Origin of the sequence: Kitasatospora sp. NPDC059327, from assembly GCF_042752535.1 — a bacterium.
GTDB lineage: Bacteria > Actinomycetota > Actinomycetes > Streptomycetales > Streptomycetaceae > Kitasatospora.
The window spans coordinates 1-57,671 of record NZ_JBHYYB010000051.1 but is presented as its reverse complement, the minus strand read 5'-3'; the positions used below and the strand labels follow the sequence as shown (position 1 = coordinate 57,671).

45 protein-coding genes, 2 pseudogenes and 1 riboswitch are annotated in these 57,671 nt (G+C 72.6%); of the genes and pseudogenes, 38 read left to right on the top strand and 9 right to left on the bottom strand.

The genetic code is table 11. The features are described from left to right. Positions 1-12 precede the first annotated feature (12 nt). Together gcvH and gcvT are read right to left on the bottom strand one after the other, a co-directional pair. Positions 13-390, bottom strand: a complete 378-nt coding sequence (gene gcvH, locus ACFXHB_RS27320) for a glycine cleavage system protein GcvH (RefSeq protein ID WP_360638290.1) — start codon at positions 388-390, stop codon at positions 13-15. 88 nt (positions 391-478) lie between these two features. Then, a complete protein-coding gene (gene gcvT / locus ACFXHB_RS27315) occupies positions 479-1,600 on the bottom strand; it encodes a glycine cleavage system aminomethyltransferase GcvT (protein ID WP_380577292.1) in 1,122 nt (373 codons plus the stop codon). 229 nt (positions 1,601-1,829) lie between these two features. Continuing rightward, positions 1,830-1,935: riboswitch (glycine riboswitch) on the bottom strand. Positions 1,936-2,272: 337 nt separating this feature from the next. Between gcvT and ACFXHB_RS27310 the strand changes: the two genes are divergently transcribed. From ACFXHB_RS27310 to ACFXHB_RS27275, 8 genes are all read left to right on the top strand, one after another. Then, on the top strand, positions 2,273-3,055 hold the full coding sequence (locus ACFXHB_RS27310; protein ID WP_380577291.1) for an enhanced serine sensitivity protein SseB: 783 nt from the start codon (positions 2,273-2,275) through the stop codon (positions 3,053-3,055). 145 nt (positions 3,056-3,200) lie between these two features. Continuing rightward, positions 3,201-4,139, top strand: coding sequence for an enhanced serine sensitivity protein SseB C-terminal domain-containing protein (locus ACFXHB_RS27305; protein ID WP_380577290.1), 939 nt, complete (start codon positions 3,201-3,203; stop codon positions 4,137-4,139). A 710-nt stretch (positions 4,140-4,849) separates the two neighbouring features. Further along, positions 4,850-5,839: an ABC transporter permease gene (locus ACFXHB_RS27300; RefSeq protein WP_380577289.1), complete on the top strand. Its 990-nt coding sequence runs from the start codon at positions 4,850-4,852 to the stop codon at positions 5,837-5,839. Between the two features lie 55 nt (positions 5,840-5,894). Beyond that, positions 5,895-7,661 carry an ABC transporter substrate-binding protein gene (locus tag ACFXHB_RS27295; protein ID WP_380577287.1) on the top strand — a complete coding sequence of 589 codons (1,767 nt, stop codon included), beginning with the start codon at positions 5,895-5,897 and terminating at the stop codon, positions 7,659-7,661. A 98-nt stretch (positions 7,662-7,759) separates the two neighbouring features. Next, entirely contained in the window at positions 7,760-8,770 is a 1,011-nt protein-coding gene (locus tag ACFXHB_RS27290) for an ABC transporter permease (protein ID WP_380577286.1), read from the top strand. Then, a complete protein-coding gene (locus ACFXHB_RS27285; protein ID WP_380577285.1) occupies positions 8,767-9,834 on the top strand; it encodes an ABC transporter ATP-binding protein in 1,068 nt (355 codons plus the stop codon). Before ACFXHB_RS27290 ends, ACFXHB_RS27285 begins: the two co-directional genes overlap by 4 nt. A gap of 34 nt (positions 9,835-9,868) precedes the next feature. Further along, positions 9,869-10,939: an ABC transporter ATP-binding protein gene (locus ACFXHB_RS27280; protein WP_380577284.1), complete on the top strand. Its 1,071-nt coding sequence runs from the start codon at positions 9,869-9,871 to the stop codon at positions 10,937-10,939. A gap of 225 nt (positions 10,940-11,164) precedes the next feature. After that, positions 11,165-11,824 carry a trimeric intracellular cation channel family protein gene (locus tag ACFXHB_RS27275; RefSeq protein ID WP_380577283.1) on the top strand — a complete coding sequence of 220 codons (660 nt, stop codon included), beginning with the start codon at positions 11,165-11,167 and terminating at the stop codon, positions 11,822-11,824. On the opposite strand, the gene ACFXHB_RS27270 is transcribed toward ACFXHB_RS27275, so the two are convergent. Beyond that, entirely contained in the window at positions 11,760-12,512 is a 753-nt protein-coding gene (locus ACFXHB_RS27270; protein ID WP_380577282.1) for an IclR family transcriptional regulator, read from the bottom strand. The two genes, ACFXHB_RS27275 and ACFXHB_RS27270, sit on opposite strands and share 65 nt — an antisense overlap. 283 nt (positions 12,513-12,795) lie before the next feature. Between ACFXHB_RS27270 and ACFXHB_RS27265 the strand changes: the two genes are divergently transcribed. Further along, positions 12,796-13,980: a cysteine desulfurase family protein gene (locus ACFXHB_RS27265; RefSeq protein ID WP_380577281.1), complete on the top strand. Its 1,185-nt coding sequence runs from the start codon at positions 12,796-12,798 to the stop codon at positions 13,978-13,980. Between the two features lie 46 nt (positions 13,981-14,026). Further along, positions 14,027-15,163: a tRNA 2-thiouridine(34) synthase MnmA gene (mnmA, locus tag ACFXHB_RS27260; RefSeq protein ID WP_380577280.1), complete on the top strand. Its 1,137-nt coding sequence runs from the start codon at positions 14,027-14,029 to the stop codon at positions 15,161-15,163. A 56-nt stretch (positions 15,164-15,219) separates the two neighbouring features. Here mnmA and ACFXHB_RS27255 read toward each other — a convergent pair whose 3' ends face one another. From ACFXHB_RS27255 to ACFXHB_RS27240, 4 genes are all read right to left on the bottom strand, one after another. Further along, on the bottom strand, positions 15,220-16,398 hold the full coding sequence (locus ACFXHB_RS27255) for a methyltransferase domain-containing protein (RefSeq protein WP_380577279.1): 1,179 nt from the start codon (positions 16,396-16,398) through the stop codon (positions 15,220-15,222). Further along, entirely contained in the window at positions 16,395-16,544 is a 150-nt protein-coding gene (locus ACFXHB_RS27250; protein WP_380577278.1) for a hypothetical protein, read from the bottom strand. The genes ACFXHB_RS27255 and ACFXHB_RS27250 overlap by 4 nt, the downstream gene beginning before the upstream one ends. 246 nt (positions 16,545-16,790) lie before the next feature. Beyond that, positions 16,791-16,919 carry a hypothetical protein gene (locus ACFXHB_RS27245; protein ID WP_380577277.1) on the bottom strand — a complete coding sequence of 43 codons (129 nt, stop codon included), beginning with the start codon at positions 16,917-16,919 and terminating at the stop codon, positions 16,791-16,793. Next, complete coding sequence (locus ACFXHB_RS27240) at positions 16,900-17,256, bottom strand: ATP-binding protein (protein WP_380577276.1); 357 nt, start codon at positions 17,254-17,256, stop codon at positions 16,900-16,902. Before ACFXHB_RS27240 ends, ACFXHB_RS27245 begins: the two co-directional genes overlap by 20 nt. Positions 17,257-17,601: 345 nt before the next feature. On the opposite strand from ACFXHB_RS27240, the gene ACFXHB_RS27235 reads away from it, so the two are divergent. The 24 genes and pseudogenes from ACFXHB_RS27235 (at position 17,602) to ACFXHB_RS27120 (ending at position 49,698) form a co-directional block, all read left to right on the top strand. Continuing rightward, positions 17,602-18,765: a helix-turn-helix domain-containing protein gene (locus ACFXHB_RS27235; protein ID WP_380577275.1), complete on the top strand. Its 1,164-nt coding sequence runs from the start codon at positions 17,602-17,604 to the stop codon at positions 18,763-18,765. A gap of 13 nt (positions 18,766-18,778) precedes the next feature. Further along, complete coding sequence (locus ACFXHB_RS27230; protein ID WP_380577274.1) at positions 18,779-19,354, top strand: HD family hydrolase; 576 nt, start codon at positions 18,779-18,781, stop codon at positions 19,352-19,354. 3 nt (positions 19,355-19,357) lie between these two features. Continuing rightward, complete coding sequence (locus ACFXHB_RS27225; protein ID WP_380577273.1) at positions 19,358-19,915, top strand: GNAT family N-acetyltransferase; 558 nt, start codon at positions 19,358-19,360, stop codon at positions 19,913-19,915. Between the two features lie 238 nt (positions 19,916-20,153). Next, positions 20,154-21,182: a hypothetical protein gene (locus ACFXHB_RS27220; RefSeq protein WP_380577272.1), complete on the top strand. Its 1,029-nt coding sequence runs from the start codon at positions 20,154-20,156 to the stop codon at positions 21,180-21,182. Beyond that, entirely contained in the window at positions 21,097-21,573 is a 477-nt protein-coding gene (locus ACFXHB_RS27215) for an NUDIX hydrolase (protein WP_380577304.1), read from the top strand. Before ACFXHB_RS27220 ends, ACFXHB_RS27215 begins: the two co-directional genes overlap by 86 nt. Before the next feature lie 79 nt (positions 21,574-21,652). After that, positions 21,653-22,240, top strand: coding sequence for a Uma2 family endonuclease (locus tag ACFXHB_RS27210; RefSeq protein WP_380577271.1), 588 nt, complete (start codon positions 21,653-21,655; stop codon positions 22,238-22,240). Positions 22,241-22,323: 83 nt separating this feature from the next. Then, positions 22,324-22,848, top strand: coding sequence for a TIGR00730 family Rossman fold protein (locus tag ACFXHB_RS27205; protein WP_380577270.1), 525 nt, complete (start codon positions 22,324-22,326; stop codon positions 22,846-22,848). A gap of 13 nt (positions 22,849-22,861) precedes the next feature. Further along, complete coding sequence (locus tag ACFXHB_RS27200; protein ID WP_380577269.1) at positions 22,862-23,551, top strand: SDR family oxidoreductase; 690 nt, start codon at positions 22,862-22,864, stop codon at positions 23,549-23,551. 61 nt (positions 23,552-23,612) lie between these two features. Then, positions 23,613-24,623: a methionine synthase gene (locus tag ACFXHB_RS27195; RefSeq protein WP_380577268.1), complete on the top strand. Its 1,011-nt coding sequence runs from the start codon at positions 23,613-23,615 to the stop codon at positions 24,621-24,623. Between the two features lie 23 nt (positions 24,624-24,646). Beyond that, positions 24,647-26,932, top strand: coding sequence for an NAD-dependent DNA ligase LigA (gene ligA, locus ACFXHB_RS27190; protein WP_380577303.1), 2,286 nt, complete (start codon positions 24,647-24,649; stop codon positions 26,930-26,932). Positions 26,933-27,304: 372 nt separating this feature from the next. Further along, positions 27,305-28,990 (top strand): annotated as a pseudogene (locus ACFXHB_RS27185) (putative bifunctional diguanylate cyclase/phosphodiesterase); the annotation flags it as partial. Between the two features lie 252 nt (positions 28,991-29,242). Then, positions 29,243-29,539, top strand: coding sequence for an Asp-tRNA(Asn)/Glu-tRNA(Gln) amidotransferase subunit GatC (gatC, locus tag ACFXHB_RS27180; RefSeq protein ID WP_035797834.1), 297 nt, complete (start codon positions 29,243-29,245; stop codon positions 29,537-29,539). 6 nt (positions 29,540-29,545) lie between these two features. Continuing rightward, positions 29,546-31,039, top strand: coding sequence for an Asp-tRNA(Asn)/Glu-tRNA(Gln) amidotransferase subunit GatA (gene gatA / locus ACFXHB_RS27175; protein ID WP_380577267.1), 1,494 nt, complete (start codon positions 29,546-29,548; stop codon positions 31,037-31,039). Then, a complete protein-coding gene (locus tag ACFXHB_RS27170; protein ID WP_380577266.1) occupies positions 31,036-31,275 on the top strand; it encodes a hypothetical protein in 240 nt (79 codons plus the stop codon). Before gatA ends, ACFXHB_RS27170 begins: the two co-directional genes overlap by 4 nt. A 79-nt stretch (positions 31,276-31,354) precedes the next feature. Further along, entirely contained in the window at positions 31,355-32,866 is a 1,512-nt protein-coding gene (gene gatB / locus ACFXHB_RS27165; protein ID WP_380577265.1) for an Asp-tRNA(Asn)/Glu-tRNA(Gln) amidotransferase subunit GatB, read from the top strand. A gap of 256 nt (positions 32,867-33,122) precedes the next feature. Further along, complete coding sequence (locus tag ACFXHB_RS27160) at positions 33,123-33,281, top strand: hypothetical protein (RefSeq protein ID WP_380577264.1); 159 nt, start codon at positions 33,123-33,125, stop codon at positions 33,279-33,281. Positions 33,282-33,412: 131 nt separating this feature from the next. Then, complete coding sequence (locus ACFXHB_RS27155) at positions 33,413-36,451, top strand: AAA family ATPase (protein WP_380577263.1); 3,039 nt, start codon at positions 33,413-33,415, stop codon at positions 36,449-36,451. Positions 36,452-36,922: 471 nt separating this feature from the next. Continuing rightward, the gene (locus tag ACFXHB_RS27150) at positions 36,923-39,853 is read left to right on the top strand and encodes a putative bifunctional diguanylate cyclase/phosphodiesterase (RefSeq protein WP_380577302.1); all 2,931 of its coding nucleotides are present in this window, start codon (positions 36,923-36,925) and stop codon (positions 39,851-39,853) included. 334 nt (positions 39,854-40,187) lie between these two features. Next, complete coding sequence (locus ACFXHB_RS27145; protein WP_380577262.1) at positions 40,188-42,041, top strand: acetolactate synthase large subunit; 1,854 nt, start codon at positions 40,188-40,190, stop codon at positions 42,039-42,041. Positions 42,042-42,079: 38 nt separating this feature from the next. Next, entirely contained in the window at positions 42,080-42,604 is a 525-nt protein-coding gene (gene ilvN, locus ACFXHB_RS27140; RefSeq protein ID WP_380577261.1) for an acetolactate synthase small subunit, read from the top strand. A gap of 102 nt (positions 42,605-42,706) precedes the next feature. Continuing rightward, positions 42,707-43,705 (top strand): ketol-acid reductoisomerase, encoded by a 999-nt coding sequence (gene ilvC, locus ACFXHB_RS27135; RefSeq protein WP_380577260.1) that lies wholly within the window; start codon positions 42,707-42,709, stop codon positions 43,703-43,705. Positions 43,706-43,954: 249 nt separating this feature from the next. Next, the gene (serA, locus tag ACFXHB_RS27130; RefSeq protein ID WP_380577301.1) at positions 43,955-45,541 is read left to right on the top strand and encodes a phosphoglycerate dehydrogenase; all 1,587 of its coding nucleotides are present in this window, start codon (positions 43,955-43,957) and stop codon (positions 45,539-45,541) included. Positions 45,542-45,848: 307 nt separating this feature from the next. Then, complete coding sequence (locus ACFXHB_RS27125; RefSeq protein ID WP_380577259.1) at positions 45,849-46,010, top strand: hypothetical protein; 162 nt, start codon at positions 45,849-45,851, stop codon at positions 46,008-46,010. A gap of 304 nt (positions 46,011-46,314) precedes the next feature. After that, positions 46,315-49,698: a S8 family serine peptidase gene (locus ACFXHB_RS27120; RefSeq protein ID WP_380577258.1), complete on the top strand. Its 3,384-nt coding sequence runs from the start codon at positions 46,315-46,317 to the stop codon at positions 49,696-49,698. 116 nt (positions 49,699-49,814) lie between these two features. On the opposite strand, the gene ACFXHB_RS27115 is transcribed toward ACFXHB_RS27120, so the two are convergent. After that, positions 49,815-52,334: a YfhO family protein gene (locus tag ACFXHB_RS27115; RefSeq protein ID WP_380577257.1), complete on the bottom strand. Its 2,520-nt coding sequence runs from the start codon at positions 52,332-52,334 to the stop codon at positions 49,815-49,817. Positions 52,335-52,500: 166 nt separating this feature from the next. Here ACFXHB_RS27115 and ACFXHB_RS27110 point away from each other — a divergent pair, with 166 nt between their 5' ends. The 4 genes from ACFXHB_RS27110 to cimA all read left to right on the top strand — a co-directional run bounded on the left by ACFXHB_RS27110 (position 52,501) and on the right by cimA (position 57,505). Continuing rightward, positions 52,501-53,067: a Uma2 family endonuclease gene (locus ACFXHB_RS27110; protein WP_380577256.1), complete on the top strand. Its 567-nt coding sequence runs from the start codon at positions 52,501-52,503 to the stop codon at positions 53,065-53,067. A 62-nt stretch (positions 53,068-53,129) separates the two neighbouring features. Beyond that, positions 53,130-54,167: a 3-isopropylmalate dehydrogenase gene (locus ACFXHB_RS27105; RefSeq protein ID WP_380577255.1), complete on the top strand. Its 1,038-nt coding sequence runs from the start codon at positions 53,130-53,132 to the stop codon at positions 54,165-54,167. Between the two features lie 247 nt (positions 54,168-54,414). Further along, positions 54,415-55,527: a branched-chain amino acid aminotransferase gene (locus tag ACFXHB_RS27100; RefSeq protein WP_380577254.1), complete on the top strand. Its 1,113-nt coding sequence runs from the start codon at positions 54,415-54,417 to the stop codon at positions 55,525-55,527. 367 nt (positions 55,528-55,894) lie between these two features. Further along, positions 55,895-57,505 carry a citramalate synthase gene (cimA, locus tag ACFXHB_RS27095; protein ID WP_380577253.1) on the top strand — a complete coding sequence of 537 codons (1,611 nt, stop codon included), beginning with the start codon at positions 55,895-55,897 and terminating at the stop codon, positions 57,503-57,505. 67 nt (positions 57,506-57,572) lie between these two features. On the opposite strand, the pseudogene ACFXHB_RS27090 reads toward cimA, so the two are convergent. Continuing rightward, positions 57,573-57,671, bottom strand: a pseudogene (locus ACFXHB_RS27090) (ATP-binding protein); the annotation flags it as partial.

The following is a 57,671-nucleotide window of genomic DNA, read 5'->3' as shown; positions in this document are numbered from 1 at the left end:
CGAACGGCCGGATCAGGCCGGGTTGGTCAGGGCGTCGTAGTCGGCGGCGCTCAGCAGCTCGTCGGTGGCCTCGACGCGCACCTTGAACAGCCAGCCACCCTCGAAGGGGGCGCTGTTGACCAGCGAGTTGTCGTCCAGGACGTCCTGGTTGACCTCGGTGACCTCACCGGTGACCGGCGAGTACAGGTCGCTGACCGACTTGGTGGACTCGAGCTCGCCACAGGTCTCACCCGCGGTCACGGTGTCGCCCACGGCGGGCAGCTGCACGTAGACGATGTCACCGAGGGCGTCGGCCGCGTGGGCGGTGATGCCGATCGTGGAGACACCGTCCTCGGCGGCGGTCAGCCACTCGTGCTCCTTGGTGTACTGCAGGTGCTGGGGGTTGCTCATGGCGTCATTCTCCAGGATGGGAAGCGGGTACGACGAAGCGGGCCGCCGGACGGACGGCTTCGACGTGGATCTTCGGGTAGGGCGGGCCTCAGCGGGCGCGCTTGTAGAACGGCAGCGCCACGACCTGCACCGGCTCGTGCTTGCCGCGCACGTCCACCGCGACGGTGGTGCCCGGGGCGGCGTGCGCCGCGTCCACGTAGGCGATGGCGATCGGCTTGCCCAGGGTGGGGGAGGGCGCGCCCGAGGTGATCCGGCCGATCGGCTCGCCGTCGGTGGTCACCACGGTGTACTCGGCGCGCGGCACGCGCTTGCCCTCGGACACCAGGCCGACCAGCACCCGCGGCGGGTTGGCCTCGGCCGCGGCGGCGGCCTGCTCCAGGGCCTTGCGGCCGACGAACGTGCCCTCGTTGGTGGTCTTGTCGAAGCGGACCACCCGGCCGAGACCGGCGTCGAACGGGGTCAGGTCGGTGGAGAGCTCGTGCCCGTAGAGCGGCATGCCGGCCTCCAGGCGCAGCGTGTCGCGGCAGGACAGGCCGCAGGGGACGAGCCCGCGCCCGGTGCCGGCCTCGGTCAGCGCGGTCCAGACGTGCGCGGCGTCGCCCGGGTTGCAGAAGATCTCGAAGCCGTCCTCGCCGGTGTAACCGGTGCGGGCGAGCAGCACGTCGCGGCCGGCCACCTGGGCCGGGAGGATCGCGTAGTACTTCAGGCCGGGCAGGTCGGCCTCGGTGGTGTCGGCCAGGATCGCGGTGGACTCCGGGCCCTGGACGGCGATCAGCGAGTAGGTGTCGCGGTCGTCCGTGACGACAGCGTCGAAGCCCTTGGCGCGGGCGATCAGCTCGTCCAGCACCAGCTGGGCGTTGGAGGCGTTGGCGACGACCAGGAAGGCGTCCTCGCGCAGGCGGTAGACGATCAGGTCGTCCAGGATCCCGCCGTCCTCGGCGCAGATCATGGTGTAGCGGGCGCGCAGCTCGCCGAGCGCGGAGACGAAGCCGACCAGCGCGTGGTCCAGCATCGCGCCGGCCTGCGGGCCGGTCACGGTGATCTCGCCCATGTGGGAGAGGTCGAACAGACCCGCCTTGGTGCGGACGGCGAGGTGCTCCTCGCGCTCGCTGCCGTAGCGCAGCGGCATGTCCCAGCCGGCGAAGTCGGTCATGGTCGCGCCGAGGGCGCGGTGCAGCGCGTCGAGCGCGGTGAGGCGGAGGGACGACATGGCCTGGAACTCCTCGGTCTGGGCACTCAGGTGTGCGCACGCCGGACCGGTCCCGCTCGGGGACCGAGCCTGCGCGCGGGCATGCGGCGGCTGGGTCTCCCCATCTGTCGTCGAACCTGAGAGCTTCACCGCACACGGGCCCGCAGCGCTTTACAGCTAACAGGACAGCATGGCGGCTTGCACCGTGGGTGGGCGCGCGGCAGGGCCGTGCGCCGCTTTCCAGAAATGCCTAACCCGTGCGGTAGGGGTGCCTGAGAGATTCCGGGGAGGACTTGCTCCTTCGGCGCCGGCTGTGCCGCCTCTCGGGGCACTCCGGACTCTCCCGCGCGGGTTCGAGCGGCCGGTATGGAGTTAGGGGCCCGGCGGGAACACGCCGAGACGCGGACATCATGGCACGTCCCGGCGGAAGACGGGAGAGGGGCCCCGCACCCGGTGTTCGACCGGCCCGCCGGGAGCCTCCGCCACCGGGGCCGGGCGCCTCCGCCACCACCCGGGGGCCGCCCCCGGGCCGGCCCCCGTTTCCGGCCCCCGGGCCCGTGCCGCCCCCGCTCCCGCGCCCGCTCCCGCGCCCGGGGCCGGGCACCGGCGCGCGCCGCGGCTGCGCGCGCGGGCCCGCTAGGCTGCTCGGCGTAGGCGAGCAGAGGGACGGTACAGCGGCACATGGGGTACCCGGTGGAGCAGCAACAGGGGTGGGGCGGCCCGGAGGCGGCGCCGCCGGGCGGCGGATGGCCCGCGAACGAGCTGGAGCAGGTGCTCACCGCCGCGCTCGGCGATCCGGGCGCGACCCCCCGGGTGGTCGAGGTGCTGGCCCGCAGCCAGGTGTGGATCCCGCTGCCGGCCGGCGGCGACCCGCGGGGACAGGCCCTGGACCTGCCGGTCATCGAGCTGGCCGGCGACCCCTACGTCCCGGTCTTCTCCTCGCAGGAGGTGTTCCTGCGGCAGGTGCCCGGGATGGCCTTCGCGGTCGCGCCGGCCTGGGAGTTCGCCCGCGGCCTGCCGCTGGGGGTCGGCATCGCGGTGAACCCGGACGCGCCGGTGGGCATCCCGGTGCCGCCGCAGGGCGTCGCCGAGCTGCGGCGCGGGCCGCGCGAGGACCGCTGGGAGGCCCCGGACGCGCCGACCGGCGGCCGGGTGGCGCTGCGCGAGCCGGTACCGGGCGAGGACCCGGAGGCCTTCCTGGCCGCCTGCCGGTACGAACTGTCCGCCCTGCCCGGCGTACTGACCGCCAGGCGGGCGCTGGCCAGCGTCGAGGGCGAGCCGACGGTGATGTTCGTCGGCGTCCAGCTCGACCCGGCGGGCCCGGCCGAGCCGGCCGCCGTGAACGAGGCCCTGGGCCGGGCGCTGGGAACCGCGCCGCTGCCCGGCGGCGTCCACCTCGTGCTGCTCGACCTCGCGGACGATCCGGTGGTCGAGTGGTTGCTCAACCGGGTACAGCCGTTCTACACACGGATGTGACGCGTTCCGCCCGCCAGGCACCGGGTCGGAGGGTCCGGCCGGGCACGTCGGCGTGGCGGTGGTGGGTGGCGCCCCATAGGGTGCCTGCAGATGACCGCCGGGCCGGCGGCAGGTGAGAGAAGAAGAGGCGCAGCGAGGTGGGCGCATGAGTGCGGGAGCGGTAACGGGCGGTGCACCGGGGCCCTGGGGCCAGGCACCCGCCGGGCGCCCCGGCGCGGATCCGAGAGCGCTGGAGCACGCCCTGCGCGACGTCGCGCCGGAACGCTGGGAGGCGTACGAGGCGCTGCTGCACGCGCTGGCCGCGGGGCAGGTCTGGATGCTGCTCTGGCACGGCACGCCGGGCAGCGCGGACGCCCAGTACGGGAACATGGAGATCAGCGGCCACGGCTACGCGCCGGCCGTGACCTCGCCCGAGCAGCTGGCGGCGTCCGGTTGGGCACGGGCGCACGAGGTGATCTCGGGGCGCGAGATCGCCGCCTCGCTCTATCGCACCCGCTGGGGCCTCTGGCTGAACCCGCACGCCCCCGGCGGCGGCGTCGGGGTGCCCTGGGCGGACCTGCGGCGGATCGCGGCCGGCCTGGACCGGCTGCCGGCCGGCCCGTTGAAGCTGAGCGAACCGCAGCTGCCCGCCCAGCAGTTCTTCGCGCTGCTGGAACGCCAGGCGGTCGAGGTGCGGGCGGTCAAGGCGCTGCGCCGGGCCTGGGTGCAGCCCTCCGTGGGCGAGCCGTACCTGGCCATCGGCCTGGACCTGTACGAGAGTTCACCGCCCACGGTGGAGGCCGTCCGGGCGCTGATGCAGCGCGCGATCGCGGTCGCCCCGGAGGGGCTGGCGGTGTCCACGGTGGCCATGGGGGACGAGTACGACCCGGTGGCGCTCTGGATGCGGGCCAACGCGCGGCCGTTCTACGACCGCGAGGCGGGCGGCCACGGCCGTTCGCAGGCGGCGCCGTACCCGCCGGTGCCGCCGCCCTACCCCTCGCAGACGGGGCCGGCGTACGGCTACGGCACCCAGCCGCCCGGTCCGGGGTGGCCGGGGCAGCAGCCGCCGCCCCAGCAGCCGTGGCCCGGTTACCCCGGGCGCTGACCCCGGCGCGCGGATCGGCCACCCCGGCGCGGACCCGGGCGCGTCGTGCGCCTCCGGTACGACCGCGGGCGCGTCCCGCGTCCGCGGTACGAACACGGGCACTTCGGGTGCCTGCGGTACGACCCCGGTATTTCGGGCGTTCGGGTGTTCGGGGCGCGGTCCTGGGCACTTCGGGTGTTCGTGTCGCAACCACGGGCACTTCGGACACCGGTCGTGAGTCCGGGCAGTTCGGGTGTTCACGGCGCGACAGTGGGTAGTTCGGGTACATGCGCCCAAAATCCTTTACCAGGACCGGCTTGACGATTCGTCAAGTCGGTCCTGGTGTTTTCCGGGCGGATTTCCGGCTGGTTCTGCGCAGCCTCTTGACATGCATGTAACAGCTGTGTGAAGAGCGATATGCCGAGGATTCGGGGGTGCATGCCAACAGATCACAGTTGGGCATCTCTCGGTTGTCAGGGCTGGCGTAAGCCAGTTCGGATGGCAGAGAGTTCTGCGCAACGCACCGCGCGTACTTGGAGCCCCACGAAGGTGAACGCGCACGCGGACCGCTTGAGCCTCGCGATGCCCATCCCGCGCGGCCGCAGTACCCGAGCACGTCGCACCGCTGAACACGCGCACCTGTACCTCCGCACGTCCGCACCAGCCGTACCGCCGAACCGGCGACCGGCACCCGTGGGCCGGCCACCGTCGGCGAGGGGACCGAACTGACCATGACCGCACCCATCAAGACCGCCGGGAGCACGCCGGAGGCAGCCGCCACCGCGAGCCCGGCCAAGAAGATCGAGGGCCGCTCGCTCGGCCAGATCGCCTGGACCCGCTTCAAGCGGGACAAGGCCGCCGTCGCCGGCGGCGTCGTGGTGATCCTGCTCATCCTGCTCGCCGTGCTGGCCAAGCCGATCGAGTCGGCGTTCGGCCTGGATCCCGACGCCCTCAACCAGGACCTCCTGGACGCCAACCTGGGCGGCCTGCCGTTCGGGGACTGGGGCGGCATGAGCGCCGACCACCCGCTCGGCGTGGACCCGCTGCAGGGCCGTGACCTGCTCGCCCGGGTCATCGAGGGCTCCTGGGTCTCGCTGCTCGTCGCCTTCGGGGCGACCCTGCTCTCCAACACCCTCGGCACCGTGCTCGGCGTCATGGCCGGCTACTACGGCGGTTGGGTAGACGCGCTGATCAGCCGGGTGATGGACGTCTTCCTGGCGTTCCCGCTGCTGCTCTTCGCCATCGCGATCTCCGCCTCGCTCCAGGGCGGCGCGTTCGGCCTGCACGGCCTCCCGCTGCACATCGGGGTCCTGATCTTCGTGATCGGCTTCTTCAACTGGCCCTACATGGGCCGGATCGTGCGCGGCCAGACCCTCTCGCTGCGCGAGCGCGAGTTCGTCTACGCGGCCCGCAGCCTGGGGGCCCGGGGGCCGTTCATCCTGTTCAAGGAGCTGCTGCCCAACCTGGTCGGTCCGATCCTGGTCTACTCGACCCTGCTGATCCCGACCAACATCCTCTTCGAGGCGGGCCTCAGCTTCCTCGGCGTCGGCATCCAGGCCCCGCAGGCCTCCTGGGGCGGGATGCTCAACGACGCGATCAAGTACTACCAGGTGGACCCCCAGTACATGGTGGTCCCCGGTATGGCGATCTTCCTCACGGTGCTCGCCTTCAACCTGCTCGGCGACGGGCTGCGTGACGCCCTCGATCCCAAGAGCAACTGACAATCCGTCAGGACCCTCCGATCCGCCATCACTTCCTCAAGGGGTTGATCCCACCATGCGTAGGTCCCGTACCGTCGCGCTGACCGCCGCGGCCGCTGCCGCGGTCCTGGTCGTCACCGGGTGTTCCTCCGGTTCCTCCAAGAGCGGGGACGACTCGTCCTCCGCCGCACCCGGCGGCGGCGCCGACGCGGCCACCAAGGGCATCGTCAACGCCTCGGACAAGAAGGGCGGGACGGTCACCTACGAGATGAAGGGCACCCCGGACTCGCTCGACCCGGGCAACACGTACTACGCGTACATCTACAACTTCTCGCGCCTGTACGGGCGTCCGCTGACCACCTTCGCGCCGGGCCCCGGCGACGAGGGCAACAAGCTGGTCCCGGACCTCGCCGAGTCCCTGGGCCAGCCCAGCGCCGACGGCCTGACCTGGACGTACAAGCTGCGCGCGGGCCTGAAGTACGAGGACGGCACCGCGATCACGTCCAAGGACGTGAAGTACGCGGTGGAGCGCTCCAACTTCGCGCAGGACGTGTTCTCCAACGGCCCGACGTACTTCAAGGACCTCCTGGTCGACAACGCGACCCCGTACGCGGGCCCGTACAAGGACACCACCGGTGACCTGAAGTCGATCGAGACGCCGGACGACCTGACCGTCGTCTTCCACCTGAAGCACGCCTTCGCGGACTTCGACTACCTGGTCTCGGCCCCGCAGACCGTGCCGGTCCCCAAGGACAAGGACAAGGGCGCCGACTACGTCAAGCACCCGATGGCCTCGGGCTCGTACAAGTTCGAGTCCTACGAGGACGGCAAGCAGCTCACGCTGGTCCCGAACACCAACTGGGACAAGGCCTCGGACCCGATCCGCAAGCAGCTCGCGGACAAGATCCAGCTCAAGATGAACATCGAGCAGTCCACCATCGACAAGGACCTGCTGGCCGGCAACGCCCAGGTGGACCTCGTCGGCGGCGGCGTCGACCCGCAGACCCAGGCCCAGATCCTGCAGAACCCGAAGCTCAAGGCCAAGACGGACAACGCGTACGGCGGCCGCCTGGTCTACACCGCGATCGACAGCCAGGTCGCGCCGTTCGACAACATCGACTGCCGCAAGGCCGTCCAGTACGCGATCGACAAGGTCTCGGTGCAGACCGCGGTCGGCGGCCCGATCCGCGGCCAGATCGCCAACTCGGTGCTCCCGGCCGACATCCCGGGCCACCAGGACATCAACCTGTACGAGACCAAGGACAACAAGGGCGACGAGGCCAAGGCCAAGGAGGCCCTCAAGGCCTGCGGCAAGCCCGACGGCTTCTCGACCGTCCTGAGCGCCCGTACCGAGCGCGCCACCGAGATCGCCGCGGCGACCTCGATCCAGGCCGCGCTGAAGAAGGTCGGCATCAACGCCGAGATCCAGCAGTTCCCGCAGGGCAAGTACCTCTCCGACAACGTCGGCGTGCCGGCGAAGAACAAGGAGAAGAACATCGGCCTGATGATGATGCAGTGGGGCGCCGACTGGCCGACCGGCTACGGCTTCCTGCAGCAGATCGTCGACGGCCGCGCCATCAAGGAGGCCGGTAACAGCAACCTGGCCTCGCTGAACGACCCGGCGATCAACAAGCTGATCGACGACGCCGCGGTCAACACCGACAAGGCGGCCCGCGAGAAGATCTACGCGGACATCGACAAGAAGGTCATGGAGCAGGCGGTCTACGTCCCGCTGACCTACTTCAAGGTCTTCCTGTACCGCTCGGACACCGCCACCAACGTCGTCTCCACCTCGGCCTTCTCGGGTGAGTACGACTACCTGAACATCGGTACGACCAAGTAAGAGCCTGGCTCCACATCCCTGAAGGCAGGTGAAGGCAGCGGCGCCCGCCGCCGTCCGGAAGATCCCGGACGGCGGCGGGCCGCCGGAGCCGCCCAACTGTGTTTGCCTACATCCTCCGCAGGACGCTCGCGGCCGTGGTGCTGCTGCTGGTGGTCAGCGCGGTCACCTTCGCGATCTTCTTCCTGCTGCCGCGCCTGGCCGGCGAGACGACCGACCAGCTGGCCACCCAGTACATCGGGAAGAACCCGTCCCCCGAAGCGGTCGCGGCGATCAAGAAGAACCTCGGGTTCGACCAGCCCGTCTACGTCCAGTACGGGCGCTTCCTGAAGGCGCTGGTCTCCGGGGCCGAGTACAAGTTCGGCCCGGACGCCGCCACCTGCCACGTGCCCTGCTTCGGCTACTCCTTCAAGAACCACCTGGAGGTCTGGCCCGAGCTGACCAAGCGCATCCCGGTCACCCTCTCGCTGGCCATCGGCGCGGCCGTGCTCTGGCTGGTCTCCGGCGTGACCACCGGTGTGATCTCCGCGCTCAAGCCGAAGTCGATCTTCGACCGGCTGTCGATGGGCATCGCCCTGGCCGGCGTCTCGCTGCCGGTCTTCTTCACCGGTGCCCTGCTGCTCACGCTCTTCAGCTACGAGTGGCCGATCCTGGACAACCTCCAGTACGTCAACTTCACCGACGACCCGCTGATGTGGGCCCGCAACCTGATCCTCCCGTGGATCTCGCTGGCCTTCCTCTACTCCGCGCTCTACGCCCGGCTCACCCGCGCCGGGATGCTGGAGACGATGAGCGAGGACTACATCCGCACCGCCCGGGCCAAGGGCCTGGTCGAGCGCAAGGTGGTCGTCAAGCACGGGCTGCGCTCCGCGCTCACCCCGGTCGTCACCATCTTCGGTATGGACCTCGGCCTGCTGCTCGGCGGTGCGCTGATCACCGAGCAGGTGTTCTCGCTCCAGGGCGTCGGCGCCTTCGCGGTCTCGGCGATCGCCGACAACGACCTGCCGAAGATCCTCGGCGTCACCCTGCTCGCCGCCTTCTTCATCGTCCTCTGCAACCTCGTGGTTGACCTCCTGTACGCCGCTGTCGACCCCCGAGTGAGGCTGTCGTGACCGAGCTCCAGAAGACCCCGGCGCCGGTGGCCACCCCGACCGGGGACCCGTTCCTGTCGGTGCGGGACCTGCGGATCCACTTCGACACCGACGACGGCCTGGTCCGTTCGGTCGACGGGGTCAGCTTCGACCTGCACAAGGGGAAGACCCTCGGGATCGTCGGCGAGTCCGGCTCCGGCAAGTCCGTCACCTCGCTCGGCATCATGGGCCTGCACCGCTCCAAGCGGGCCCGGATCAGCGGTGGGATCCACCTGGACGGCGAGGAGCTGATCGCGGCAGGCCCCGAGCGGGTCCGCCAGCTGCGCGGGCGCCAGATGGCGATGATCTTCCAGGACCCGCTCACCGCGATGCACCCCTACTACTCCGTCGGGGCGCAGATCGTCGAGGCCTACCGGGTGCACCACCCGCAGGCCACCAAGAAGCAGGCGCGGGCCCGCGCGGTCGAGATGCTCGACCGGGTCGGCATCCCGCAGCCCGACCGCCGGGTGGACGACTACCCGCACCAGTTCTCGGGCGGCATGCGCCAGCGCGCGATGATCGCGATGGCCCTGGTCAACGACCCCTCGCTGCTGATCGCCGACGAGCCCACCACCGCACTGGACGTCACCGTCCAGGCGCAGATCCTGGACCTCATCCGCGACCTGCAGCAGGAGTTCGGCTCGGCCGTCATCGTCATCACCCACGACCTCGGGGTGGTCGCCGAACTCGCCGACGACATCCTGGTCATGTACGGCGGCAAGTGCGTCGAGCGCGGTCCCGCCGACAGCCTCTTCGACGCGCCCCAGCACCCCTACACCTGGGGCCTGCTGGGATCGATGCCGCGTCTCGACCGTGAGCTTCAGGAGCGGCTCGTCCCGGTGAAGGGCACCCCGCCCAGCCTGATCAACGTGCCGTCCGGCTGTGCCTTCCACCCGCGCTGCCCGTACGCCGACCTGACCGGTGGGCGTTCGACCGGCGAGGTCCCCGTCCTGACCGAGGCGGCACCCGGGCACCACGCGGCCTGCCACCTCGCCGCCGCCGACCGGCACCGCATCTTCACCGAAGAGATCGCGCCCCGGCTGTGAGCCCGGTTTCGTACCACCATTCTGGAGAGAACCGATGACGGACACTCAGGCGGCGGCCCCCGAGCCCACGAAGAAGGTGCCCGCGCCCGCACCCGCCACCGACCGCGAGCCGTTGCTCCGGGTGACCGGTCTGGCCCGGCACTTCCCGATCAAGGGGGGCCTGCTGCGCCGCAACACCGGCGCGGTGCGGGCCGTCGACGGCATCGACTTCACGGTCAACGCGGGGGAGACCCTGGGCGTCGTCGGCGAGTCCGGCTGCGGCAAGTCGACGATGGGCCGGCTGGTCACCCGCCTCGACGAACCCACCGGCGGGAAGATCGAGTTCGAGGGCCGGGACATCACCCACCTGGGGGCGGGTGCGATGCGGCCGCTCCGCCGCGACATCCAGATGATCTTCCAGGACCCGTACTCCTCGCTGAACCCCCGGCACACCGTCGGCACCATCGTCGGCGCGCCGTTCCGGCTGCAGAAGGTGCAGACCGAGGGCGGGGTCAAGAAGGCCGTCCAGGAGCTGCTGGAGCTGTGCGGGCTCAGCCCCGAGCACTACAACCGCTACCCGCACGAGTTCTCCGGCGGCCAGCGCCAGCGCATCGGCATCGCCCGGGCGCTCGCCCTGCGGCCCAAGATGGTCGTCGCGGACGAGCCGGTCTCGGCGCTCGACGTCTCCATCCAGGCGCAGGTGGTCAACCTGCTGGACGACCTCCAGCGCGAGCTGGGCCTGACCTACCTGATCATCGCGCACGACCTCTCGGTGGTCCGGCACGTCTCGGACCGGGTCGCGGTGATGTACCTCGGCAAGGTCGTCGAGATCGCCGACCGGGACTCGCTCTACGCGGCCCCGATGCACCCGTACACCACCGCGTTGATGTCCGCGGTGCCGGTGCCCGACCCGCGCCGCCGCCAGCAGGGCGGGCGCGAGCGGATCCTGCTCAAGGGCGACGTGCCCTCGCCGATCAACCCGCCGTCCGGTTGCCGGTTCCGCACCCGCTGCTGGAAGGCCCAGGACATCTGCGCGGCCCAGGAGCCGCCGCTGGTCGCGGCGAAGGCCGGCCACCAGGTGGCCTGCCACTTCCCGGAGCACGGCGAGGTGGCCACCACGGCGTGACGGACACCCCCGGTGCCGTCGAGGGCGCGGCCGCTGCCTCCGGGCGGCGGCCGCGCCCCTTCGCGTGGCGGGGACGTGGTGGGGACGCGTCGGGGTGCGTCCGGCATGCGTCCGGGGTGCTGCCGCAGATGGCGGCCGAATGGCGGCCGTCGCCGAGTGTGACGGCGCACGGCGTGCGCGTGACGTCCGTCGGGCCGCGGTGTCCGGTGGGTCCATAGTTGTCCGGTGACATCGCAGATCTTCCCCTCCGACGTGCAGCAGAGCCTGGACCTGGTCGGCATCTTCGTCTTCGCCCTCTCCGGCGGGCTGCTGGCCGTGCGCAAGAACATGGACATCTTCGGGATCTGTGTGCTCGCGGAGGTGACGGCGCTGGGCGGCGGCGTCATGCGGGACCTCGTCATCGGGGCGACCCCGGTGGCGGCCTTCTCCAACCTGGGCTACTTCAGCACGCCGCTGGTGGCCGGTCTGGTGGTGTTCTTCCTGCACCCCGAGGTCGAGCGGATCAACCGCGCGGTGCAGACCCTGGACGCGCTCGGCCTCGGGCTGTTCTGCGTCACCGGGACGGCCAAGGCGCACGACTACGGCCTCGGCGCGGTGGCCGCGATGGCCCTCGGCATGGTGACGGCGGCCGGCGGCGGTGTGATGCGCGACATGCTCGCCGGTGAGATCCCCTCGCTGCTGCGCTGGGACCGGGAGATCTACGCCGTCCCGGCGCTGGTCGGCTCGGCGCTGGTGGTGCTGCTGATCGGCCTCGACCGGCTGACCGCGCTCACCGGCACGGCGGCCGCGCTGACCGCCTTCGTGCTGCGGATGCTCGCCCTCAGGTACGGCTGGCGCGCACCGCGGGCTTGGCACCGCAACGGTTCTCGCACCAGCGAGGAGTAGGCGAGCCCCCGTACGCCAGCGAGATCGCCTCGGCGGTGCAGAGCAGCTCGGGCAGCAGCCGGACCAGCTCGACCGGCGGCACCCGGTCGGTCGGGGCACTGATCGCACAGGCCGCGACCGGCCGCCCGGCACTGCCCGCCACCGGGGCCGCCACACAGGCCACCGCCTCCCGATGCTCGGCCGACTCGGCCGCCCAGCCCTGGCGGCGGACGGCGGCCAGGTCGACGGGCAGGTCGTGGTCGTCCTCGCCGGGCAGACCGGCCAGCAGGACCCGGCCGATCGCGGTGCCGGTCGCCGGGGCGCGCCGCCCGATCCGGGTCGGCCGGGCGGTGTCGTTGCCCGGTCCGCGCCCGGCCAGCTCGTCCAGGTAGAGGACCTCGCCGTCCTGGAGGACGGCGAGCTGGACGGTCAGGCCGCAGCGCCGGTGGAGAGCCGCCAGGTAGGGCGCCGCGATCTGGCGGACGTCGATCTCCTCCAGCGCCCGGTGGGCGAGCGAGAGGACGCGGCCGCCGAGCCGGTAGCGCCGGTCGGACTGGCGGTGGACGAAGCCGTGCTCCTCCAGCGTGCGCAGCAGCCGCAGCGCGGTGGACTTGTGCACGCCGATGCTGGTCGCGGCCTGGTCGAGGGTGACCGGGCCGTCGCCGAGGGACCCGAGGAGGGTGAGGGCGCGGTCGACCGACTGCGACATTGCGCCCCCAGTCCTGTCCGGTGCGGCCGATTGCAGTGGCCGACAGGCTAACGGTTCGCCCCGGCGGCGGACCAACGAGCCCCCGGACGTCCGGGCTTGGCCGCCGGACACCCGGGTCGTCCGGCGGTCGTCCGGCGGCGGGGGAGCGGCCGTCGGGTGGCCGTCGGGTGGCAGGCGGATGGCGGACGGTTGGCCGGATCGGGGCGTTTGCGCGCGGTGCGCGGCGCCCGGATCCCGCCGGTGGCCCGAGTGCCGTGCGGCAGCCCTCTACAATCGGATGGTTATGCCATACCTGGACCATGCGGCGACCACGCCGATGCTGCCCGAGGCGATCGCCGCGATGAGCGCGCACCTGGGGGTCGTCGGCAACGCCTCCTCCCTGCACGCCGCCGGCCGCCGGGCCCGCCGCGTGGTCGAGGAGTCCCGCGAGTCGCTGGCCGAGTCGCTGGGCGCCCGCCCGAGCGAGATCGTGCTCACCGGCGGCGGCACCGAGTCCGACAACCTGGCCGTCAAGGGCCTGTACTGGGCCCGGCGGGGGGCCGACCCGGCCCGGACGCGGGTGCTGTGCAGCCCCGTCGAGCACCACGCCGTACTGGACGCGGTGCACTGGCTCTCCGAGCACGAGGGCGCCCGGGTCGAGTACCTGCCGGTGGACGGCTACGGCCGGGTCCACCCGGCGGCGCTGCGCGAGGCGATCGAACGTGACCCCGCCTCGGTCGCGCTGGTCACCGTGATGTGGGCCAACAACGAGGTCGGCACCATTCAACCGGTCACCGAACTCGCGGCGGTGGCGGCCGAGTTCGGCATCCCGATGCATGCCGACGCGGTTCAGGCGCTCGGTCAGGTACCGGTCTCCTTCGCGGAGTCCGGGCTCACCGCACTCACCGTCACCGGCCACAAGGTCGGCGGCCCGTACGGCATCGGCGCGCTGCTGCTGTCGCGCGGCGCCACGCCCGTCCCGCTGCTGCACGGCGGCGGCCAGGAGCGCGATGTCCGCTCCGGCACGCTGGACGCGCCGGCCACCGCGGGCTTCGCCGCCGCCGCGGCGCTCGCGGTCGAGCGGCAGGACGAGCACGCGGCCGTGCTCGGCGCGCTGCGCGACGACCTGGTCGCCTCGGTGCTGGCCGGCGTCCCGGACGCGGTGCTCAACGGCGACCCGACGGCGCAGGGCAGGCTGCCCGCCAACGCGCACTTCTCCTTCCCTGGCTGCGAGGGCGACGCGCTGCTGATGCTGCTCGACGCCCAGGGCATCGAGTGCTCGACCGGATCGGCCTGCTCGGCCGGGGTGCCGCAGCCCAGCCACGTCCTGCTGGCGATGGGCGTCGACCCGCTGCTGGCCCGCGCCTCGCTGCGGTTCTCGCTCGGCCACACCTCGACCCGGGAGGACGTCACCGCGCTCGCCGGCGCCATCGCGCCGGTGGTCCAGCGGGCCCGCAACGCGGGCCTGGCGGCGGCCGCGCGGCGCTGAACATCCCGGCCGCGGGTCCGTCGGGACCACGTACCCTGGTGGCATCATGACTGACTTCCCCGGTGCTCCGACCGCCCCGTCCACTGGCCGCCTGCGTGTGCTCGCGGCGATGTCCGGCGGGGTGGACTCCGCCGTCGCCGCGGCCCGTGCCGCCGAAGCCGGGCACGAGGTGACGGGCGTGCACCTGGCGCTGTCGGCGAACCCGCAGTCCTTCCGCACCGGCGCCCGCGGCTGCTGCACCATCGAGGACTCCCGCGATGCCCGCCGGGCGGCCGACGTGATCGGCATCCCGTTCTACGTCTGGGACCTCGCCGAGCGGTTCCGCGAGGACGTCATCGACGACTTCGTCGCCGAGTACGCGGCCGGCCGGACCCCGAACCCCTGCCTGCGCTGCAACGAGAAGATCAAGTTCGCCGCGTTGCTGGACAAGGCGATCGCGCTCGGCTTCGACGCCGTCTGCACCGGCCACTACGCCCGGATCGTCGACCTGCCCTCCGGGGAGCGCCAGTTGCACCGCGCGGTGGACGGCGCCAAGGACCAGTCCTACGTGCTCGGCGTCCTCGACGCCGACCAGCTCGCGCACTCGCTCTTCCCGCTCGGCGACACCACCAAGGACGTCATCCGCGAGGAGGCCGAGCGCCGCGGCCTGGCCGTCGCCAATAAGCCCGACAGCCACGACATCTGCTTCATCGCGGACGGCGACACCCAGGGCTTCCTGGCCAAGCACCTCGGCACCGCCACCGGCGACATCGTCGACGCGGACGGCACCAAGCTCGGCGAGCACGACGGCGCGTACGGCTTCACCATCGGCCAGCGCAAGGGCCTGCGGATCGGCCGCCCGGCCGCCGACGGCAAGCCGCGCTACGTCCTCGACATCTCCCCGGTGAACAACACCGTCACCGTCGGGCCCGTCGAGGGCCTGGACGTCACGGCGCTGACCGCGATCCGCCCGCGCTGGTGCGGCACCGAGGAACTCGCCGACGGCCGCTACACCGCCCAGCTGCGCGCCCACGGCGAGGAGGTCCCGGTCACCGCCTCGGTGGTCGACGGCGAACTGCGCGTCGCCCTCGACACCGCGGCCCGCGGCATCGCCCCCGGCCAGGCGGTGGTGCTGTACGACGGCACCCGCGTCATCGGCTCCGCCACCATCGCGACGACGGAGCGCCGGGCGGTCACCGCGTAGTCTCCGGCTTTCGGGGGCCCGGCCGTCCGCACCGGACGGCCGGGCCCCCGTGCGTGTCACGCGTGCTGCGGAACGGGACGGTCCGGGGAGTCCAACCAGACGCGCCGACCGTCCGGGGTGACGGTCAGGCCGAACCGCTCGTACCCGGGGCGCCCCCGGTCGGCCCACCACTGGTAGGTGGCGGCCACCTCGTCCCACAGCCGGCGGGGGCCGGACTGGTACACCTCGAACTCCGTGCGCCCCCGCTCGTAGTCGGCGGAGGCCCACGACAGGGTGTCCCGGCTGTAGAGCCACAGCGTGTAGGCGCCGTCCTCGTAGCGCTCCGCCCTCCAGAACGCGCCGGGTACACCGGACCCGATGAGGAACTGCTCGAACCACCCGCCCGTGTCCGGAGGGGCGAGGGCGGTCGTGCTCCTCACCCCGTCGGCGGGCCACTCCCGGCCGCGCAGGTAGTCCCCGAAGGGCGGCCGGTCCGTGCGCTGCTGGCGCAGCCGCATGAATGCCGAACTCCGGGTGAACCTGCCGCTCGCGCCGGACCCGTCGTCGTTCACGGTCAGCCGGACGATCTGCTCGCCGCCGTACTCGGTGCCGAACGGGGCGACGACGATCCCGCCGGGCGCCGTCTGCTCCAGCCACGCCGGAGGGATCTCCAGCAGGGAGCAGGTGGCGATGACCCGGTCGTACGGCGCGCCGTCGGCCCAGCCCACGCGTCCGTCGCCCTGGATCACGGTCGGCCCGAGCCCGGCCCGCGCCAGGTTCTCCCGGGCACCGCGAGCAACGTCCGGGTCGTACTCGACGGTGACCACGTGGGGATCACCCAGGCGGTGAGCCAGCAGGCCGGCGTTCCACCCGGTGCCGGCGCCGATCTCCAACACCCTGTCGCCCGGGCGCACGTCCAGGTCCCGGAGCATCGAGAACACCATGGTCGGCATGGAGTTGGACGAGCTCGGAGTGGTGCCGAGTCCGTCCCCCTCGTGGTCCCCGTCGTCCCACTGCGTGGTCAGCGGGATGTCCGAGTACACCGCTCGTCGCCACGCCTCGGGGTCCTGTGACCGGTGGACGACGGGGTTCTGCCGGGTGCCGTCCGCGACGCCCGGCCAGATGCGGTCCGGGACGAACAGCTCACGGGGCACCGCCTCGAAGGAGGGGAGCCAGTCCGAGGAGAGCGCGCCGCCGGCCACCAGCGCGGAGGCGAGCCCCAGGGGGCCCGCCTCCTTGTGCGTCTCGCCGGTCACTTGCCGCCGCCGCCCGCCGGGGCCGAACCGTCCGAGGTGTTCCCGCCCTCGTCCGAACCGCCGCCGCCGTGCCCGGCGCCCTTGTTGCTGTCGTCCTGCTGGCCGCCGCCCTTGCCGTCGCCGGTCCCGCCGCCGCGCTTGCCCATGTCCGTACCTCCGTGCTGGTGGGGCCGGCGGGCGGTTGCCCGCCGGGTGTTGTCCGGCCGCCTCTCGCATCCTCCAGGAGGTATGCCGGGCGGCAGCTCCGCGTGGGCGCGTGACCGCCCTCGCGGATGCCTCCGCTGTCACCGGGGACCGCCTCGTCCGGGCAGCGTGAGCCGATGGGGTTACCGCTCGTTGCCCGCTTGACCTGCCCGTGCCGACGCCGGCCCGGCGTCGGCACGGGCAGGAGGTCAACGGGTCAGCACGAGTGCGGCGGCGACGAGGTGGAACAGGGCCGCCGCTGATACGGCGCAGGCGGTCCAGAGCCGGAGGGGTTCGAGGGCCTCGCGGGCAGGCTGGTCATCGAGCGACGTCGGCATGGACGACCTTGCCGAACGGCTCGACCGTGACTCCCCAGCGGCCGCCGGTGAGCTGATGGACGAGCGCGAGCCCACGGTGGCACTCGTCGTCGTCGGAGGCGCGGAGGAGGACGGGCAGGCACCGCGAGCCGTCCCGCACCGAGATCCGCACGGTCGCGTCGGCGATGAGCGTGACGGTGACCGTCATATGCCGATGACACCCGGTCTTCGCCGCGTTGGTCACCAGCTCGCTGGTGACCAACGCGGCGGTGTCGATCAGGTGGAGCAGCCCCCACCCCGTCAGCACCTCGCGGACCAGCCGCCGAGCCAGGCCCACCGATTCGGGCCGGTAGGGCAACGAGGCAGTTGCGAGGCATCCGGTCGACTCGCAAGGGGAAGGTGAAACAGCGCCAGCCGGAGGACTTGGCGAGCGGATCGCGTGGGGAGGCATTGCGGCCTGCAGCGACGCGCGTGGCATGGGAGCTCCATGAGGTGGGGAGTGAATGTGGCTCCGGGCCGAGGGAGCGAGTCCCCAATACGGCTGAGATCTGGCTGTTCGTAACCACGGAGAGGCGCAACGGAACTACGATTCCCGAGCCGCGTCGGGGCCGGCCCGTAGTCATGACGCTACGCCGCGTGACATTGTGGTTCGACGGACTGTCAGTACGAGATACCCGGACGATCGAGGCCAGGGAGCGTCCCAATGGCTGCTTATCCGCCGGTAAGGCGGCCCACAACACCGACTGGCAGTCGTCCTTTGCCCGGACGGGTGACGGAGGGCGCGATCACGGGTTTTCTCTTCAAGGTCATCCGTGAGCAGATCCCCCGTACTCAGGACGAGTTGGCGGAGGACCTGGGCGTCGACAAGAGCACCTTGCAGGGCTGGGAGTCGGGGCGGCGTCCGCTGTCGGCCACCAGGGCGGGGAACCTCGTCGCGATGCGCCGCAGGCTGATCCTGCTCGGCGCCCCGAGCGGCCTGGTGGAGATGCTGAATACCGCGATGGACGCGGATCTTCTCCTGGGGGAGATCCTCGGAGCCGATCCCCTCCACGGCCGTCTGGGCGACCATCCGCTCGCGGCATGGGTACTCACCCGCGATACGACCCACATGATTGGGTGGGCTGTCGGCGGTGTGCTGCCGGGGGTCGTCGCGGCACACTCGACGATTCCAGCGGCCCGCCGAGGCCCGGTTTCGTCGTCGCCGCTCTTGGAAGCGGGCCTTCGGGCGCGGTTCTTCCAGTGCCTTCGTACAGCCTCTGAGATGGTGGAACGGGCAGGAGAAGACTCTTCCCTCCTGCGCCGGCAGGTGTGGTATCTCTCCTCGTACGATCAGGAGTGGGACGCTGCTTCATGGTTCGACGGGTTGCGTCGCAGAGGTGCCATGACAGCGACCGTGGACGGCTGGTCGCCACGCTGGGTCGAGGCGCGGTCGGTTGCTGCTGCCCTTGCGCGCCAAGGCGACCCGACATTGATGAGGGAGTTCATCAACAGGTCCATCGCGGATCACGACGAAGCCGAGGTCGCCAACCTGAACTACTGGGCACACTGGCTGGGTCTGGACGGTCGGCCTCAGACGGACGACGGCTTCATGGCTGAACGCGACCGGCCGGCCTGGGATGCCTCAGCGCTGCTTCGCGCTTTCGCGGTTCGGCTCGACCGGGCAGTGGAGTACACCGATTTGTATATCCACTCGATCTGGGCGCTGATCGTTTCCCGTCGTGGGCTGCTCGACTCGGACCCGCACGTTGCACGGGAGTTGGCGGGACGAGTGAGGCTTCTGCTCGATGGAAACACTCTCTCCGTTGAGTCCCGGCGCGAGTTGGAGTCCGTGCACTACGGTCTTCGGACAAGCGGCTACAGCACATGACCGAGAGGTGGCTATGGCAGAGGAAGCGCAGGCGAAGGGCACGGCGAGCTACCTCTTCGAGGCGGGGATGCTCAAGCGGGCCAAGCGTTCGGGCTGGTGGATCGCCGGGGTGAAGGATCCTGAGACCATCGCGGAGCACTCCTTTCGCACCGGGGTCGTCGGCGCGGTCCTCGCGATGATGGAGGGTGTGGACCCTGCCAAGGTCGCCCTGCTCTGCCTCTTCCACGACACGCAGGAGACCCGGATCGGCGACATCCCGCACATCGGCCGGCGATACCTGTCCGCTGCCCCGAACGAGCGGGTTACCGCTGACCAGGTCAGCGCTGCGCACCCGGCTGTCCTCTCGGGCGTCAAGGCGATCGTGGAGGAGTACGAGAACGGGGACAGCCTGGAAGTCGTCGTGGCGCACGACGCCGACAAGCTCGAATGCCTGCTGCAGGCCGTCGAGTACCGCGAGCAGGGGTACCAGAACGTGCAGCCGTGGATCGACAGCAGTCTGGGCAGTCTGAAGACCGAGTCGGCCCGCCAACTTGCCGAGGCCGCACTGTCGATGACCTCGCTGGAGTGGCAGAAGGTCTATCTCAGGTGATCGGTGGGCGCGGAGGACGGTGTGACGGTGACTGTTCGGCTTCTTCATGGCAAGCAAACAGCCGAGCTAGAGCCGCAGTTGAAGGAGGTATTCGCGGAGGCGTTCGCGGAACCCCCGTACGGGGAGGGGCCGGCCGACGTGGAGCGGGCGTTCCGTCGGTTCCGCTCGCAGGTTCGTCGGCGCGGCTTCCGAGCTGCTGTCGCCTTCGACGGCGACACCGTAGTGGGTATGGCGTACGGCTACCCGCTGTCGGCGAGCACCGGATGGTGGAACACGCTGACTGATCCCGTGCCCGACCATCTCAGGCGGGAGGACGGGAAGCGGACGTTCGGGCTCTTCGAGTTGGCGGTTCGGCCCGGGTGGCGCCGGCAGGGTGTCGCCACCCGGATGCACCGCACCCTTGTCGAGGGTCTCGACAATGCCCGGGTAATGCTGAACAGCCGATCGCAGGCCACGGCGGCTCAGGCGTCCTACCGAGCATGGGGCTACCGGAGGGTCGGCTCAGCGATCCCCTGGGAGGGGGCGGCCCGGCACGATGTGATGGTTCTCGACCTCGTCTGATCCTCGGCGGCTGTGCTTCCCGCCCGCACGCCCGAGTGCTCAGCGCAGCGAATCTGTGACTGTCCGTCAAATCTGCTGCTCTCTTGGCATAAACTGCAATGGCCACCGCCCAGTTGGGCGGTGGCCATTCTCGCGTGCGTCTGTAACTTGGCGGTTCCGGCGCGCGCGTCTACCAACCTCGGCCAGTATGCCAGCCGTGCTGTCTTCCGGCTCGCATATCGGCCACGAAAGGCTGAACGTGCACGTCGTCACGACCGAGGCTCTAGCCCTCGCCCGTCCCACCGGCACCCCGCCCGCGAACGAGTTCCGGATCCGGGTCGGGCAGTGGATGCAGAGCGTCCCGACCGGTGGGCCCTGGAAGTCCCTCGGACCGTCCTTCGTCCTCTTCCTCCTGCACGCCGCGCAGAAGGCCGACGCGGACGGGACCAATCTCCACTGCCCGCCGTCCAACCTCTGGTTCTCCCGCGCCTGTCGGGTCTCCAAGGACTCCGTTCCCGGCTTCTACCGCGCCGCCGAGGCGGCCGGAGTCATGGCCTTGGTCCACGGCCCCTCCGGCGTCCGGGTGCGCGGCTACGCCGTCACCCTGCCCCTGGGCGGCGTCCCCGACTGGGACGCCGCCCTCGCCGTCCTGCGCGCCGACGCCCGGCGCGTCAAGCAGGAGCTGCTTCGCTGCGCCGCCGACAAGCCCGCCCGTGCGGAATCCGTGAGGTCCGCACGTGCGGTGGTGCCGCAGCCGCGTTGCGGCGAGCGGAAGTCCGCAGGTGCGGAGCCGGACCGGTCCGCACGTACCGGCTCGACGCTCCGCACGTGCGGATTGAACCAGGAAGTCCCTTACCAGGTAGAGGAGATGGTTACTGTTGTGGTGACAGGTGCCACTCCGCGCGCGAGCGAACAGCCGGCCCTGCCCGCCGAGGCCACGCACTGGGAGCGGCTGACCGGGCACCTGCCGCCCGACCTCCAGCGGGCCGCCCGCGCCGTCCCGGAGGGCGACCTGCTGCGCCGGGTCACCGCCATGGCCATCGAGGCCGGCTGGGCCTCCCCGGGTTGGCTCGCCGCCCGCCTGGCGTCCCACCGGCCGGCGAACGCTCCCGACGCCGCCGCTGCGGACCGCCTCGCCGCAGGTCTGGTCGCCGTCCTGGGTGTCCTCTCGGACCGACATGCCCAGGTGGGCCGGGGCTCGTATCCTCCTGTGCATGAGTCACCGCACCGGGACGCCCCGGTCGACGCCGCTCCACTCGGTGTCCGTCGCGGGAGCGGTCGTCCGTGAGGACGGCCGGGTGCTGGCGATCCGCCGGGCCGACAACGGGACGTGGGAGCCGCCCGGCGGGGTGCTGGAGCTGTCCGAGTCCGTCGAGGACGGGGTGCGGCGCGAGGTCTTCGAGGAGACCGGGATCAGGGTCGGCGTGGAGCGGCTGACCGGCGTCTACAAGAACGTGCCCCGGGGCGTCGTCGCCCTGGTCTTCCGGTGCCACCCCGAGAGCGGGGCGGAGCAGCTCTCGGAGGAGTCGACCGCCGTCGCCTGGCTCACGCCGACCGAGGTGGCCGACCGGATGGCCGAGGTGTACGCCGTACGTGTGCTGGACGCGCTCCGCGAGGGCGGTGCCGCGCCGAGCATCCGTACCCACGACGGTCGGAGCCTGCTCGGCCGTCGTGGCTGAGGACCGTCAGCACGATCAGGCATCGTGGACCGAGCTGTCCCGAGCCGCGCGACGTGCTGGGGAAGTGGAGCGGCCGAGAATGCCCGAGGCACCCTCCGGAGAGGACGGCATGACCTTCTACGAGCAGCACCGCGACTTCGTCGAGGAACTGGAGCGGATCGCCCCGGAAGGCGTCCGGATCGAGTGGTCCGGCGACACACTGATCATGCAGGCGCCGCCCTCGAACATCCATCAGCTCAATGTCGCCCAGGTGCGCCGGCAGTTCGAGCAGCACGCTCCCGACGGCTATCTGCCCAGCGAGCGCAGTGAGATCGTCAGCCCGGACAGCTCCAAGGGGCGCGCGCCCGACCTGACCTACCTTCCTCCGGCCGTCCTCTCCGAGCCGGGAAACAAGGCCCCTGCCGAGGAGGCCCTGATCGCGGTGGAGATCGTCTCGCCGTCCAATCCGGGCAACGACTGGATGGACAAGCTGCACGACTACGCCGTGATGCGCATCCCGCTGTACCTGATCGTGGACCCGCGTCAGCAGACGGTGACGCTGTTCTCCGCGCCGGATCACGACCGGTACCACACCCGCAGTGATCGGAAGTTCGGCGACGCGATCGGCATCCCGGAGCCCTTCGGCTTCACGCTGGGCCTGGCGGAGCTCGTCCCTTACACGGACTGATCCGCCTACCCGCCCGGACGGGGCGTCCGGGCGGGTAATGCCGGTGAGAACGATCACCGGGGCGTGATAGACCGGACCACACTATGAACATCACAGTCTTCTGCTCCGCGTACTCGCTCGACGACCGCTACACCGGCCCCGCCGCCGACTTCGCCCGGCTGCTCGGGGAGGGCGGGCACACCCTGGTCTGGGGCGGGTCCAACGCCGGGCTGATGGGGCTGCTGGCCGACGGGGTGAAGGCGGCCGGCGGCCGGCTCGTGGGCGTGCTGGTCGAGCTGCTCAAGCACAAGGGGTACGTCGGCGCGGACGAGCTGGTCATGACGCGTGACCTCGCCGAGCGCAAGGCGGAGCTGGCCGCCCGGGCGGACGCGATCGTCGTCCTGGTCGGCGGGCTCGGGACGATGGACGAGGTCACCGAGGTGCTGGAGCTCAAGAAGCACGGCATCCTCGACAAGCCGGTGATCGTCCTGGACACCGAGGGTTTCTACGCGGGCCTGCGCACCCAGCTGGAGCGGATGGACGCCGAGGGCTTCCTGCCGCGTCCGCTCGGCGACCTGATCACCTTCGCCGACACCCCGGCCCAGGTCTTCGAGCAGCTCAAGGCCTGAGAGGATCACGGCCATGGCTGCACATCTGATCACCGGCGCGGGCTCCGGCATCGGCGCCGTCCTCGCCGAGCGCCTCGCCGAACGCGGGGACGACCTCTGGCTGCTGGCCCGGGACGCCCGCCGCGCCGCCGAACTGCGCGAGCGCTTCCCCGGGGCCAACACCCTGGTCGGCGACCTCAAGGACCCGGCCAAGCTCTCCTGGGCCTTCGGCCACCAGGCGCTGCCGATCGAACTCGACTCGCTGCTGCACGTCGCGGGCGTCGTCGAGCTCGGTCAGGTCGGTGAGCTGCCGGTCAAGGCCTGGCAGGAGACCCTGAACGTCAACCTGGTCGCGCCCGCCGAGCTGACCCGACTGCTGCTGCCCTCGCTGCGGCTGGTCAAGGGCCACGTCGTCTTCGTGAACTCCGGCGCCGGGCTGCGGGCCAGTGCCGACTGGTCCGCCTACGCGGCGAGCAAGCACGGCCTGAAGGCGCTCGCCGACTCGCTGCGCCTGGAGGAGCACGGGCACGGCGTCCGGGTCACCTCGGTCTACCCGGGCCGCACCGCCACCGCGATGCAGGTCAAGGTGCACCAGCAGGAGGGCGCGGAGTACGACGCCGACCGGTTCATCTCGCCCGGGTCGGTGGTGAAGGCGGTCCTGGCCGCGCTCGACGCCTCCCGGGACGCGGAGATCACCGACATCACCGTCCGCCCGGGGGCGTGAGGCCGGGCACGGGAAGTCGGCCGGTCCGACTTCCCGTGCCGCGCGCACTAGGCTCGGGCGGGTGAGCAACGGACACTCCTTCCCCGACCTGCGCGGCGCCGCCACCGGCGTCGGCTCGCTGCCCGGCACCGACGCGCGGGAGGCCGCCAGGACCTCCACCGGGGCGTTGGAGCAGCTGCCGTTCCTGCCCGAACTCCCCGCCCGCGGGCCGGGCGCCGACATGATCGGGCGCGGCGCGGGCCTGCTGGTCGAGCTGTTCGCGCAGACCGAACCCAGCGGCTGGCGCTTCACCGACCGCCCCGGCCGCGACACCCGGCGGGCCCGCGCCTGGCTCGGCGAGGACCTGGACGCGCTGGAGGAGTACACCCAGGGCTACCGGGGCGCGCTCAAGGTGCAGGCCGTCGGGCCGTGGACGCTGGCCGCCTCGATCGAGCTGAAGTACGGCGAGAAGGCGCTCGCCGACCGCGGTGCCTGCCGGGACATCGCCGGCTCGCTCACCGAGGGGCTGCGCCGCCACCTCGACGACGTCCGCCGCCGGATCCCGGGTGCGGAGGTCGTGCTCCAGCTCGACGAGCCCTCGCTGCCCGCCGTGCTGACCGGTGGGGTGAAGACCGCCAGCGGCTTCCAGCGGCTGCGTTCGGTCGACCGCCAGGTCGCCGAGGAGGCACTGCGCGAGGTGATCCGCGGCGTCGACGTGCCGGTGGTGGTGCACTGCTGCGCGCCGGCCGTGCCGCTCCCGCTGCTGCGCCGGGCCGGGGTGGTCGGAGTCTCCCTGGACTTCTCACTGTTGACGGACCGGGCGGACGAGGAGCTCGGCGAGGCGATCGAGGCGGGCACCGTGATCCTCGCCGGTGTCGTCCCGTCCACTGACCAGGGAGTGTCGGACCCGGCCGGTAGTGTCCAGGGTGTCAGGACGTTGTGGCGCAGGCTCGGGTTCGCCCCGGAGCTGCTGGGCCGCCGTGTGCTGGTGACTCCCACCTGCGGGCTGGCCGGGGCCTCCCCGGCGTACGCGCGCCAGGCGTTGTCGCTCAGCGCGCGGGCGGCGCAGAGCCTGGTGGACAACCCGGAGTAAGAGGTAACGGAGGGCTTGCGGTGGTGGCTGTCGAGGGCTGGGAGGACGTCCCGGCGGAGGTGCGCGGGCGGCACGCCGAGCTGGCGACCGAGATCGAGGACCACCGCGCCCGGTACTACGAGCAGGACGCGCCGGTCGTCAGCGACGCCGAGTTCGACGCGCTGATGCGCGAGCTGGAGGGGCTGGAGGCGGAGCACCCGGCTCTGGTCACCCCGGAGTCGCCCACCCAGCGGGTCGGCGGCGCCCCCACCGGGCTGTTCGCCCCGGTCGAGCACCGGGAGCGGCTGCTCAGCCTGGACAACGCGATGGACGACGACGAGCTGGCCGCCTGGGCCGAGCGCGTCGCCACCGAGCTGCAGGGCATCGACTACCACTACCTCTGCGAGCTCAAGGTGGACGGCCTGGCCGTCAACCTCACCTACGAGAACGGCCTGTTGGTGCAGGCCGCGACCCGCGGGGACGGCCGGGTCGGCGAGGACATCACCGCCAACGTCCGCACCATCAAGGAGATCCCGCACCGGCTCAAGGGCGACGACGTCCCCGCGCTGGTGGAGATCCGCGGCGAGGTATTCTTCCCGACCGACGCCTTCGAGGCGCTGAACGCCTCGTTCGCCGAGGAGAACGAGCGCCGCCGGCAGGAGAACGAGGAGCGCGCCAAGGAGGGCAAGCGGCCCCGGGCGATGATCCGGCTGTTCATGAACCCGCGCAACGCCGCCGCCGGCTCGCTGCGCCAGAAGGACCCTCTGGTCACCGCCTCCCGCCCGCTGCACATGGTGGTGCACGGCATCGGCGCCCGGGTCGGCTTCGACATCGACAACCAGTCGCACGCCTACCAGCTGCTGCACGACTGGGGCCTGCCGACCGCCCGGCACAACGAGGTGGTCGGCACACTGGCGGAGGTCCGCGCCTTCATCAAGCACTTCGGCGAGCAACGGCACTCGGTCGAGCACGAGATCGACGGCGTCGTGGTCAAGGTGGACGAGATCGCCCTCCAGGGGCGGCTCGGCGCGACCTCGAAGTCCCCGCGCTGGGCGATCGCCTGGAAGTACCCGCCGGAGGAGGTCACCGGCAAGCTGGCCGCGATCAAGGTCGGTATCGGCCGCACCGGCCGGGCCACCCCGTACGCGGTGCTGGCGGAGCCGGTGAAGGTGGCCGGGTCGATGGTCCAGTACGCGACGCTGCACAACCAGCAGGTGGTCAAGGCCAAGGACGTGCTGCTCGGTGACACCATCGTGCTGCGCAAGGCCGGTGACGTCATCCCGGAGATCCTCGGCCCGGTCTACGACCTGCGGGACGGCACCGAGCGGGAGTTCGTGATGCCGTCGCACTGCCACGAGTGCGGCGCCGAGCTGCGCCCGATGGCGGAGGGGGACATCGACCTGCGCTGTCCGAACGCGCAGTTCTGCCCGGCCCAGATCCGTGAGCGGATCGCCTTCCTCGGCGGCCGCTCCTCGCTGGACATCGAGGGCCTCGGCTACGTCGCGGCCACCGCGCTGACCCAGCCGCTGGAGCCGGCCGAGGCGCCGGTGCGCAACGAGGGCGACATCTTCGGCCTGACGGTGGACGCCCTGCTCCCGATCAGGGTGCTGGTGCGCGACCAGAAGACGGGGATGCCGAAGCTCGACGACGAGACCGGCGAGGAGAAGGAGGTGTCCTTCTTCGCGACCACCGCCGGTGCGCCGAAGAAGAACACCGGGGTGATGCTGGAGAACATCGAGAAGGCCAAGGACCGTCCGCTCTGGCGGTTCCTCAACGGCCTCTCGATCCGGCACGTCGGCCCGGTGGCCGCCCAGGACCTGGCCCGGGAGTTCCGCGACCTGGACGCGATCTTCGCGGCGAGCGAGGAGCGGCTGGCCGCCACCGAGGGGGTCGGACAGGGCACGGCGCGTTCGATCGTCGAGTGGTTCCAGGTGGACTGGCACCGCGAGATCCTGGAGAAGTGGCGCGCCGCCGGCGTCCGCTTCACCGAGGAGGCCGCCGAGGAGGTGGGCGAGCGTCCGCTGGAGGGGCTGACGGTCGTGGTCACCGGAACCCTGGCCGGGCACACCCGGGACGGCGCCAAGGAGGCGCTGACCTCGCGCGGAGCGAAGGTGACCGGATCGGTGTCGAAGAAGACCGATTTCGTGGTCGCCGGCGACAATCCTGGTTCCAAATACGACAAGGCCGTTCAGCTCGGGCTGCCGGTCCTGGACGACGCGGGGTTCACGGTGCTGCTGGAGCAGGGGCCGGAGGCGGCCCGCAGGCACCTGGGCCTGCCCGAACCGGAGGCCGCCGCGGAGGCCGTCGAGCAGGCGCCGGCGGAGGGGTGACCCGAACGCGGAGCCATTGAGTCCGTCTTGTTATCGTCCTGATGCGACGTCACCGGGTGCCGCGCCGTGAAAGCGGGCATTGTGTCACTGCGCGGCACCCGAACGCGGTGGCGCGCTCCCGGTTGTCCGAAAGTCTGCCCGCCGGGCGGGCCCCGGAATACCCTGGAGCGCAACAGAATGTCAGCAGGGGTGGGGGCACCGGCTGAGCCGGTCTCCGCGGGGTCGCTCATGCCCGGCAGCTGCCGGTACCGGTACGGTGCCTCACCGTAAGGCGGCCTGACGGGGCGGGCCCGACGGAGGACAGGGCTTATGGATCGTACGACCGGCGGTGCGCCCACACGCCCGCCGCAGGGGGTGGCGGGTGCGGTCCTGCTGCTCGGTGTCCTGCTGGCCGGCGCCGCACCGCTCATCCCGCTGGCCGTCCTGGTCTACCGCTACGAGCCCGAGCTGCTGCCGCTGTTCGCGGTGCCGCTGGCCGTCCTGGTCGCGGCCTGGCGGATCGCCCGGGACCGGGCCCGCGACCAGCTGACCGACCCGCTGACGGACCTGCCCAACCGTCAGGCCCTGTTACTGGCCGCCCAGGAGGCCATCGCGGAGCACGAGCAGGGGTACAGCGTCGGCCTCATCCTGCTGGACCTCGACCGGTTCCGGTCGCTCAACGACACGCTCGGCCACACCGCCGGTGACCGGCTGCTGGTGCACATCGCCCGCCGGCTGCACCGGGCCCTGCGTTCCGGCGCGTCCGGCGGCGCCGGCCGGGAGACGATCGACGACGTCTTCGCCGGGATGCCCCGGGAGTACCGGCGCGGCCGCCCGATGGTGGCCCGGATGGGCGGCGACGAGTTCGCCGTCCTGCTGCCCGGCGTCGGTTGCCCCAACACCCTGGAGCGGATCGCCAAGGCGCTGATCGCCGAGCTGGCCGCGCCGATCCGGCTGGACGGGCTGCTGCTCGTGCTGGAGGCCAGTGCCGGCGTCTGCGTCTACCCGCAGCACGCCCAGGACGCCGAGTCGCTGCTGCGCCGCGCCGACGTGGCGATGGGCCACGCCCAGCGCGGCTGCACCTCCGTCGAGCAGTACGACGAGGCCCAGGACGCCGACACGCCGTACCGGATCGGGCTCCTCGGCGATCTGCGGCGGGCCCTGGAGACCGGCGAGGTGCAGCTGCACTACCAGCCCAAGGTGGCCTTCGACGGTCGGGTGGTCGGGCTGGAGGCGCTGCTGCGCTGGGAGCGGCCCGGCCAGGGCAAGGTCTCGCCGGACGAGTTCGTCGGGCTCGCCGAGTCCAGCGGTCTGATGCCCCGGCTCACCGACTACGTGCTGGAGGCGGCCGTCGGCCAGCTCGCCTCCTGGCGCGAACAGGGCCTCCAGGTGCAGGTCGCGGTGAACGTCTCGCCGCGCGACGTGCTGAACCCCGGCTTCGCCCAGCGGGTCGCCGGGCACCTGGTCCGCCACCAGGTGCCGGCCCACGCACTCCAGCTGGAGATCACCGAGCGGCTGCTGCTGGACGACTCCCGTCGGGCCGCCGACACCCTGGCCGAGCTGCGCGGGTACGGCGTCGGCATGTCCCTGGACGACTTCGGGACCGGCCACTCCTCGCTGGTGCGGCTGCGCAGCCTGCCGGTCGGCGAACTGAAGATCGACCGCTCCTTCGTCTCCCGGATGGTCGCCGACGACCACGACGCGGCCGTGGTCCGCTGCTCGGTGGAGCTGGCCCACTCGCTCGGCCTGACGGTGGTGGCCGAGGGCGTGGAGGACGACGAGACCTGGGAGCGGCTGCACCGGATGGGCGTGGACGCCGTCCAGGGCTGGTTGGTCTCGGCGGCCCTGCCGGCCGAGCAGGCCACCGCCTGGCTCCGGGTGCACCGCACCGGCGCCCCGCCGGTCGAGCGGCTCACCGCGGCCGCCCAACTGCCGCCAGTGATCCAGCCGGTGATCCAGCCGGCGCTGCCGCCCGTCATCCCGCCGGTGCTGCCGCCGGTGGTCCAGGCGGCGCAGGCCGCCCAGCTGGAGATCCAGGCGCCGAGCACGCCGAGGTGGGCCCCGACCCGGCCGCAGTGACGGGACACCGGCAGGGCGTCGGCGCCGTCCCGGGGGCCCCTGCGGTCGCGGGCGCGCCCCCCGCGGTCGCGGTCGCGGGCCGTCGTAACCGGCCCCGAGGTCACTCGTTGGCCGGTGGCCGGGCCGGGCCCCATAGGATGGGGCCCACAGACCAAGAGGACGGGAGCGCCGAGCCGGCTGCTCCTGCCCGGGCCCGGCACCGCCTGACCGCGGCGCCGGGTCTCACCAGAACTCACCCTTGAGGATCGCCGCATGCCTGGCATCACGCGCGAGGAGGTCGCCCACCTCGCTCGGCTGTCGCGTCTTGAGTTGCAGGCCGAAGAGCTGGACCACTTCGCCGAGCAGCTCGACGTGATCATCGGCGCGGTCGCCCGCGTTTCCGAGGTCGCCGGACAGGACGTCCCGCCGACCTCCCACCCGCTCCCGCTGACCAATGTCATGCGGGCGGACGAGGTGCGACCGTCGCTCACCCCGGAGCAGGCGCTGTCCGGCGCCCCCGCCGCCGAGGAGCAGCGTTTCCGTGTGCCGCAGATCCTCGGGGAGGACTGACCGAAGATGACCGAGCTGATCAAGTACACCGCGGCCGAGACCGCGAGCGCCATCGCCAAGGGCGAGGTCTCCGCCGTCGAGGTCGCCCAGGCGCACCTGGACCGCATCGGTGCCGTCGACAAGAAGGTCAACGCCTTCCTGCACGTCGACACCGAGGGCGCGCTGAGCGCCGCCAAGGCCGTGGACGACAAGCGCGCCAAGGGCGAGGAGCTGGGCCCGCTGGCCGGCGTCCCGCTCGCGCTGAAGGACGTCTTCACCACCAAGGGCGTGCCGACCACCTGCGGGTCCAAGATCCTCGAAGGCTGGATCCCGCCGTACGACGCCACCCTGACCACGCGTCTCAAGGACGCCGGCGTGGTGATCCTCGGCAAGACCAACATGGACGAGTTCGCGATGGGCTCCTCCACCGAGAACTCCGCCTACGGCGCGACCGGCAACCCGTGGGACCTCAGCCGTATCCCCGGCGGCTCCGGCGGTGGCTCGGCCGCCGCGCTGGCCGCCTTCCAGGCCCCGCTGGCGATCGGCACCGACACCGGCGGCTCGATCCGCCAGCCCGGCGCCGTCACCGGCACCGTCGGCGTGAAGCCCACCTACGGGTCGGTCTCCCGCTACGGCCTGGTCGCGTTCTCCTCCTCGCTGGACCAGGGCGGCCCGTGCGCCCGCACCGTGCTCGACGCGGCGCTGCTGCACGAGGCGATCGCCGGCCACGACCCGCTGGACTCCACCTCGATCGACGCGCCCGTCCCGGCCGTGGTCGAGGCCGCCAAGCGGCGCGACGTGCGCGGCATGCGGATCGGCGTGGTCAAGGAGTTCGCCGGCGAGGGCTACCAGGCCGGCGTGATGCAGCGGTTCAACGAGTCCGTCGAGCTGCTGCGCGAGCTGGGCGCGGAGGTCGTCGAGGTCTCCTGCCCGTCGTTCACCCTGGCGCTGCCCGCGTACTACCTGATCGCGCCCAGCGAGGCCTCGTCCAACCTGGCCCGCTTCGACGCGATGCGCTACGGCCTGCGGGTCGGCGACGACGGCACCCGCTCGGCCGAGGACGTCACCGCCCTCACCCGCGAGGCCGGCTTCGGCCCCGAGGTGAAGCGCCGGATCATCCTCGGCACCTACGCCCTCTCCTCGGGCTACTACGACGCCTACTACGGCTCGGCCCAGAAGGTCCGCACGCTCATCTCGCGGGACTTCGACGCCGCCTTCGCCGGGGTGGACGTGCTGGTCTCCCCGACCACCCCGACCACCGCCTTCCCGATCGGCGAGCGCGCCGACGACCCGATGGCGATGTACCTGGCCGACCTCTGCACGATTCCGTCGAACCTCGCGGGCAACGCGGCCATGTCGCTGCCCTGCGGGCTGGCGCCGGAGGACAATCTCCCGGTCGGCCTGCAGATCATCGCACCCGCGATGGCGGACGACCGCCTGTACCGCGTGGGCGGCGCCGTCGAGGCCGCACTCAACGACAAGTGGGGGCACACCCTGCTGGAGGAGGCACCGGCACTGTGAGCAAGATCGAGAAGGCCAAAGGCTTCAAGCACTCCAAGCCCGGCCTGTGGCTGTCCATCGGCACCAGCACGTTCGGCGCGATCTCGATCGTGAAGGACGTCCGGAAGGCACGCGGCGAGAACGACACGCTGAAGCTGATCAACGCCCTGGTCGGTGCCGCGGCCCTGGTCACCGGCACCGCCCTGCTGGTGCGCGAGCTGCGCCGGCTCGGCGACGACGACGTGCTGCTGGGCTGAGAAAGCCCTCGGCCCGGCCGCGCACCCGCCGTGCGCGGCCGGGCCCGTACCTCCACAGACTTTTAGCGAAGGGGACGCTGTGAGCGTCATGAACCTGGTCTCCTACGAGGACGCTCTCGCGTCGTACGACCCGGTGATGGGCCTTGAGGTCCACGTCGAGCTCGGTACCAAGACCAAGATGTTCTGCGGTTGCTCGACCGAGCTGGGCGCCGAGCCGAACAGCCAGGTCTGCCCGACCTGTCTCGGTCTGCCGGGCTCGCTGCCGGTGGTCAACGCCATCGGCGTGGAGTCGGCGATCAAGATCGGCCTGGCGCTGAACTGCGAGATCGCCGAGTGGTGCCGGTTCGCCCGGAAGAACTACTTCTACCCGGACATGCCGAAGAACTTCCAGACCTCGCAGTACGACGAGCCGATCGCCTTCAACGGCTACCTCGACGTGCAGCTGGAGGACGGCTCGACCTTCCGCGTGGAGATCGAGCGCGCCCACATGGAGGAGGACACCGGCAAGTCCAGCCACGTCGGCGGCGCGACCGGCCGGATCCACGGCGCCACGCACTCGCTGCTCGACTACAACCGGGCCGGCATCCCGCTGATCGAGATCGTCACCAAGCCGATCGAGGGAGCCGGCGAGCGCGCCCCCGAGGTCGCCAAGGCGTACGTCGCCGAGCTGCGCGAGCTGATCAAGGCGCTGGGCGTCTCCGAGGCCCGGATGGACAAGGGCCAGATGCGCTGCGACGTCAACCTGTCGCTGCGCCCCAACGGCACCCAGCCCTTCGGCACCCGCTCCGAGACCAAGAACGTCAACTCGCTGCGCAGCGTCGAGCGGGCCGCCCGGTTCGAGATCCAGCGGCACGCCACCGTGCTGGGCGACGGCGGCACGATCGTCCAGGAGACCCGGCACTTCCACGAGGAGGACGGCAGCACCACCGCCGGCCGGATCAAGGACAACGCCGAGGACTACCGCTACTTCCCCGAGCCGGACCTGGTGCCGATCGCGCCGGCCCGCGCCTGGGTGGAGGAGCTGCGCGCCGGGCTGCCCGAGCTGCCGCGGGTGCGCCGGGCCCGGCTGCAGGCCGACTGGGGCCTGACCGACAAGGACATGCAGTCGGTGCTGAACGCCGGTGCGGTCGAGCCGATCCTGGAGACCATCGCCGCCGGTGCCCCGGCCGACCAGGCGCGCAAGTGGTGGATGGGGGAGCTGGCCCGCCGGGCCAACGAGACCGGCACCGAGCTGAGCGAGCAGCCGATCACTCCGGCGCAGGTCGCCCGGGTCACCACGTTGGTCGCCGAGGGCAAGCTGAACGACAAGCTGGCCCGTCAGGTCATCGAGGCCGTGCTGGCCGGCGAGGGAGAGCCGGACGAGGTCGTCGAGAAGCGCGGCCTGGCCGTCGTCTCGGACGACTCCGCGCTCGGTGCCGCCGTCGACGAGGCCATCGCCGGCAACGAGGCGATCGCCGCCAAGATCCGCGACGGCAAGGTCGCCGCGGTGGGCGCGCTGGTCGGCGCGGTCATGAAGGCCACCCGGGGCCAGGCCGACGCGGCCCGGGTGAAGGACCTCATCCTGGCGAAGCTCGGTGTGGAAGGGCAGTAGGCACTGCCTGGAGAAGCTCGGTGACGTCTTGAATCGGCCAGGCTTTCCAAGGTGCCTAAGGCTCTCTAAGGTGCCTTAGTGCGATCAGGGCCCGGATTCACCCCCTAAGTGGGGTGGATCCGGGCCTTTGCCGTGTCCGGCACCCGCGCCTAAGCCCTCGGCCGCCCGGAACATGGGGCAAGGTGCCGATGCGGCGCACCCCCCTGGGAGAGGAGTCTTTACCTCAGAACGAGAGACCACCACGAGGGGAAACACCGTGTTCGAGTACGAGCTCATCCAGCAGCAGGTGCGGGAACTCCACGCCCAGGCCGACCACCAGCGCCTGGTCCGTGAGGCCAAGGCCGGCCGCCGCGGCCAGCGCCGGCTGCCCGTCCTCCGTTTCGAGCGCCGCGCCGTGCGCCTGAACGAGTGCTGACGGGCCGACACCCGGCCGGGGCCGGGGCGGAGATGGAAGGGGAGGTGCGATCCAGCGCCTCCCCTTCCGGGCGTCCAGGGGGTGGGATAACCGATCGGCCGGGCCCGGCCGGTTATGGCATGCTCGCCTCCATGCAGCAGATATCGGTGAGTCCCGTCTTCGTCGGCCGCGGCAACGAGATCACCGAACTGACGGCGGCGCTGAGCCGGGCCGGGGAGGGGAAGCCGCAGGCCGTCCTGGTCGGCGGCGAGGCGGGGGTCGGCAAGACCAGGCTGCTGGAGGAGTTCCTCGGCCGGTCCTGCGCGGACGCGGGCGTGGTCACCACCGTCGGCGGCTGTCTGGAGGTCGGCGCCGAAGGGCTGCCGTACGCCCCGCTGGCCACCGCGCTGCGCCGGCTGCACCGGAGCCTGGGCGCGGAGCTGGAGGCCGCCGCCGCCGGCAGCGAGGGCCATCTCGCCCGACTGCTGCCCGACTTCGGCGAGGCCGACGGCGAACCCAACGACGAGTACGGCCGGGCCCGGTTGTTCGAGCACACCGCGAGGTTGTTCGAGCGGCTCGGCACGGACCGTACCCTCGTGCTCGCCGTCGAGGACCTGCACTGGTCCGACCGCTCCACCCGGGAGCTCTTCACCTACCTGGTCCGCACCCTGCACCGGGCCCGGGTCCTGCTGGTCGCCACCTACCGCACCGACGACCTGCACCGCCGGCACCCGCTGCGGCCCTTCCTCGCCGAGCTGGAGCGGTTGCGCACCGTCCAGCGGATGGAGCTGGAGCGGTTCGGTCCGGGCGAGGTGGCCGCGCAGCTGGCCGGCATCCTCGGCACCGCCGACCCCGACCGGCAGTTGGTCGACCGGATCCACCGCCGTTCCGAGGGCAACCCGTTCTTCGTCGAGGAACTCGCCACCGCCTTCCAGTCCGGCTGCTCGGCCGGGCTCACCGACTCGCTGCGGGACATCCTGCTGGTCCGGGTCGAGGCGCTGGACGAGGAGACCCAGCGGGTACTGCGGATCGCGGCGGAGGGCGGCTCCTACGTCGAACACGCGCTGCTGGCCGCGGTGCTGGACGACGAGGAGGAGCTGATCGAGTCGCTGCGGGCGGCCGTCGGCGCCAACATCCTGCGCCCGGACACCGACGGGGACGGCTACCGGTTCCGGCACGCCCTGGTCCGCGAGGCGGTCTCGGACGACCTGCTGCCCGGCGAGCGCCACCGGATCAACCGGCGCTTCGCCACCGCCCTGGAGCGGCAGCCGCACCTGGTCGGCTGCGACGTCCGGCCGGCCCGGCTGGCCAACTACTGGTACCACGCGCACGATCCGGCCCGGGCCCTGCCGAGCGCGCTGGAGGCCGCCCGGGCCGCCCGCCGGCGCAACGCCTTCGCCGAGCAGCTGCGGATGCTGGAGCGCGCGCTGGAGCTGTGGGACGAGGTCTCCGAGGACGTCCTGGCGCACACCCTGCGCCCCTACGACTGGGCCGAGACCTATCCGCCCTGCTCCTGCGACGCGGCCACGCACGACACCGACTGCGAGCGGCTGCAACTGGTCGACGTCCTCGCCGAGGCGGTGGTCGCGGCCCGGCGCAGCGGGGACCGCGAGCGCGGGCTGAGCCTCTCCCGGCGGGCGCTGAAGCTGGTCGACGAGGCCAGGGACCCGGCCCGCGCCGCCTGGTTCCGGATGAACCGGGCCCGGATGTTCGGCCACCTCAACCGCTCCAAGGACCAGGACGAGGCGGCCTACGCCAGGCGGCTGGTCGAGCACCTGCCGCCGTCCGCGGTCCAGGCCGAGGTGTTCGCGCTGAGCGCCGGCATCGCGATGCTGAACAGCCCCACCGGGGAGAGCGTCGAACTCGCCGAGCGGGCCGCGGCGATCGCCCGCGAGGTCGGGGCGCACGCCGTCGAGCAGCACGCCCGGATGACGCTCGGCACCCTGCGCAACGACCTGGGGAACGACCCCGAGGCCGCCATCACCGAGCTGACCGCGGCGCTCGCCGCCACCCGTGAGCTCGGCGTCCCGGACCTCATGCTCCGCGGCCTCAACAACCTGGCCAGCCTGCTGCAGTCGCTCGGCCGCGCGGAGGAGGCGGTGGCACTCGCCCGGGAGGGGTTGGAGACGGCGGACGGCACCGGTCTGCTGCGCAACATCGGCACCCTGCTGCTCGGCAACCTCGCCGAGGCCCTGCTGGACCTCGGCCGGACCGAGGAGGCGGCCGAGCTGCTGGCGGGCGCCGAGCGCACCCAGCACCCCGGCAGCCATGCCGAGTTCCTCGACCGGCTGCGGGGCGAGCTGGCCCTGCTGCGCGGGGACCTCGCCTCGGCGGCCGGCATGCTGGCCCAGGCACGGGCCTCGGACCGGGTCTGCCAGTTCCAGCACTCGGTGCCGATCTCCCGGCTCGCGGTGCTGATCGCCGCGCGCGGCGGCCGTCCGCTGGACGCCCGGGCCGAACTGCTCGCCGTGATCAAGGGTCCGCTCCCCGTGGGGAACGAGGCCGCGCTCTACCCGCTGCTGGTGGACGGGGCCGCCGCCGAGGCCGACAGCCGGGGCCTGCCGGAGGCCGCCGAGGGCCGGGCCGAGGTGCTGGCCCGGATCGCCGAGGTGGCCGCCCTGCTGACCCCCAAGGCGCCGCTGCACCACGGCTGGGCCCGCCTGCTGGAGGCCGAACTGGCCCGGGCCGAGGGCCTGGACACCCCGGCGCGGTGGGCCGTCGCCGTCGAGGCGCTGCGGCCGGCCGGGCTGCCCGGCCCGCTGGCGGCGGCGCTGCTGCGGGCCGGCGAGGCCGAGGTGCTGGCCGGTGACCGCGAGGCGGGCGCCGCCCTGCTCCGCGAGGCCAGGGTGCTGGCCGGGGCCCGGGCGGACACCGCGCTGCTGGCCGAGATCACCGGCCTGGCCGAGCGGGCCGGCCTGGTGCTGACCGTCCGCGCGGCCGCGTCCGCCGGCCGGCCCCCGGTCGGCGACTCCTTCGGGCTCACCCCCCGTGAGCGGGACGTGCTCCGGTTGCTCGCCCGGGGCCGCACCAACCGGCAGATCGCGGAGGAGCTGTACATCTCGCCGAAGACCGCGAGCGTGCACGTCTCCAACATCCTCGGCAAGCTGGCGGTGACCGGCCGCGGCGAGGCCGGTGCGCTGGCGCACCGCCTGCGGCTCTTCCCGGACGAGCTGGCGCCGACCGGCCGCTGACCCGTTCCCGGGTCCGCGACCACCGCCCGGACCGGCCCGGACCGGCCGGTGGTCGCCGGACGCCACCGCGTGCTCCTGTGCGCGCCGTGTGAGCCCCCCTGTGCGCGCCCCCGCCAACCGGCCCGATCCGGCGGAATCGGGTGCATTCCCCCACCCCCGGACCATTACTCTAAGTTGAGTGTGCGTGTCATTGAGTGACCGAAGTGGTGTAGGGTCCCGAGTGGGAACATCGGCGCGGTGCGTCGGCCGGCAGGCCGCCCACCCTCTGGGCCGGCGCCCTGAAGGGGTGCCAGGTCACCGCGTACGGCCACCGGGTGCGCGGCCGGTGGCCCGTGGCCGGGGCGCCAGGCCCCGGGCCGGAGGGGGAGAGGCCGAGTGAGCTCCACCGATGCGGTGCTGCCCGGAGCCGGACGGACGGGCGTGCCGGACGCAGACCTGTCCACGGCCGCCCGGCGCGGCCCGGTCCGCCGGCTGCTGTACAGCCGAAGTCTGCCCGGCACCGTCCTGGGTGCCCTCTGCCTGGCCTATGCGCTGGGTGCCTCCCTCGGCTGGGGCTCGCGCCAACTCGCCGTCTTCATGGGGGACTTCGGCCTGGCGGCGGCCGCCCTCGCGGCCGCCTTGTCCTGCCTCGCCTACGGCTGCACGGTCGGCGGCCACGCCCGCCCGGCCTGGCTGCTGTTCGGGCTCTCCTCGCTCATGGTCTCGTTCGGCAACGGCACCTGGGGCTGGTACGAGCTGGTCGAGCGGACCCAGCTGCCGCAGGACACGCTCGCCGAGTACGCCTTCCTGCTGTTCGCCCCGCTGGCCATCACCGGTGTGCTGGTGCTCGCCCAGCGCCCGCGCAGCGCCGCCGACTGGCTCTGCCTGCTGCTGGACGGCTGGCTGGTGGCGGGCTCGCTGTTCACCCTCAGCTGGAGCCTGGCGCTCGGCCGGATCGCCGCCGGCGAGGACGGCTCCCCGCTGCGGCTGGCCCTCCATCTGGCCTACCCGGTGCTGGACATCCTGCTGGTCAGCCTGGTGGTCGGGCTCCGCTTCGGCGGCCGCGACGGCAACCGGGCCGCGGTGCACACCGCGATGATCGGCCTCGCCGTGACGGTGCTCTGCGACGCCCTCTTCACCTCCCCGGACCTGCGCAGCAGCTACCACTCGGGGGAGCTGCTGGACGCCGGCTGGTTCGCCGGCAGTCTGCTGCTGGCCTGGGCGCCGTGGTCGCCGCGCTGGCGCCGGCCGCTGCGCGAACACCCCTCGGCCGGCGGTCTGCCGCGCCGCCGGGTGGCCACCACCTTCAGCGCGCTCACCCCGTACGCGGCGGCCGCGGTCTGCACCGCCGGGATCCTCTACAACGCCCTCGGCGGGCGGGCGCTGGACCGGGTGGTGGCCTCGGCGGCCTGTACCGTCGGCCTGGCGCTGATCCTGCGGCAGGGGGTGATGCTGCTGGACAACCTGTCGCTGGCGCAGGAGCTGGCCCACAAGGAGGCGCACTTCCGCTCCCTGGTGCAGGGCTCCAGCGACGTCATCATGATCGCGGGCGCCAACGGCGTGCTCTCCTACGTCTCCCCGGCCGCGCTCGGCGTCTACGGGCGGGATCCGGAGGAGCTGGTCGGCGGCAACCTGCTGGACCTCGTCCACCCCGAGGACGTCGACCGGGTGCTGGCGGAGGTCCGCCGCTTCCTCGCCCGGGGCCGGCTCGCCGCGCACCGCTCGCCCGCCGCGGCCGAGCCGTCCGCGGCCCGGGTGGAGTGCCGGATCTGCTCCGGCGCCGGCGAGTGGCTGCACGTCGAGTCGACCGTCAACCGGTACCGCGACGGGCTGATCCTGAACAGTCGGGACGTCACCGAACGCGTGAACCTGCAGGCGCAGTTGCAGCACAACGCGTTCCACGACCCGCTCACCGACCTGCCCAACCGGGCGCTGTTCACGCAGCGGCTGAGAGCCGCCCTCGCCGCCCGCGGCCAGCAGGGCGGGGCGGGCGCCGGGGTCGCCGTGCTCTTCCTCGACCTGGACGGCTTCAAGGCCGTCAACGACAGCGCCGGCCACCAGGTCGGCGACGAGCTGCTGGTGCAGGCCGCCCGCCGGCTGCAGGGCGCGGTGCGCTGCGGGGACACCGTCGCCCGGTTCGGCGGCGACGAGTTCGCGGCGCTGGTCTGCGGCCCGCTCGGCCGGTTGCAGGTGCAGGAGCTCGCCGAGCGGCTGCGGATCGCCCTCTCCGAGCCGTACTGGATCGGCGGCGCCGAACTCAGCGTCGCGGCCAGTATCGGCATCGCCTTCGGCACCCCCGAACGCGGACCGGCCGCCGACCCCCGGGCCGCCACCGACGAGCTGATGCGCAACGCCGACCTCGCGATGTACCGGGCCAAGTCCGAGGGCAAGGGCCGGGTGGTGCTCTACACCCCGGCCATGCGGGCCGATCTGGAGCGCCGGACCGAACTGGAGGAGCGGCTGCGGGTGGCCGTCCGCGAGGGCGGCTTCACGCTGCTGCACCAGCCGGTGGTGGACCTCGCCACCGGCGCCGTCACCGGCGTCGAGGCCCAGGCCCGCTGGCGCTCGGCCCAGGGGCTGCTGCTCACCCCCGCCGAGTTCCTGCGTTCGGCCGAGCACGGCGACGCGGCCACCCGCTTCACCCGCTGGCTGATCCACGAGGCGGTGACGGCCGCCGCCCTGCGGCGCGGCCTGCCGGCGGCCAGAACCCGCTCGGCGCCGGCCCCGGTGCCGGTGTCGGTGCGGCTCTCGGTCCAGCGCCTCTGTTCGCCCGGGATGTACGAGGCGGTGGTCGCGGCGCTGCGCGACACCGGGCTGCCGGCCGGCCAGCTGGTGGTCGAGGTGGCCCGGATGGGCCCGGACACGCTGGCCGACGAGCTGGGCCGGCGGCTCGCCGCGCTGCGCCGGCTCGGCGTCTCGACCGCGCTGGCCGGCTACGGCGCCGGCAACGGCTCGCTGGGCGTGCTGGCCCGGTTGCCGTTCGACAGCCTCAAGCTGGACCGCACGCTGGTCCAGGACCTCGGTGAGTCGGCGCTGGGCCGGACGCTGGCCGGGCACGCGCTGCGGCTCGGCCGGGACCTCGGTCTGGCCACCGCCGCCGAGGGGGTGGACCTGCCGCGCCAGGTCGCCGTCCTGCAGGAGTTGGGCTGCCGGCTGGGCCAGGGGTCGGCCTTCGCCCCGCCGCTGGACGAGGCCCGGCTGCGGCGGGCGCTGGCCCGCCGGGCGTACCCGCTGCCGCGGCCGCTCGGCTCGCTCTCCGGCCGGCGCGCGTACCTGGCCACCGACACCCGGACGGGTGGCCGCCCGGAGGCCGGGGGAGGGCGTGTCGCGTCGCACCACAGCCTCTCCGACCTGCCCGAACACCGGGCCGTGGCCGGGCCGGGACACGGTCCGCATGGCGAGACTGTCATCCCACCTGCTTGACAGTCGACCCCGCACGGGAGGAAGGTCGTTGCCATGCGCACCCGAATTCTCGTACTTGGCGGGCGCGTCGGCTGAGCGGGCCATGCCCCGCTTGTGACAGACCGACGCGCCACCCCTCGCATGCCCTTGGCACGAGGGGTTTTTTGTTGCACTGACGCTGTTCCACTCCGCAAGACCACTGGCCCCGGCCGCCCGATTCCCCCCGATTCCGGTGGGAGAAGAGGGACGATTGGGGCAGAGCCGGCGATCGGCCCGACACGCGGGACCCCACCACCCTCTGACACCCGGGGCCCGCAACCACCCGGGTCGGCAAAACCCGAGAAGAGACAGGCAGATGACCGAGCACGCCGCATCCCCCCGCCGCGGGGACACCCCGGCCGCCCACGCTCCCGCTCCCCAGCACGTCGTCGAGACCATGACCGGCGCCCAGTCGCTCATCCGCTCGCTGGAGGCCGTGGGCGCGGACACCGTCTTCGGTATCCCGGGCGGGGCCATCCTTCCCGCGTACGACCCGCTGATGGACTCGACCAAGGTGCGCCACATCCTGGTCCGTCACGAGCAGGGCGCCGGCCACGCCGCCACCGGTTACGCCCAGGCCACCGGCAAGGTCGGCGTCTGCATGGCCACCTCGGGGCCGGGCGCGACCAACCTGGTGACCCCGATCGCCGACGCCTACATGGACTCGGTCCCGATGGTGGCGATCACCGGGCAGGTCGCCTCCAAGGCGATCGGCACCGACGCCTTCCAGGAGGCGGACATCTGCGGCATCACGATGCCGATCACCAAGCACAACTTCCTGGTCACCGACCCGGCCGAGATCCCCCGGGTGATCGCCGAGGCGTTCCACATCGCCGCCACCGGCCGCCCCGGCCCGGTCCTGGTCGACATCGCCAAGGACGCGCTGCAGGCCACCACCACCTTCCGCTGGCCGGCCGAGACCTCGCTGCCCGGCTACCGCCCGGTCACCAAGCCGCACGCCAAGCAGATCCGCGAGGCCGCCAAGCTGCTGGTGGGCGCCAAGCGCCCGGTGCTGTACGTCGGCGGTGGGGTGCTCAAGGCGCACGCCACGGCCGAACTGCGGATCCTCGCCGAGCTGACCGGCGCCCCCGTGGTCACCACGCTGATGGCGCTCGGCGCCTTCCCGGACAGCCACCCGCAGCACCTGGGCATGCCCGGCATGCACGGCACCGTCCCGGCGGTCACCGCGCTGCAGAAGTCGGACCTGCTGTTCACCCTGGGCGCCCGCTTCGACGACCGCGTCACCGGCAAGTTGGACAGCTTCGCCCCCTACGCCAAGGTCGTCCACGCCGACATCGACCCGGCCGAGATCGGCAAGAACCGCCCGGCCGACGTGCCGATCGTCGGCGACGCCCGCGAGGTGCTGGCCGACCTGATCGTCGCCGTCCAGGCCGAGTTCGACGCCGGCCACCGCGGCGACTACACGGACTGGTGGGCCAAGCTCAACGAGTGGAAGAAGACCTACCCGCTGGGCTACGAGCCCGCTCCGGCCGGGCAGCTCTCCCCGCAGCAGGTCATCGAGCGGATCGGCCGGCTGGTCGGCCCGGAGGCGATCTACGCCGCGGGCGTCGGCCAGCACCAGATGTGGAGCTCGCAGTTCATCCAGTTCGAGAAGCCGGCCACCTGGCTCAACTCGGGCGGCGCGGGCACCATGGGCTACGCCGTGCCGGCCGCCATGGGCGCCAAGGCGGGCCGCCCGGAGGCCTCGGTCTGGGCGATCGACGGTGACGGCTGCTTCCAGATGACCAACCAGGAACTGGTCACCTGCGCGCTGAACGACATCCCGATCAAGGTCGCGGTCATCAACAACGGTTCGCTGGGCATGGTCCGCCAGTGGCAGACCCTCTTCTACAACCAGCGCTACTCCAACACCGTGCTGCACTCCGGGCCCGGCCACGACGGCATCGCGCCGCCGGCCCAGGGCACCCGGATCCCGGACTTCGTGCTGCTCTCCGAGGCGATGGGCTGTGTCGGTCTGCGCTGCGAGCGCCCGGAGGACCTGGACGCGGTGATCAAGCAGGCGATGGAGATCAACGACCGCCCGGTCGTCATCGACTTCATCGTCCACCAGGACGCGATGGTCTGGCCGATGGTCGCGGCCGGCACCAGCAACGACGAGATCCAGTTCGCCAAGGGCGTCCGGCCCGACTTCGGCGACGACCTCGACTGACGCCCCCTCTCCAGAACGACCAAGGGAACAGAGACCCCATGTCCAAGCACACCCTCTCCGTCCTGGTCGAGAACAAGCCCGGCGTGCTCGCCCGCATCGCCTCGCTGTTCTCCCGTCGGGGCTTCAACATCGACTCCCTCGCCGTCGGCCCGACGGAACACCCGGACATCTCCCGGATGACGATCGTGGTCAACGTCGAGGACCTCCCGCTGGAACAGGTCACCAAGCAGCTCAACAAGCTCGTGAACGTGATAAAGATCGTCGAACTCGACCAGACCGCTGCGATCCAGCGGGAACTGGTCCTGGTGAAGGTCCGCGCCGACAACGACACACGGTCGCAGATCGTCGAGATCGTCCAGTTGTTCCGCGCCAAGACGGTCGACGTGTCCCCCGACGCGGTGACCATCGAGGCGACCGGCAGCTCGGACAAGCTGGAGGCCATGCTCCGGATGCTGGAGCCGTACGGCATCAAGGAACTGGTCCAGTCCGGCCTGGTCGCCATCGGGCGCGGCGCGCGTTCGATCACCGACCGCTCGCTGCGCGCCCTCGACCGCAGCGCGTAGCGCGGTCGTCTCACCCCCTGAAGCACCGCCCCACACCCCTGCCGGGTGCACGTACCGTAGGAAAGTACCCGGCAAGACCATCACGCAAGGAGATGTGCCCCCGTGGCCGAGCTGTTCTACGAAGACGACGCCGACCTGTCCATCATCCAGGGCCGCAAGGTCGCGGTCATCGGCTACGGCAGCCAGGGCCACGCCCACGCGCTGTCCCTGCGCGACTCGGGTGCCGACGTCCGGGTCGGCCTGAAGGCCGACTCGAAGTCCCGTGCCAAGGCGGAGGAGGCCGGCCTGCGCGTCGTCACCCCGGCCGAGGCGGCGGCCGAGGCCGACGTCATCATGATCCTGGTGCCGGACCCCATCCAGTCCGACGTCTACGCCGAGTCCATCGCGCCGAACCTGAAGGCGGGCGACGCCCTGTTCTTCGGCCACGGCCTGAACATCCGCTACGGCTTCATCAAGCCGCCGGCCGACGTCGACGTCTGCATGGTCGCCCCGAAGGGCCCGGGCCACCTGGTCCGCCGCCAGTACGAGGAGGGTCGCGGTGTCCCCGCGATCGTCGCCGTCGAGCAGGACGCCTCCGGCAAGGCGCTCGACCTGGCGCTGTCGTACGCCAAGGGCATCGGCGCCACCAAGGCCGGCGTCATCAAGACCACCTTCACCGAGGAGACCGAGACCGACCTGTTCGGTGAGCAGGCCGTCCTCTGCGGTGGCACCGCCGCCCTGGTGAAGGCCGGGTTCGAGACCCTGGTCGAGGCCGGCTACCAGCCGGAGATCGCCTACTTCGAGTGCCTGCACGAGCTGAAGCTCATCGTCGACCTGATGTACGAGGGCGGCCTGGAGAAGATGCGCTGGTCGGTCTCCGAGACCGCCGAGTGGGGAGACTACGTCACCGGCCCCCGCATCATCACCGACGCCACCAAGGCCGAGATGAAGAAGGTCCTCGCCGAGATCCAGGACGGCACCTTCGCCAACACCTGGATCGCCGAGTACAAGGCCGGTCTGCCGAAGTACAACGAGTACAAGAAGGCCGACGAGGACCACCTGCTGGAGTCCACCGGCAAGAAGCTCCGCAAGCTGATGAGCTGGGTCAAGGAAGAGGCCTGATCCTCCAGGCCGGGCCCCGTTCTGGCACTGTCCGATTCTGAAGGGCCCTTGTACAACTAGGCTGCTCCCGTCCGGGTGATTTCGCCGGACGGGAGCAGCCTGGTACCCAGCCCGTCGATACACTCCGAGTGCGCGTCAGGCCCACAGCGTCGTGCGTCTACCTACGCGGCATGCCACCTTCCCCCCGCCTTCCACGCCACCTACGTGCCGGGGAGAACCGGACAGTTAAGGACCACTGTCGTGAGCACTGTGACCAAGAGCGCCGTCGTACTGATCGCCGAAGAGCTGTCCCCCGCGACCGTCGACGCCCTCGGGCCCGACTTCGAGATCCGCCACTGCAACGGCGCGGACCGCACCGAACTGCTGACCGCGATCGCCGACGTGGACGCCATCCTGATCCGCTCCGCCACCAAGGTGGACGCCGAGGCGCTGGCCGCCGCCCGCAAACTGAAGGTGGTCGCCCGGGCCGGCGTCGGCCTGGACAACGTGGACGTCGCCGCGGCCACCAAGGCCGGCGTGATGGTCGTCAACGCGCCGACCTCCAACATCGTCACCGCCGCCGAACTGGCCTGCGGCCTGCTGATCTCGGTCGCCCGCAACATCGCGCCGGCCAACGCCGCCCTGAAGCAGGGCGAGTGGAAGCGCAACAAGTACACCGGTGTCGAGCTGAGCGAGAAGGTCCTCGGCGTCGTCGGCCTCGGCCGGATCGGTGTGCTGGTCGCCCAGCGGATGTCCGCGTTCGGCATGCAGATCGTCGCGTACGACCCCTACATCCAGGCCGCCCGCGCCGCGCAGATGGGCGTCAAGCTCGTCTCGCTGGAAGAGCTGCTGGAGATCTCGGACTTCATCACCGTCCACCTCCCGAAGACCCCGGAGACCATCGGTCTGATCGGCGACGAGGCCCTGCACAAGGTCAAGCCGACCGTGCGCATCGTCAACGCCGCCCGCGGTGGCATCGTGGACGAGGCCGCGCTGGCGAGCGCCCTGCGCGACGGCCGGGTGGCCGGCGCCGGTCTGGACGTCTACGCCAAGGAGCCGTGCACCGACTCCCCGCTGTTCGGCTTCGACAACGTGGTCGCCACCCCGCACCTGGGCGCCTCCACCGACGAGGCGCAGGAGAAGGCCGGCATCGCCGTCGCCAAGTCGGTCCGGCTGGCCCTGGCCGGCGAGCTCGTCCCGGACGCCGTCAACGTCCAGGGTGGCGTGATCGCCGAGGACGTCCGTCCGGGCCTGCCGCTGGCAGAGCGGCTCGGCCGGATCTTCACCGCGCTGGCCGGCGAGGTGGCCGTCCGGCTCGACGTCGAGGTCCGCGGCGAGATCACCCAGCACGATGTGAAGGTGCTCGAACTGTCGGCCCTGAAGGGCGTGTTCGAGGACGTGGTGGCGGAGACGGTGTCCTACGTCAACGCCCCGCTGTTCGCCCAGGAGCGCGGTGTCGAGGTACGCCTGACCACCTCCAGCGAGAGCGCCGAGCACCGCAACGTGATCACCGTCCGCGGCACCCTGGCGGACGGCGGCGAGATCGCCATCTCCGGCACCCTGGCCGGTCCCAAGCAGACCCAGAAGATCGTCGGCGTGGACGCCTTCGACGTGGACGTGGCGCTCACGGACCACATGGCGTTCTTCAAGTACGAGGACCGCCCGGGCGTGGTCGGCGTCCTCGGCCGCCACCTCGGTGACGCCGGCATCAACATCGCCGGCATGCAGGTGGCCCGCGACGGCAGTGGCGCGCTCGCCTCCCTCACCGTGGACACCCAGATCCCGCAGGAGGTGCTGTCGGCGATCGCGGCCGAGATCGGCGCCCGCTTCGCCCGCTCGGTCGACCTGGGCGCCTGAGCCCCGGCAGCCGTTCCGACAGGGCCCGACGCGGCGCTCCGGGTGACTCCCGTCTCAGATACTAGGAAATCCAAGTATTCGTGCAGACAGGGCCAGGCCCTGGTCGTACCGTGGAAGAGCCATACGGTGCGCCGCCCCTGTAGCCAGGGTGTGCGGCCCGTGTGCGCCCGTACGCCGTGGGCAGGCGATCCCCGCCCGGTGTGCTCCCCGCTCCGCCGTGACCCTTCTGGCGACGCGCTTCGCGCGGCACCCCCCTCTCCCCACCCTCTGCGCCCCTCCCCGGCGCACTCGCTTCCAGGAGCCCGGTATGCCCCCCATCGCCGACCGCCACGCCACTCCCGCTCCCGCCGCCCCCGCCGCCCGTGCGCCGCGCCGCCGCCGTGCGGCCGAGCGGCCTCCGTTCGCCGCCGCCGCTCTGCAGCGGGCGCTGGACCGTCGTGACAACGGCGGCGTGACCGGCCACCTCTGAGCCCTCCGGCGGGCCGGGCCTCGCCTGGCCGGGCCGAGCGGCCGGGCCGAGCGGCGCCGGGCCTTTCGTGGCCGGGCCGAGCGGCCTCGGACGGGTGGTGGCGTTCATCCGCCGAATGAGCCACCCGGCCTGACGCCGGGTCACTCCGCCGAGTGCACCTGGCGCCCGTTGGAGGGAAGCTGCTCGCACTGTCCGGCGCGATCATCCTAATTTGGGTGCCCCGGAAGGGTGATCGGCGTTCGCGCGGGCGGGCGTCAGTGGCACGGTGTGCGGATCTGTCCCCCTGCCGGGGGGAGAGGGCCCAGTGCGTCAGTCACCCGTCCGTCGTCCGATCGTCCGGATCGGCCTCACCCTGGCCCTGCTGGCCGGGCCGTTCCTGCTCACCGCCGCCCCGGCGGCCGGCAGTCCCCCGAGGGTCGGCAGTCCACCGACGGCCGCACCACCCGACACCGGCCGCCCGGTCTCCGTCCTGCTGGAACTCGGCACCGAGGCCGCCGGCCGCGCCTGGCGGCAGGCGGGCGCCGACGCCCGGCGGTCCCGGCGCTCCCCGGAGGCCGTCCGCCAGGAGGCCGCGCGGGCCGGAGCCGGCCAGCGGGCCCGCGCGTCCGGCGCGATCGACCGGCTGGCCGAGGCCGTCCGCGGCGCGGCCCCCACCGCCCGGGAGCTGTACCGCACCCGCACCCTGCTCACCGGTCTCGCCGTCACCGTGCCCGCCGACCGGCTGCCCGCCCTGCGCGCGCTGCCGGGCGTCCGGGCCGTCCACCCGATCGTGCCCAAGCGGCGGGACAACGCGTACTCGGTGCCGCTGACCGGCGCGCCGCAGGTCTGGGCCGACCCGGCCGGCGACGCCGGGGCCGGCAACACCGGCCGGGGCGTGCGGATCGGCATCATCGACAGTGGAGTCGACTACACCCACGCGGACTTCGGCGGCCCCGGCACCGAGGAGGCGTTCAAGGCGGTGGACGGGGCGAAGCCCGCGCCCGCCGGGCTCTTCCCCAACGCCAAGGTGGTCGGCGGCCGCGACCTGGTCGGCGACGACTACAACCCGGACCCGTCCTCCCCGCACTACCAGCCCGACCCGCACCCGGACGACAATCCGATCGACTGCGCGCTCAACGGCCACGGCACGCACGTCGCCGGCACCGCCGCCGGCTTCGGCGTCACCGCCGACGGCCACACCTACACCGGCCCCTACCGGCCCGGACTCGACCCGGCCGGCTTCGCGGTCGGCCCCGGCGCCGCGCCCGGCGCGCAGCTGTACGCGATCCGGGTGTTCGGCTGCGACGGCTCCACCGACCAGCTCGCCCAGGCCCTCGACCTGGCCGCCGACCCCAACGGCGACGGTGACCTCGGCGACCGGCTCGACGTCGTCAACCTCTCCCTCGGCAGCCGCTTCGGCTCCATCGACGACGCCGACGCGATCGCGGTCGACCACCTCTCCGAGCTGGGCACCACGGTGGTCGCGGCGGCCGGGAACGAGGGCGACGTCTACGGCATCGGCGGCAGCCCCGGCACCGCCGCCCGGGCCGTCGCCGTCGCCGCCTCGGTCGACCCGCACAGTGACGCCGACGGCCTCACCGTGCTCGCGCCCGAACCGCTCGCCGGGGTCCTCCCGGGCCACTGGAGCGCCCGCTACCGGGGCTGGTCCAGCGCCGAGGTGAGCGGTGAACTCGCCCTGCCCGTCGACCAGTCGGACGGCTGCGCGGCGTTCGGCGAGGCCGACCGGCAGCGGCTCGCCGGGAAGATCGCCGTGCTGGCCTGGCGCACCCGGGAGTCCGAGCGGGCCTGCGGCTCCGGCCCGCGTGCCGACCACGCCGCCGACGCGGGTGCGATCGGCGCCCTGCTCGCCGCCGACGACGACCATCTCGCCGAGATCTCCGGCAACGACCGCGTCCCGCTGGTGCTGTTGGCCCGGGCCGACGGGGAGCGGCTGCGCGCGGGCGCGGCGGCCGGCCCGGTCGCGGTCCGGCTGGCCGCTCCCGGCAACCCGCTGCACGGCGTGGTCTCCCAGGACCAGCCGCAGCGCACCGACACCCTCACCGACTTCACCTCACGCGGGATCGGTGTCCCCGGCGTGGTCAAGCCCGACCTGGCCGCCCCGGGGGAGACCATCTGGTCCGCCAAGGCCGGCAGCGGTCGCGGTGGCCAGCGCGAGGACGGCACCTCGATGGCCACGCCGCACGTCGCGGGCCTGGCCGCGCTGGTCCGCGCCGCCCACCCGGACTGGACGGTCGAGCAGCTCAAGGCCGCGCTGATGAACACCGCCGGGGACACCTGGCTCGGCGACGGCGGTACCGGCCCGGTCTACGGCCCCGAGCGCACCGGCGCCGGGCGGGCCCGGGTCGACCGCGCCGTCCGGACCCCCGCCGTCGCCTACGCGGCGGGCGAGGGCGCGGTGGAGGGCAGCGTCGGGGTCTCCTTCGGCCCGGTGGCCGTCACCGGTCCGCTCACCGCCGTCCGCGAGGTCGAGATCCGCAACCTCTCCGGCACCGCGGCGCTCTACCGCACCGGCTACGCGGCCGCCACCGACCTGCCCGGTGCCCGCTTCGACATCGCGCCCGACCGGGTCGAGGTGCCGGCCGGCGGGACGGCCCGGGTCCGGGTCACCCTCGCCGTGCCGGGGCAGCTCGGGCGCGCGCCCGATCCGACCGTCGACACCACCCAGGGCGGCCGGGCCCGCAGCTACCGGGGCGAGCTCTCCGGCCGGCTGCTGCTCACGCCCGTCTCCGACGAGGCGCTGCCCGAGCTGAGGGTCCCGCTGTTCGCCGCCCCCCGGCAGGCCTCGGACCTGAGCGCGGCGGCACCGGTGCGGACCACGAGGACCGGCGCCCTGGTCGTCCTCGGCGGCACCCGGGCACCGGCCGAACAGCCCGGACTGCTCAGCGCCTTCGCGCTGGGCGGCGAGGGCACCCGCTGGCCCGACTGCCCGCCCGACAGCGGCGCGGCGGTCGGACCGGGGGCCGGCATCGTCCCGGAGGAGAGCACCGAACCCCAGGCGCCGCAGGACGTCTGCGTCGAGCGACCCGGCGACCGGGCGGCCAATCTGCGCGCGGTCGGCGTGGCCTCCGACGCGCCCGCCGTCGCCGACGGGCAGGGCACGCTCTACCTGGGCGCGCAGCTCTGGGCTCCCGCCGCCACCCCGGTCGGCCTGCTCGCCGTCCGCGCCTCGCTGGACACCGACGGGGACGGCGTCACCGACGTCATCGTCAAGGCGGACCGGCAGCGCGGCAGCGACGTCCTGGTGGCCCGGACGGTGGACGCCCGCAGCGGCGTCGAACTGGACGTCCAGCCGCTGAACGCCCGCTGGGGCGACACCGACACCGCGCTGCTGGACAGCGACGTGGTGGTCCTGCCGGTACGGCTGAGCGCGCTGCCCGGCGTGCGGGCCGGGCACAGTACGGTCCGCTACGGGTTCTGGACCGGCATCGCCACCTCCGGGAAGCCCGACCCGGCCGAGGCCCTCTCCGCGATCGGTCTGCGCGGCACCCGGCCCACCCTCGGCGTCGACGTGCTGCACCCCGCCGTGGACGTCCGCACCGGCCCCGGCGGGCCCACCGCGGTGGCCGCCGCGCTCCCGCCGGGGACCGTCCTCGACATCCGCCGCGCCGACGGGGACAGCTCCCGGCTGCTCCTGCTCCATCACTTCAACCGGGACGGTCACCGGGGTCAGGTCCTCACTCTTCCCTGACCGCCTGACCGCCTGACCGCCTGACCGCCTGACCGCCTGACCGCCTGACCGCCTGACCGCCTGACCGAAGGACCGTCGCCCGTGCGCGGCGGTCCTTCGGTGGTCCGGGGCCTTGGCTACCTGCCCCCGGCCCCGGCCCCGCCCCCGCCCCCGTCACCGGTGGTGGCGGCGGCACGGCGGACGCGGCGCGGGGTACGGGTGGGCCGGTGGCGCAGCCGGCCGAAGACGGCGGTCAGGGTGATGACGGCGGCCGAGGCCAGCGCGAGGACGAGACCCTCGCGCAGGCCCGGCGGGCGGAACGAGCAGGTGATCCGGTCCGCGCCGGCGCCGAGCGGGACGCCGATCATGCCCAGGACGGCGCGCGGCGGCGCGAACCCGCCCCCGCCGGCCGCGCAGGTCCAGCCCGTGGCGGCCGGGACGGAGAGCAGCGCCGTCCCCGTGCCGCCGGGCGGGAGGGCGGCCGTCAGGGTGTGCCCGCCGGCCGTGACCGAGCGGGCGCCGGTCGCGGTGAGCCGGGCGAGGGCGGCGTCCAGCGCGCCGGGGCGCAGACAGCCGATCGGCCGGGCCGGGACCTGGCTGACGGCGTCGGCGCGCAGCACCACCCGCACCACGCCGTCGGCGGGCACCGGCCCGAGTTCGTGGATCGGCACGGCGGTGGTCGGCTGCTCGCCGTCGCCGCGGTACGTGGTGCCGAGGCCGCTCACGGTGCCGTCGAACCAGACCCCGTGGAAGAACGCGGTGCCGCCCGGGGTGCAGGCCGCGGTGAACGCGGTGCCGTCCGCGCCGGCCGGGGTGGCGGGGATCGACCAACCGCTGCTGCCGTGCTCCGCCGGTGCCGGGCCGCCGGCCGGGACGGGACCGGGGATGTCGTACACCGGGCCGCCGAGCAGCGACTCCTGTCGGGACCAGACCGAGGAGGTGTCCGGGGCGGCGCCCGCCGGGAGCACGGTGACCAGCGGGGGAGCGGCGGACCGGACGACCGTGAAGCCGTCCGGCGGCGGCCCGTCGGCCAGGTGGGTCCGGACGGCGAACAGCGCCCGTCCGACCGGGTCGGTGACGCTCTGCGTCAGCCGGCCACCGGCCGACCAGCCGGCGCCCAGGTCGTGCAGCAGCAGGGCGGTGACGGTGGGCAGGTAGCCGCTGGAGTAGCCGCCGCCCTGGCCGTCGAGCAGCGGCGGGTCGTTCGGGGTGAAGGCGTGCGGCCCCGGGTCGCTCCGGGCCCGCGGCCAGTCGGCGGCCCGGTGCAGCGCCCCGTGAGCGGCCCGGACGGCGGCGGCGGAGGGGGCCCCGGCGGCCGGGACGCCCAGCGCGGCGTAGGCCGACCAGACCGCCCCGCCGAGCACCGCGCCGCCCAGGACGGCGGTGGCGGCGGCGCCCGCCCGCCGGTCGGTGTGCCGGTGCTCCAGCGTCCACAGCGCGGTGAGCAGGACCGCGCCGCCCAGCGCGAGCAGCAGCCAGGTGGACACCCGGACCGAGTGCTGCCCGGCCGCGAGCCCGGCCACCAGGAGGACCACCGCGCCGCCGCCGAGCAGGGTGGGCCCGTCCGGCCGGTGCGCCAGCGAGACCCAGCCGGCCAGCACCAGCAGGCCGCTGAGCACGAAGGACACCCGGTACGGGCCGCCGGCCGGGATGGCCAGGCCGTGCCAGACCAGCACGGTGGGCGTCCAGACGAAGCTCAGCACCACCAGCGCCAGCAACCCGCACCAGACGATCCGCTCCCGGGCCCGCACCCGCCGGTTGAACGGCAGCCCGGCCACCAGCAGCAGGCCCAGCAGGCCGATCGAGACGTCCGGCAGCGGCCGGCCGGTCTGGGTGCCCGGCAGCAGCTGGGCGAGGTGCCCGCCCAGCCCGGACGGGCCGAGCGGCTGGACGGGGGACTCGGGCTGGGCGTCCTGGGCGGCCCGGACGGCGACGAACAGCACCGGCGCGGCGAGCAGGACCCCGGCGCCGGCCGCGGTGACCGCCCGCCCGGTCACCCGGACCACGGTCTTGAACGGCCGCCGGACGGCCGCCAGCCGTACCGCCAGCACCAGGCCGGCCGTGATGGTGGCCATCGCGGCGGTGTAGAGGTTGCCCGCCCAGGCGAGGGTGACGCAGAGGGTGCCGGCCACCCAGCGCCGCTCGTGCAGGCACCAGTCACCGGCCAGCACGAGCAGCGGCAGCGAGACCAGCCCCCAGAGCCACATCGGGGCCGCCCCGCCGACGGTCGGCACCCAGGCGCAGAGCCCGTAGCCGACGGCGGCGACCGCCCGCAGCCACCGCGGCCCGGCGTGCAGCCGGCCCAGCACGTGGGCCATCAGGGCGGTGCCCAGGCCGATGCTCAGCAGGGCGACCAGGAAGACCGCGAGCTGGCCCCGGTCGCGGGGCAGCAGGACGGTCGGCCAGGAGAACGGGTTCATCAGGTAGGCGAAGAAGTCGGCCAGGAACGGCGCCCCGTACCCGCTGTTCCAGTTGAACAGCAGGTCCCCGGCGGCCTGTCCGTGCACCAGGTCCCAGAGCTGGGCGTGGAACGGGACGGCCGTCTGCTCCGATCCGGGCGGCCAGGTGCCGCGCAGCCCGGCGGCGATCGCGTACCCGGCCATGGCCGTGCCCCCGGCCACCCCGCAGACCCGTACCTCCGGCCACCGCGTACCCATGGCGAGCTGCCCCGTTCTGCGAGGAATGTTCGATCGGATGCCCGTGAGCATAAGCGCGCCCCCGGCGCGGACGGCGCCGCACGCGCTCCCTCGTGGGAGGGACCTGCGGGAGAACCCCGCCGAGTAGCCTGAGAGCGTCCGTCAGGATGCCCGCATGGGAGGAATCATGACCATCGAGTCGTACCCGGACTGGCTCCGTCCCCCGGTTGAGGGGTACACCGCCGAGGATCTCGACCGGCTGCCGGATCTCCCGCCGCACACCGAGCTGCTCGACGGGAGCCTGATCTTCGTGAGTCCGCAGACGCTGTTCCACATGGCGACGCTCAAGCGGTTGGAACGGGCACTCGACGACGCCGTGCCGGCGGGGTGGCTCGTGTGGAGGGAGGTGACGGTGAGGCTGAACCCGCGGAACCGGCCCGAGCCTGACCTGCTCGTGGTGGACGAACGCGCCAACACCGACTCCAGGCGCACGTCCTGCGAGGCCGGCGACGTCCTGCTCGTCGTCGAGGTGGTCTCCGAGGAGTCCCGGGAGCGCGACCGGCAGGTCAAGCCGCGCAAGTACGCGGCCGCCGGCATCCCGCACTTCTGGCGGGTGGAGGACGACGGCGAGGGCCGTCCGGTCGTGCACACCTACGAGCTCGACCCGGCCACCCTGTCCTACGGGTTGACCGGGATCCACCACAAGCAGCTGAAGCTCGAACGGCCGTTCCCGCTCGACCTCGACCTCACCTGACCACGCGTCCGGATAGTGGACGCCAGGTGTCACCCCCTGGGACGGCGGAGTAGGGTCCGACCATGTCTCGCACCATTCGTCTCGCAGTAGTTCCCGGTGACGGCATCGGCCAGGAAGTGGTGGCCGAAGGCCTCAAGGTCCTTGGCGCGGCGCTGCCCGCCGACGTGAAGCTGGAGACCACCGAGTACGACCTCGGCGCCCGGCGCTACCACCGCACCGGCGAGACGCTGCCGGACAGCGTGCTGGAGGAGCTGAAGTCCCACGACGCGATCCTGCTCGGCGCCATCGGTGACCCGAGCGTCCCGTCGGGCGTGCTGGAGCGCGGGCTGCTGCTGAAGCTGCGGTTCGCCTTCGACCACCACATCAACCTGCGGCCGGGCCGGCTCTTCCCCGGCGTGAACTCGCCGCTGGCCGGTGACCCCGAGATCGACTTCGTGGTCGTCCGCGAGGGCACCGAGGGCCCGTACGTCGGCAACGGCGGCACGCTGCGCACCGGGACCCCGCACGAGGTGGCCACCGAAGTCAGCCTGAACACCGCCTACGGCATCGAGCGGGTCGTCCGGGACGCCTACCGCCGGGCCCAGGCGCGGCCGCGCAAGAAGCTGACCCTCGTCCACAAGAACAACGTGCTGGTGCACGCCGGTCACCTGTGGACCCGGATCTTCGAGCAGGTCGGCCGGGAGTTCCCCGAGGTCACCACCGACTACCTGCACGTCGACGCGGCGACCATCTTCTTCGTCACCCAGCCCGAGCGCTTCGACGTGATCGTCACCGACAACCTCTTCGGCGACATCCTGACCGACCTCGCCGCCGCCGTCACCGGCGGGATCGGCCTGGCCGCCAGCGGCAACATCAACCCGAGCGGCGACTTCCCGTCGATGTTCGAGCCCGTGCACGGCTCCGCGCCGGACATCGCGGGCCAGGGCAAGGCCGACCCGACCGCCACGGTGCTGTCGGTCGCCATGCTGCTGGACCACCTCGGCTTCGCCGCGGAGGCCGCCGCGGTCGAGGCCGCGGTCGCCGCGGACCTGACCGAGCGCACCGGCACCCGGACCACCTCCCAGGTCGGCGACGCGCTCGTCGCCCGAGTATCGGGGTAGCGGGCCGGATCCGACACACGGGATCCGGCCGGGAGGCCGGATCCGACGAGCGGTGTTCCGGCCGAAGGGGCCGGGGCGCACCAGCGCACAACCGCGGCGGTCGACTCCTCGATGGGTCGGCGGCTGTTCGGCACGGCCCTCTGGATGCGAGTATCGACAGTGGGCCGTGCCGTCGTGCGTTCGTTCGCCGAAACGTTCACCCGACGGAGGCGGCCCGGACCAACCCCACGGTGAAGGACACACAGCCATGAGCACGCCCACCCAGGCGCCCATCACGTTCGACCTCAAGCCCTCCGCACACCCGCTGTCCGACGCGGAGCGCGAGGCCCGGCTGGCCAACCCCGGCTTCGGGCGGATCTTCACCGACCACATGGTCACCATCCGCTGGACCGAGGGCCTGGGCTGGCACGACGCCCAGCTGGCGCCGTACGCGCCGCTGGAGATCGACCCGGCGAACATGACGCTGCACTACGGTCAGTCGATCTTCGAGGGCCTCAAGGCCTACCGCCAGGCCGACGGTTCGATCGCGACCTTCCGCCCGGAGGCCAACGCCGCCCGCTTCCAGGCCTCCGCCCGCCGCCTGGCGATGCCGGAGCTGCCGATCGAGACCTTCGTCGAGGCCGTCGAGCACCTGGTGCAGCAGGAGCAGGGCTGGGTCCCCGACCAGCCGGAGCAGAGCCTCTACCTGCGGCCGTTCATGTTCGCCACCGAGGTCGGCCTGGGCGTGCGCCCGGCCAACTCCTACCTCTTCATGATCATCGCCTCGCCGGCCGGTGCCTACTTCTCCGGTGGCGTCAAGCCGGTCTCGGTCTGGCTGTCCGAGGACTACGTCCGCGCGGCGCCGGGCGGCACCGGCGCCGCCAAGTGCGCGGGCAACTACGCTGCCTCGCTGGTCGCCCAGGCCGAGGCCGCCGCCAAGGGCTGCGACCAGGTGGTCTGGCTCGACGCCGCCGAGCACCGGTGGATCGAGGAGATGGGCGGGATGAACCTGTACTTCGTCTTCGGCGAGGGCGAGGACGCGAAGATCGTCACCCCCGAGCTCTCCGGCGCGCTGCTGCCCGGCATCACCCGCGACTCGCTGCTCCAGCTCGCCACCGACCTCGGCTACGCCGTCGAGGAGCGGAAGATCTCCACCGACGAGTGGAAGCGGGGCAACGCGGACGGCACCCTCACCGAGGTCTTCGCGTGCGGCACCGCCGCCGTCATCACCCCGGTCGGCTCGGTCAAGTCCCGCGGCGGGGACTGGACCGTCGGCGCCGGCGAGCCGGGCCCGACCACCATGGAGCTGCGCCGGGCACTGCTGGCCATCCAGGGCGGCCAGCAGCCCGACACGCACGGCTGGCTGCACAAGATCGTCTGATCCCGCACCGCCTCCGGCCTGCGCCGTTTCGGATCGCGAGACGGCCGGGCCGGAGCCGGGCGGGTGTGCCACACTGCGAACGTGTCCTCGCTTTCGCTGATTATTAGCAGCAGGCGCGCCGGTCCGCAGTGACCGCTCCGCAATACCCGAAGCGGAGTGACCACCAGCGTCCAGACCCGCGCGCAGACCTCTCGCACCCGCGAGGGGTCTTTTGCTTTTCGGGCCCAGCCCGAACGGCACACCCCCGGACCGGCCGGAGCCCCCACAAGGGGCCCAGGGACACCGGGCGCGCGCGGGATGCTGGACAGTGGAGCCGGATCAGAACCGGCAGAGCAGTACCAACCTCCCGGAACGGAGACCCAGGGCCATGACCCAGGCCAGCAATCGCACCGACGACAGCTTCCACGTCTTCGACACCACCCTGCGCGACGGCGCGCAGCGCGAGGGCATCAACCTCACGGTGGCCGACAAGCTGACCATCGCCCGGTACCTGGACGAGTTCGGGGTCGGCTTCATCGAGGGCGGTTGGCCCGGCGCCAACCCGCGGGACACCGAGTTCTTCGCCCGGGCCGCCGCCGAGCTGGACCTCCGGAACTCCCGACTGGTCGCGTTCGGCGCCACCCGGCGGGCCGGCGGGAAGGCGGCCGAGGACCCGCAGCTGGCCGCCCTGGTGACCTCCGGCGCCCCGGTGGTCACGCTGGTCGCCAAGGCCCACGACCGGCACGTCGAGCTGGCGCTGCGCACCACGCTGGACGAGAACCTGGAGATGATCCGGGACAGCGTGGCGTACCTGCGCGCCCAGGACCGCCGGGTGTTCATCGACTGCGAGCACTTCTTCGACGGCTACAAGGCCAACCGGGCCTACGCCCTCGCGGTGGTCCGCGCCGCGCACGAGGCCGGCGCCGACGTGGTGGTGCTCTGCGACACCAACGGCGGGATGCTGCCGGCCGGGGTCCGCGACATCGTCGCCGACGTGCTGGCGGAGACCGGCGCCCGGCTCGGCATCCACGCCCAGGACGACACCGGCTGCGCCGTCGCCAACACCCTGGCCGCGGTGGACGCCGGCGCCACCCACGTGCAGTGCACCGCCAACGGCTACGGCGAGCGGGTCGGCAACGCCAACCTGTTCCCGGTGGTCGGCGCGCTGGAGATCAAGTACGACCGGCGGGTGCTGCCGCCCGGCAGCCTGGCCGAGATGACCCGGATCTCGCACGCCGTCGCCGAGGTGGTCAACCTGACCCCCTCCACGCACCAGCCGTACGTCGGCCACTCCGCCTTCGCCCACAAGGCCGGCCTGCACGCCTCCGCGATCAAGGTCGACCCGGACCTGTACCAGCACATCGACCCCGAGACGGTCGGCAACACCATGCGGATGCTGGTCTCCGACATGGCCGGCCGCGCCTCGGTCGAGCTCAAGGGCAAGGAGCTCGGCTACGACCTCTCCAGCGACCGGGACCTCGCCGGCCGGGTGGTCGCCAAGGTCAAGGAGCAGGAGAACCTCGGCTACACCTACGAGTCCGCCGACGCCTCCTTCGAGCTGCTGCTCCGCGACGAGGTGCGCGGCAGCCGCGAGCGCTTCTTCACCCTGGAGTCCTGGCGGACCATCAGCGAGCAGGGGCCCAACGGCTTCACCGGCAACGAGGCGACCGTCAAGCTCCGGGCCGAGGGCGAGCGCCGGATCGCCACCGGCGAGGGCAACGGCCCGGTCGACGCGCTGGACAGGGCGCTGCGCACCGCGCTGGAGCGGAGCTACCCGCAGCTGGCCAAGCTGGAACTGGTCGACTACAAGGTCCGCATCCTGGAGGGCCAGCACGGCACCGGCTCCAAGACCCGGGTGCTGATCGAGTCCACCGACGGCACCACCAGCTGGTCCACGGTCGGCGTGGCCGACAACGTGATCGCCGCGTCCTGGGTGGCCCTGGACGACGCCTACACCTACGGCCTGCTGCGGGCCGGCCTGGAGCCGTCCGCCGGGTGAGCCCCGCGACGGTACGGCCCACGGACCCCCGGGTCCGTGGGCCGCACCGTTTCGGCGGCCGCCTCGTTCACCGCAGGCGGGCGAGGAGGGCGTGTTCGACGAGGGTGATGAGGGCGCTCTTGGCGCTGTCGCGTCGTCGGGCGTCGAGGGTGATGACGGGGGTGTC

Excerpts from the sequence above, each read along its gene's own strand:
- gcvH (WP_360638290.1), bottom strand. The coding sequence starts at position 390 with ATGAGCAACCCCCAGCACCTGCAGTACACCAAGGAGCACGAGTGGCTG.
- gcvT (WP_380577292.1), bottom strand. The coding sequence starts at position 1,600 with ATGTCGTCCCTCCGCCTCACCGCGCTCGACGCGCTGCACCGCGCCCTC.
- ACFXHB_RS27305 (WP_380577290.1), top strand. The coding sequence starts at position 3,201 with ATGAGTGCGGGAGCGGTAACGGGCGGTGCACCGGGGCCCTGGGGCCAG.
- ACFXHB_RS27300 (WP_380577289.1), top strand. The coding sequence starts at position 4,850 with ATGACCGCACCCATCAAGACCGCCGGGAGCACGCCGGAGGCAGCCGCC.
- ACFXHB_RS27295 (WP_380577287.1), top strand. The coding sequence starts at position 5,895 with ATGCGTAGGTCCCGTACCGTCGCGCTGACCGCCGCGGCCGCTGCCGCG.
- ACFXHB_RS27280 (WP_380577284.1), top strand. The coding sequence starts at position 9,869 with ATGACGGACACTCAGGCGGCGGCCCCCGAGCCCACGAAGAAGGTGCCC.
- ACFXHB_RS27270 (WP_380577282.1), bottom strand. The coding sequence starts at position 12,512 with ATGTCGCAGTCGGTCGACCGCGCCCTCACCCTCCTCGGGTCCCTCGGC.
- ACFXHB_RS27265 (WP_380577281.1), top strand. The coding sequence starts at position 12,796 with ATGCCATACCTGGACCATGCGGCGACCACGCCGATGCTGCCCGAGGCG.
- mnmA (WP_380577280.1), top strand. The coding sequence starts at position 14,027 with ATGACTGACTTCCCCGGTGCTCCGACCGCCCCGTCCACTGGCCGCCTG.
- ACFXHB_RS27250 (WP_380577278.1), bottom strand. The coding sequence starts at position 16,544 with ATGGGCAAGCGCGGCGGCGGGACCGGCGACGGCAAGGGCGGCGGCCAG.
- ACFXHB_RS27245 (WP_380577277.1), bottom strand. The coding sequence starts at position 16,919 with ATGCCGACGTCGCTCGATGACCAGCCTGCCCGCGAGGCCCTCGAACCC.
- ACFXHB_RS27235 (WP_380577275.1), top strand. The coding sequence starts at position 17,602 with ATGGCTGCTTATCCGCCGGTAAGGCGGCCCACAACACCGACTGGCAGT.
- ACFXHB_RS27230 (WP_380577274.1), top strand. The coding sequence starts at position 18,779 with ATGGCAGAGGAAGCGCAGGCGAAGGGCACGGCGAGCTACCTCTTCGAG.
- ACFXHB_RS27210 (WP_380577271.1), top strand. The coding sequence starts at position 21,653 with ATGCCCGAGGCACCCTCCGGAGAGGACGGCATGACCTTCTACGAGCAG.
- ACFXHB_RS27205 (WP_380577270.1), top strand. The coding sequence starts at position 22,324 with ATGAACATCACAGTCTTCTGCTCCGCGTACTCGCTCGACGACCGCTAC.
- ACFXHB_RS27200 (WP_380577269.1), top strand. The coding sequence starts at position 22,862 with ATGGCTGCACATCTGATCACCGGCGCGGGCTCCGGCATCGGCGCCGTC.
- gatC (WP_035797834.1), top strand. The coding sequence starts at position 29,243 with ATGCCTGGCATCACGCGCGAGGAGGTCGCCCACCTCGCTCGGCTGTCG.
- gatA (WP_380577267.1), top strand. The coding sequence starts at position 29,546 with ATGACCGAGCTGATCAAGTACACCGCGGCCGAGACCGCGAGCGCCATC.
- ACFXHB_RS27155 (WP_380577263.1), top strand. The coding sequence starts at position 33,413 with ATGCAGCAGATATCGGTGAGTCCCGTCTTCGTCGGCCGCGGCAACGAG.
- ACFXHB_RS27145 (WP_380577262.1), top strand. The coding sequence starts at position 40,188 with ATGACCGAGCACGCCGCATCCCCCCGCCGCGGGGACACCCCGGCCGCC.
- ilvN (WP_380577261.1), top strand. The coding sequence starts at position 42,080 with ATGTCCAAGCACACCCTCTCCGTCCTGGTCGAGAACAAGCCCGGCGTG.
- ACFXHB_RS27125 (WP_380577259.1), top strand. The coding sequence starts at position 45,849 with ATGCCCCCCATCGCCGACCGCCACGCCACTCCCGCTCCCGCCGCCCCC.
- ACFXHB_RS27115 (WP_380577257.1), bottom strand. The coding sequence starts at position 52,334 with ATGGGTACGCGGTGGCCGGAGGTACGGGTCTGCGGGGTGGCCGGGGGC.
- ACFXHB_RS27110 (WP_380577256.1), top strand. The coding sequence starts at position 52,501 with ATGACCATCGAGTCGTACCCGGACTGGCTCCGTCCCCCGGTTGAGGGG.
- ACFXHB_RS27105 (WP_380577255.1), top strand. The coding sequence starts at position 53,130 with ATGTCTCGCACCATTCGTCTCGCAGTAGTTCCCGGTGACGGCATCGGC.
- ACFXHB_RS27100 (WP_380577254.1), top strand. The coding sequence starts at position 54,415 with ATGAGCACGCCCACCCAGGCGCCCATCACGTTCGACCTCAAGCCCTCC.
- cimA (WP_380577253.1), top strand. The coding sequence starts at position 55,895 with ATGACCCAGGCCAGCAATCGCACCGACGACAGCTTCCACGTCTTCGAC.